The sequence below is a fragment of the Nonomuraea zeae genome, assembly GCF_005889725.1.
In the GTDB taxonomy this organism is placed as follows: domain Bacteria; phylum Actinomycetota; class Actinomycetes; order Streptosporangiales; family Streptosporangiaceae; genus Nonomuraea; species Nonomuraea zeae.
The window spans coordinates 1-57,671 of the sequence record NZ_VCKX01000034.1; the positions used below are offsets into that span (position 1 = coordinate 1).

At 72.4% G+C, this 57,671-nt stretch carries 41 protein-coding genes (1 of these 41 running past the window's edge); 23 read left to right on the plus strand and 18 right to left on the minus strand.

Features of this window, described 5'->3' with window-relative positions:
• The coding region (locus ETD85_RS66825; protein WP_138690091.1) for a tyrosine-protein phosphatase at positions 1–113 on the minus strand (113 nt) is incomplete at its 3' end.
• A 52-nt stretch (positions 114–165) separates the two neighbouring features.
• Here ETD85_RS66825 and ETD85_RS13860 point away from each other — a divergent pair.
• Positions 166–939 (plus strand): enoyl-CoA hydratase-related protein, encoded by a 774-nt coding sequence (locus ETD85_RS13860; protein ID WP_138690092.1) that lies wholly within the window; start codon positions 166–168, stop codon positions 937–939.
• Between the two features lie 7 nt (positions 940–946).
• Here ETD85_RS13860 and galK read toward each other — a convergent pair whose 3' ends face one another.
• Complete coding sequence (galK, locus tag ETD85_RS13865) at positions 947–2,062, minus strand: galactokinase (RefSeq protein WP_138690093.1); 1,116 nt, start codon at positions 2,060–2,062, stop codon at positions 947–949.
• A gap of 43 nt (positions 2,063–2,105) precedes the next feature.
• Here galK and ETD85_RS13870 point away from each other — a divergent pair, with 43 nt between their 5' ends.
• A complete protein-coding gene (locus ETD85_RS13870) occupies positions 2,106–2,900 on the plus strand; it encodes a 1-aminocyclopropane-1-carboxylate deaminase/D-cysteine desulfhydrase (RefSeq protein ID WP_138690094.1) in 795 nt (264 codons plus the stop codon).
• A gap of 86 nt (positions 2,901–2,986) precedes the next feature.
• Here the strand turns inward: ETD85_RS13870 and ETD85_RS13875 are convergent, their stop codons facing one another.
• From ETD85_RS13875 to ETD85_RS13885, 3 genes are all read right to left on the minus strand, one after another.
• Positions 2,987–3,658 carry a DUF6766 family protein gene (locus ETD85_RS13875; RefSeq protein WP_138690095.1) on the minus strand — a complete coding sequence of 224 codons (672 nt, stop codon included), beginning with the start codon at positions 3,656–3,658 and terminating at the stop codon, positions 2,987–2,989.
• 79 nt (positions 3,659–3,737) lie between these two features.
• Positions 3,738–4,121 (minus strand): hypothetical protein, encoded by a 384-nt coding sequence (locus ETD85_RS13880; protein WP_138690096.1) that lies wholly within the window; start codon positions 4,119–4,121, stop codon positions 3,738–3,740.
• Between the two features lie 60 nt (positions 4,122–4,181).
• The gene (locus ETD85_RS13885; protein ID WP_240779138.1) at positions 4,182–4,727 is read right to left on the minus strand and encodes a hypothetical protein; all 546 of its coding nucleotides are present in this window, start codon (positions 4,725–4,727) and stop codon (positions 4,182–4,184) included.
• A 122-nt stretch (positions 4,728–4,849) separates the two neighbouring features.
• Here ETD85_RS13885 and ETD85_RS66830 point away from each other — a divergent pair, with 122 nt between their 5' ends.
• The 6 genes from ETD85_RS66830 (at position 4,850) to ETD85_RS13910 (ending at position 15,043) form a co-directional block, all read left to right on the plus strand.
• Positions 4,850–9,970 carry a tetratricopeptide repeat protein gene (locus ETD85_RS66830; RefSeq protein ID WP_138690098.1) on the plus strand — a complete coding sequence of 1,707 codons (5,121 nt, stop codon included), beginning with the start codon at positions 4,850–4,852 and terminating at the stop codon, positions 9,968–9,970.
• Between the two features lie 62 nt (positions 9,971–10,032).
• A complete protein-coding gene (locus ETD85_RS13895; protein ID WP_138690099.1) occupies positions 10,033–10,755 on the plus strand; it encodes a TetR/AcrR family transcriptional regulator in 723 nt (240 codons plus the stop codon).
• Positions 10,752–13,244: a PEP/pyruvate-binding domain-containing protein gene (locus tag ETD85_RS13900; RefSeq protein WP_138690100.1), complete on the plus strand. Its 2,493-nt coding sequence runs from the start codon at positions 10,752–10,754 to the stop codon at positions 13,242–13,244. Before ETD85_RS13895 ends, ETD85_RS13900 begins: the two co-directional genes overlap by 4 nt.
• Before the next feature lie 50 nt (positions 13,245–13,294).
• On the plus strand, positions 13,295–13,447 hold the full coding sequence (locus ETD85_RS63075; protein WP_170246658.1) for a hypothetical protein: 153 nt from the start codon (positions 13,295–13,297) through the stop codon (positions 13,445–13,447).
• 217 nt (positions 13,448–13,664) lie between these two features.
• Positions 13,665–14,138 carry a hypothetical protein gene (locus tag ETD85_RS13905; RefSeq protein ID WP_138690101.1) on the plus strand — a complete coding sequence of 158 codons (474 nt, stop codon included), beginning with the start codon at positions 13,665–13,667 and terminating at the stop codon, positions 14,136–14,138.
• Positions 14,135–15,043: an oxidoreductase gene (locus ETD85_RS13910; RefSeq protein WP_138690102.1), complete on the plus strand. Its 909-nt coding sequence runs from the start codon at positions 14,135–14,137 to the stop codon at positions 15,041–15,043. Before ETD85_RS13905 ends, ETD85_RS13910 begins: the two co-directional genes overlap by 4 nt.
• A gap of 14 nt (positions 15,044–15,057) precedes the next feature.
• Here the strand turns inward: ETD85_RS13910 and ETD85_RS13915 are convergent, their stop codons facing one another.
• A complete protein-coding gene (locus ETD85_RS13915; protein ID WP_138690103.1) occupies positions 15,058–17,034 on the minus strand; it encodes an APC family permease in 1,977 nt (658 codons plus the stop codon).
• Positions 17,035–17,233: 199 nt separating this feature from the next.
• Here ETD85_RS13915 and ETD85_RS13920 point away from each other — a divergent pair, with 199 nt between their 5' ends.
• The gene (locus tag ETD85_RS13920) at positions 17,234–19,309 is read left to right on the plus strand and encodes an elongation factor G (protein WP_206058296.1); all 2,076 of its coding nucleotides are present in this window, start codon (positions 17,234–17,236) and stop codon (positions 19,307–19,309) included.
• Here the strand turns inward: ETD85_RS13920 and ETD85_RS13925 are convergent.
• Together ETD85_RS13925 and ETD85_RS13930 are read right to left on the minus strand one after the other, a co-directional pair.
• Positions 19,306–20,190 (minus strand): dioxygenase family protein, encoded by an 885-nt coding sequence (locus ETD85_RS13925; RefSeq protein ID WP_138690105.1) that lies wholly within the window; start codon positions 20,188–20,190, stop codon positions 19,306–19,308. The genes ETD85_RS13920 and ETD85_RS13925 overlap by 4 nt on opposite strands.
• Positions 20,191–20,291: 101 nt before the next feature.
• Positions 20,292–21,119, minus strand: coding sequence for an intradiol ring-cleavage dioxygenase (locus tag ETD85_RS13930; protein WP_138690106.1), 828 nt, complete (start codon positions 21,117–21,119; stop codon positions 20,292–20,294).
• 327 nt (positions 21,120–21,446) lie between these two features.
• Between ETD85_RS13930 and ETD85_RS13935 the strand changes: the two genes are divergently transcribed.
• From ETD85_RS13935 to ETD85_RS13950, 4 genes are all read left to right on the plus strand, one after another.
• The gene (locus ETD85_RS13935; protein WP_138690107.1) at positions 21,447–22,835 is read left to right on the plus strand and encodes a glycoside hydrolase family 43 protein; all 1,389 of its coding nucleotides are present in this window, start codon (positions 21,447–21,449) and stop codon (positions 22,833–22,835) included.
• Positions 22,832–26,074: a discoidin domain-containing protein gene (locus ETD85_RS13940; protein ID WP_240779139.1), complete on the plus strand. Its 3,243-nt coding sequence runs from the start codon at positions 22,832–22,834 to the stop codon at positions 26,072–26,074. The genes ETD85_RS13935 and ETD85_RS13940 overlap by 4 nt, the downstream gene beginning before the upstream one ends.
• Before the next feature lie 214 nt (positions 26,075–26,288).
• Positions 26,289–28,340, plus strand: a complete 2,052-nt coding sequence (locus ETD85_RS13945) for an ATP-binding protein (RefSeq protein ID WP_206058297.1) — start codon at positions 26,289–26,291, stop codon at positions 28,338–28,340.
• Positions 28,341–28,483: 143 nt separating this feature from the next.
• On the plus strand, positions 28,484–29,698 hold the full coding sequence (locus ETD85_RS13950; protein WP_138690110.1) for a cytochrome P450 family protein: 1,215 nt from the start codon (positions 28,484–28,486) through the stop codon (positions 29,696–29,698).
• A 66-nt stretch (positions 29,699–29,764) separates the two neighbouring features.
• On the opposite strand, the gene ETD85_RS66835 is transcribed toward ETD85_RS13950, so the two are convergent.
• Positions 29,765–31,996: a pectinesterase family protein gene (locus ETD85_RS66835; RefSeq protein WP_276617225.1), complete on the minus strand. Its 2,232-nt coding sequence runs from the start codon at positions 31,994–31,996 to the stop codon at positions 29,765–29,767.
• A gap of 249 nt (positions 31,997–32,245) precedes the next feature.
• On the opposite strand from ETD85_RS66835, the gene ETD85_RS13960 reads away from it, so the two are divergent.
• Together ETD85_RS13960 and ETD85_RS13965 are read left to right on the plus strand one after the other, a co-directional pair.
• The gene (locus tag ETD85_RS13960) at positions 32,246–35,185 is read left to right on the plus strand and encodes an endo-1,4-beta-xylanase (RefSeq protein WP_138690111.1); all 2,940 of its coding nucleotides are present in this window, start codon (positions 32,246–32,248) and stop codon (positions 35,183–35,185) included.
• Between the two features lie 39 nt (positions 35,186–35,224).
• Positions 35,225–36,250: a LacI family DNA-binding transcriptional regulator gene (locus ETD85_RS13965; RefSeq protein WP_206058298.1), complete on the plus strand. Its 1,026-nt coding sequence runs from the start codon at positions 35,225–35,227 to the stop codon at positions 36,248–36,250.
• Positions 36,251–36,466: 216 nt separating this feature from the next.
• On the opposite strand, the gene ETD85_RS67490 is transcribed toward ETD85_RS13965, so the two are convergent.
• Positions 36,467–36,676, minus strand: a complete 210-nt coding sequence (locus ETD85_RS67490; RefSeq protein ID WP_138690112.1) for a transposase — start codon at positions 36,674–36,676, stop codon at positions 36,467–36,469.
• Positions 36,677–36,837: 161 nt separating this feature from the next.
• Here ETD85_RS67490 and ETD85_RS13975 point away from each other — a divergent pair, with 161 nt between their 5' ends.
• Positions 36,838–38,382, plus strand: a complete 1,545-nt coding sequence (locus tag ETD85_RS13975) for an ABC transporter transmembrane domain-containing protein (RefSeq protein WP_206058299.1) — start codon at positions 36,838–36,840, stop codon at positions 38,380–38,382.
• Positions 38,379–40,133, plus strand: a complete 1,755-nt coding sequence (locus ETD85_RS13980; RefSeq protein WP_138690113.1) for an ABC transporter ATP-binding protein — start codon at positions 38,379–38,381, stop codon at positions 40,131–40,133. Before ETD85_RS13975 ends, ETD85_RS13980 begins: the two co-directional genes overlap by 4 nt.
• A gap of 62 nt (positions 40,134–40,195) precedes the next feature.
• On the opposite strand, the gene ETD85_RS13985 is transcribed toward ETD85_RS13980, so the two are convergent.
• Both ETD85_RS13985 and ETD85_RS13990 read right to left on the minus strand, forming a co-directional pair.
• Positions 40,196–40,495: an NUDIX hydrolase gene (locus ETD85_RS13985; RefSeq protein WP_206058300.1), complete on the minus strand. Its 300-nt coding sequence runs from the start codon at positions 40,493–40,495 to the stop codon at positions 40,196–40,198.
• Positions 40,496–40,571: 76 nt separating this feature from the next.
• A complete protein-coding gene (locus ETD85_RS13990) occupies positions 40,572–41,396 on the minus strand; it encodes an SDR family oxidoreductase (RefSeq protein WP_138690114.1) in 825 nt (274 codons plus the stop codon).
• A 204-nt stretch (positions 41,397–41,600) separates the two neighbouring features.
• Between ETD85_RS13990 and ETD85_RS13995 the strand changes: the two genes are divergently transcribed.
• The gene (locus tag ETD85_RS13995; RefSeq protein WP_138690115.1) at positions 41,601–43,115 is read left to right on the plus strand and encodes a glycoside hydrolase family 43 protein; all 1,515 of its coding nucleotides are present in this window, start codon (positions 41,601–41,603) and stop codon (positions 43,113–43,115) included.
• A 2-nt stretch (positions 43,116–43,117) separates the two neighbouring features.
• On the opposite strand, the gene ETD85_RS14000 is transcribed toward ETD85_RS13995, so the two are convergent.
• The 3 genes from ETD85_RS14000 to ETD85_RS14010 form a co-directional block, all read right to left on the minus strand.
• A complete protein-coding gene (locus ETD85_RS14000) occupies positions 43,118–43,489 on the minus strand; it encodes a hypothetical protein (RefSeq protein ID WP_138690116.1) in 372 nt (123 codons plus the stop codon).
• An 84-nt stretch (positions 43,490–43,573) separates the two neighbouring features.
• Complete coding sequence (locus tag ETD85_RS14005) at positions 43,574–47,944, minus strand: WD40 repeat domain-containing protein (protein ID WP_138690117.1); 4,371 nt, start codon at positions 47,942–47,944, stop codon at positions 43,574–43,576.
• 217 nt (positions 47,945–48,161) lie between these two features.
• Positions 48,162–49,412, minus strand: coding sequence for a C39 family peptidase (locus tag ETD85_RS14010; RefSeq protein ID WP_138690118.1), 1,251 nt, complete (start codon positions 49,410–49,412; stop codon positions 48,162–48,164).
• Positions 49,413–49,581: 169 nt separating this feature from the next.
• On the opposite strand from ETD85_RS14010, the gene ETD85_RS14015 reads away from it, so the two are divergent.
• Positions 49,582–50,259 carry an adenylate kinase family protein gene (locus ETD85_RS14015; protein ID WP_138690119.1) on the plus strand — a complete coding sequence of 226 codons (678 nt, stop codon included), beginning with the start codon at positions 49,582–49,584 and terminating at the stop codon, positions 50,257–50,259.
• Here the strand turns inward: ETD85_RS14015 and ETD85_RS14020 are convergent.
• A complete protein-coding gene (locus tag ETD85_RS14020) occupies positions 50,204–51,124 on the minus strand; it encodes an AraC family transcriptional regulator (RefSeq protein ID WP_138690120.1) in 921 nt (306 codons plus the stop codon). The two genes, ETD85_RS14015 and ETD85_RS14020, sit on opposite strands and share 56 nt — an antisense overlap.
• Before the next feature lie 101 nt (positions 51,125–51,225).
• Here ETD85_RS14020 and ETD85_RS14025 point away from each other — a divergent pair, with 101 nt between their 5' ends.
• Together ETD85_RS14025 and ETD85_RS14030 are read left to right on the plus strand one after the other, a co-directional pair.
• Positions 51,226–52,017, plus strand: a complete 792-nt coding sequence (locus ETD85_RS14025) for a phytanoyl-CoA dioxygenase family protein (RefSeq protein ID WP_138690121.1) — start codon at positions 51,226–51,228, stop codon at positions 52,015–52,017.
• 137 nt (positions 52,018–52,154) lie between these two features.
• Positions 52,155–53,393, plus strand: a complete 1,239-nt coding sequence (locus ETD85_RS14030) for a DUF11 domain-containing protein (protein ID WP_170246659.1) — start codon at positions 52,155–52,157, stop codon at positions 53,391–53,393.
• On the opposite strand, the gene fabV is transcribed toward ETD85_RS14030, so the two are convergent.
• Positions 53,330–54,535, minus strand: a complete 1,206-nt coding sequence (fabV, locus tag ETD85_RS14035) for an enoyl-[acyl-carrier-protein] reductase FabV (RefSeq protein WP_138690123.1) — start codon at positions 54,533–54,535, stop codon at positions 53,330–53,332. The genes ETD85_RS14030 and fabV overlap by 64 nt on opposite strands.
• A 105-nt stretch (positions 54,536–54,640) precedes the next feature.
• Between fabV and ETD85_RS14040 the strand changes: the two genes are divergently transcribed.
• Entirely contained in the window at positions 54,641–55,978 is a 1,338-nt protein-coding gene (locus ETD85_RS14040; RefSeq protein WP_206058301.1) for an FAD-binding oxidoreductase, read from the plus strand.
• Positions 55,979–55,991: 13 nt separating this feature from the next.
• Here ETD85_RS14040 and ETD85_RS14045 read toward each other — a convergent pair whose 3' ends face one another.
• Positions 55,992–56,450, minus strand: a complete 459-nt coding sequence (locus tag ETD85_RS14045; protein WP_138690124.1) for an Lrp/AsnC family transcriptional regulator — start codon at positions 56,448–56,450, stop codon at positions 55,992–55,994.
• A gap of 155 nt (positions 56,451–56,605) precedes the next feature.
• Here ETD85_RS14045 and ETD85_RS14050 point away from each other — a divergent pair, with 155 nt between their 5' ends.
• On the plus strand, positions 56,606–57,671 hold the beginning of the coding sequence (locus ETD85_RS14050) for an indolepyruvate ferredoxin oxidoreductase family protein (protein ID WP_138690125.1). 2,378 nt of this gene lie beyond the right edge of the window; the window shows 1,066 of its 3,444 coding nt (coding positions 1–1,066); it begins with the start codon at positions 56,606–56,608; the stop codon falls past the right edge of the window.

The window sequence follows — 57,671 nt, forward strand, 5'->3', positions numbered from 1 at the left end:
GGCGTGTCGGAGCGCACCACCGCCCCCCAGCGCGTACGCCGCCCGCCCGCGGCCGGCAGCCCGCCCAGGTCGCGTACGTTGTGACAGCCCTCCCAGGCCAGATCCCGTTCCATGCGGGCCACCCTATCCTTGCCTTCCTGGCCTAGAACATGGTTCGGTTAGCGTATGGCGGAACTCGTGCTCTCATCGGTGGACCAGGGCGTGCTGACGCTGACCTTCAACCGTCCCGACACGCTCAATGCCTGGACGGATGCCATGGGGCGGCGCTACTTCGACCTGCTGGCACAGGCGGAGAAGGACCCGGAGATCCGGGCCGTGGTGGTCACCGGCGCAGGAAAGGGCTTCTGCTCGGGCGCCGACTTCAAGACGCTGACCGCCATCCAGACCGGCTCCTACGACAGCGAGCCCGACCCCAGGCCCAACACCTACCCCACCACCATCGGCAAGCCGATCATCGCCGCGGTCAACGGCGCCTGCGCCGGGCTGGGCATGGTGCACGCCCTCGTCTGCGACCTCGTCTTCACGGCCGAGGACGCCAAGTGGACGACCGCGTTCCCGCGCCGCGGGCTGATCGCCGAGTACGGGCTCTCCTGGGTGCTGCCCCGCGTCATGGGGCAGCAGCGGGCCATGGACATCCTGCTGTCCGGCCGGGTGTTCACCGGCCGGGAGGCCTGCGAGCTGGGGCTGGCCAACCGCGCGGTGCCGAGGGAGTCGCTGCTCGCCCAGGCGCAGGCGTACGCGGGGGAGCTGGCGACCTACAGCTCGCCCGCGTCGATGGCGGTGATCAAGCGGCAGGTGTGGCACGACTGGGACACCACCCTGGAGCAGTCCGCCAGGGTGGCCACCCAGGAGATGGTCGCCTCCTTCGGCCGCCCCGACTTCGCCGAGGGCGTGGCCAGTTTCCTGGAGCGGCGGCCGCCGAACTTCCCGCCGCTCTAGGGGGGCGTCACGCCACGCGGTGCGCGCCCTTGGCCGGGGTGGCGTTCAGGAAGCGGGGCGCCTGGAAGCCGCGCTCGGCGTACGCGCCGGCGACCGACTCCCGGACGCTGTCCAGGCGCTCCTCCGGCACCAGGGCGATCGCCGAGCCGCCGAAGCCGCCGCCCGTCATCCGCGCGCCCCGCGCGCCGCCCCTGATGGCGGCTTCGACCGCCAGGTCCAGCTCGGGGGACGACACCTCGTACTGGTCCCTGAGCGACAGGTGCGAGGCGTTGAGCAGGGCGCCGATCTCGGTGACGGCGCCCGCGCGCAGGAGCCCGATGAGCGCCTCCACGCGGTGGTTCTCCGTGACGACGTGCATCGTGCGCTTGCGCTCGTCGCCCTGCAGCCGGTCGAGGGCCCCGGCCAGGTCGGTCACGTCGCGCAGCGCGGGGACGCCGAGCTTGCGGGCCGCCGACTCGCACTCCGCGCGGCGCTTGGCGTACTCGCCGCCCGCGTGCTCGTGGTGCACCTGCGTGTCGATGATGAGCAGGCTCAGGCCGTGGGCGGCCAGGTCGAACGGGATGTTCCTGGAGCCGAGCGAGCGGCAGTCGAGGAAGAGGGCGTGGCCCTCCTGCGACAGGGCCGAGGCGGCCTGGTCCATGATGCCGCAGGGCATGCCGACGAAGTCGTTCTCGGCCTTCTGGCTGAGCAGGGCGATCTCCATCGGGGACAGGCCCAGGTCGTGGAGCTCGTTGAGCGCCGAGGCGACGGCCACCTCGAGCGCGGCGCTGGAGCTGAGGCCGGCGCCCTGCGGCACGTCGCCGTCGATGGCGATGTCGGCGCCCGCCACCCGGTCGCCCAGCATGGCGAGGACGCCCACGACGTAGCGGGTCCAGCCCTTCGACTGGTCGCGGTCGGTCATGGTCACCGGCTCGCCGTCCGGGGACTGGAGCGAGAGCAGGCGGATGGTCCCGTCGGGGCGTGGAGTGATCGCGGCCGTCACGCCCCACGGCACGGCGAAGGGCAGCACGAAACCGTCGTTGTAGTCGGTGTGCTCGCCGATCAGGTTGACGCGGCCCGGCGCTCGCCAGACGGTCTGGGGGGACGCGCCGTACGCGGCACGAAAAGCTTCAACAACGCGCATAATCGAACACTCCTCAACAAAGGCCCGACCGTAGACTAGCGCCATGGAGGAGCTCCTGGATCCAGGGCTCGGCCGGGTCCGGGTGTTCCTGAAGCATGATGACAACAAGCCGCGCAAGCTCAAGTACAACCTGGGCCATCCCCGGCTGCTGACCTTCGGCGGCGCCTACTCCAATCACATCAGGGCCGTGGCCGAGGCGGGGCGGCGGCACGGGATCGAGACGATCGGCGTCATCCGCGGCGAGGAGCACCTGCCGCTCAACCCCTCGCTCGCCCACGCCGTCGCCTGCGGCATGACGATCACCTATCTGGACCGGGCCTCCTACCGGCTCAAGCACACCGAGGAGGTGCTGGCCGGGCTGCGGGCGCGTTGGGGGCAGGACATCGCGATCCTGCCCGAGGGCGGGAGCAACGCGGCGGCCGTGCGGGGGTGCGCGGAGCTGCCGGGGGAGATCGGCACGGACTACGACGTCATCTGCTGCCCGGCCGGGACCGGCGGGACGCTGGCCGGGATCTCGGCGGGGCTGCCCGAGGGGAAGCGGGCGCTCGGGTTCGCGGTGCTGAAGGGGGCCGGGTTCCTGAACGGGGAGGTGGCCCGGCTGCAGCAGGAGGCGTACGGGCGGACCTGGGCGAACTGGTCGGTCAACCTGGACTACCACTTCGGCGGGTACGCCAAGTCCACGCCCACCTTGGACAGATTTATCGCGAAATTTCGGGTCGAGGGGGTCTACGTGGCGAAGATGCTCTACGGGATCCTCGACCTCGCCCGCCAGGACGCCTTCGCCCCCGGCACCCGCATCGTCGCGGTCATCACCGGCCGGCCCCTGCCCCGGCTTTAGACCCAGCTGCAGACTCGGCCGCCGACCCAGCCGCAGACCCAGCCGCCGACCCGGCCACAGACCCAGCCACGGACCCAGCCTCCGGCTCAGCCTTCGACGCCGGTGGCCGCGTGGGAGGCGCCGACCGGCTTGGACTCGGGCGAGCCGCGCTGGCGCAGGTAGATCGACAGCACCACCATCGACAGGACGGCCAGCAGCTCCGACTGCCAGTTCTGCAGGCTGCGGTTCCAGAACTCGGGGGAGGTCACGTACGAGCCCCACGAGACCGGGTCGCGCAGGTCAGAGAGTCGCTCCGAGTTGTACGCGGCCTGTCCCGCCACCGACTGCGCCAGCCACGACAGCAGGAAGACCGCGCCCATCACCAGCCCCAGCGAGTTGCTGAACAGCCTGAGCCGAGCCCCGCCGGCCCTGGCCCAGGCGGGCGAGTCGGCCCGCGCGTGCCGCCCGACCAGTTGCTGCTCGTCGGACTCCGCGCCCGCGTCCTCCGCTCGCTTGGACTCGGGCGAGCCCTTCTGGACGAGCCAGACGGTGAGCATGATGAACAGGAAGAACTGCAGGTACTCCGACTGCCAGTTCTCCGCCACGTCCACCGCGTACGAGGACGACGTGACGTACTCGACGATCGAGACGGGCTCGCCGCCGCCGGCCAGTTGCAGGTCGTTGTACTGGAGCAGCCCGGCCACGGCCTGCCCGCCCAGCGCCAGCAGGAACATGACCAGGAACGCCAGGGCCAGCCCGTTCTCCTTCAGCCGTCTCATAGGTGCGACCACCCCATGGCGAAGAACCAGGCCAGGCCCACCACGATGATGGCCAGCGTCAGGATGAACATCACGCGCATCAGTCGTCGACCTCGCACTTGTAGGGGAGGTCGCGCACGGGCACGCACCCCGCGGCCCTGATCCGCCAGCCGTCGCTGAAGCGGTGCAGGAAGAGCGTGTCACCGGCCAGGCGTACCTGGGCGTCGTCGCCCCACACGCTCGCCGACGTCACCGCCCCGCCCGGGCCCAGGTCCAGCTCGCGCAGGGCGTCGGGGCAGGTCTGTCCGGAGTTCGGCAGGCTCTCGGCGGTGCTGCGGGTCAGCATGGCGCACGCGGCCGCCTCCTGGTGCGCGGACACCGCGGCGTGGAAGCGCTCGGCCGCACGCGCGGGCGAGGCGGTGTCCACGGAGCAGCCGGCCGCTCCGAGGGCCAGCGCCGCCACGACGACGAGCGGGATCCTCATGAGTCACGTGCTACCCACGGGCGGATCGGCCATGCTGCGGCAGGAGAACAGGGGCGGGGGTCAGCCGAGCTGGTCGAGGACCGGGGAGACCAGGGCGTTCAGCTCGCGGGCCAGCACGGCGACGGCGCGGTGGGCGCTCTGCTCCACCTGGTCGTGCGGCCCCTCCGGCTCGGGCGGCAGGTCGTCGAGCGGCACGGGCGCCTCGACCAGCAGCGTCGCGCGCAGGAACGGGATCCTGGCCAGGTCCTGCTGGGTCGGCTCGACGTACTGGCCGAAGGTCTCCTGCCAGCCCAGCCAGCCGCGGTCGCGCCACCAGGCCCGTGACCGGGTGAGCTCCTCCGGCAGCGGCGAGACCACCCTGACCCGCGCGTAGAGCGTGCCGTCCCAGGTGTTGCGGTGGCAGGTGGCCTCCAGCACGCGCCGGTCCCACCGCACGAAGCCGGGCGTCAGCGACGGCGGCGTGGCCAGCCGCCAGGCCGCGCACGCGAACCTGACGGGAGCGATGTCGCCCCACTCGAACTCGTCCAGGTTCTTGCGCACGTGTACGGCATAGCGCCCGTCACGGTCCCTGTCGAACTCCTGATCGATCCAGAACGCCTTGCCCATGAGGTACACGCTACGGCGCTCCCCGACTTCCCCGCGCAAGGACAGGAGATCTCGGAATGCCCTGTGACGTGGGTGACACATGTGTAGCTTTTTCACATTATTCGATGACCTTGGAGTGAGTGATGGCGTCAGAACAGCTCGACGCGGCCATGGAGCACTGGAAAGCGGGAGATCACGACACGGCCGCCGCGCTGTTCAGGCAGATCGCGGCCACGGGAGACCCGGAGGCGTCCCACCTGCTGGCCGGGCTGCTGTTCGAGCAGGGAGACCTGGACGGAGCCGAGGCGGCGCACAGATCGGTGATCCAGTCGGGCGACCCCGTGTTCGGGCAGCGCTCGGCCATCGCCATGGGGATGATGCTGGTGACCGCCAAGGAGTGGCCGGCCGCGCACCGGGTGCTGTCGATCGCGTCGAGCGGGGCCGATTTCGAGGTCGCCGCGCTCGCCGAGACGGCGCTGGTGCTGGTGCACACGCAGCTGGGGGACGAGCAGGGTGCTCAGGCGGCGCTGGAGCGGGCCCGCAGGTGCCACAGTCCGGCCGTCGCCGAGCTGGCCGCGCGGCTGGAGCTGCCGGAGTTCGACCAGGACCCGGCCTCGGCGCGCGACCTGTACGAGGAGGCCGAGGACGAGGACGAGTACCGGGCGCTGCTGACCTGCGGCGACCCCGACGTGGTGGCGCTGGCGGCGTTCCAGCTCTACCAGCTGTACGCCGACGAGGAGGACTACGAGCAGGCCCGCGAGGTGTGCGAGCACGCCATCGCCGTCGGCCACCCCGACCACCTGGCCATGGCGCACAAGCTGCTCGGCGCGGTGCTGGTGGACCTGGGCGAGTACGCCGAGTCGGCGGCCGCCTACCGCGTGGCCGCCGAGGACCCGAGGCCCGACATCCGGCTGCCCTCCCTCATCGAGCTGGCCAAGGTGACGGCGCAGCTCGGTGACGTGGAGGAGACGAAGGCGATCTTCCGCAGGGTGGTCGCCAGCGGGCAGCGTGACTACGTCGTACAGGCTCAGGCGTGCCTGGCTCAGATGCACACCGAGGCGGGCGACGCGGCCGAGGCGCTGGCCGCGCTGCGCGCGGTGCTGGAGGCGGGCGAGAGCGAGTGGGCCTCGGTCTGCGTCACCCTGCTCGGCATGCTGCTCGAACAGCGGCCGGACGCCTCCGCCGAGATCCTGGCGCTGGCGGAGTACGCGGCCGGGCACGCGGACGCCGACGCCGCGTTCAAGGCCGGGCTGCTGCTTGAGCACGCGGCCAGGCAGCAGCCGCTCGCCGACCCCGTGGAGGAGCAGGCGCTCCAGGACACCGACGACGGCCTGGCCCGGCTGAAGGCCGGCGACCTGGACGAGGCCCGGCGCCTGCTGCGCAGGGCCGCCGACTCGGGCGCGCCCACGCAGTCGTTGCGGGCCATGGTGACGCTGGCCGAGCTGGAGATGGGCGAGGGCGACCGGGAGCAGGCCGACGAGCTGCTCGCGTACGTGGCCGAGAGCGACGACCTGCTCCAGGGCTTCAACGCGGCCTTCCTGCTGCACCTGCTGCGGGAGTCCGGCGACGAGCCGCATCCGGTGCTCGGGGCGATGCTCGACCATCAGCGGCTGGGCAGGGAGGAGGGGCTGCTGCGCTACCGGGCGGCCATGGACCACGCGGACCCGGCCGTCTCCGCGATCGGCACCGCCGTGTTCGCGCAGGTCCTGGCCTCGATCGGGTACGACCTGTCGGACGCGGCCGAGATGTTCGCCGCGGCGGCGGACTCCGGCGATCCGCTCGCGCTGTCGTACACGGCGTTGATCTGCAAGGACATCCTGGCCGAAGAGCACGAGGCGGTCGCGCTGCTGCGCCGGGCCTGGGCGGACGGCCATCCGGCGCTGGCGGCCTGGGTGGCGCACGGGCTGGGCGCGCTGATCGCGGAGCGGGATCCGGCTGGGGCGCGGGCCGCGTACGCGGTGGCGGCGCAGAGCGGCAACCGGGGGCTGCGGGCCGAGGCGACGGGCTCGCTCCTCGTGGTGCTGGAGCGGCAGGGCGACCTGCTCGCGGTCTGCCGGGTGCACGAGAGGCGGCTGGGGGAGGACCTGCCGGCGGCGGACATCGCGCGCAGCGCCTGGCTGCTCGGGTTCTACCGGGCCAGGCTGGGCGACCTGTCAGGCGCGCGGGCGGCCTTCGGCCTGGCCGAGGGGGAGCCCGAGGACATGGGACGCTTCGCGCGGTGCCTGCTCGACCTGGACTTCGCGGGTGCGGCGGCGGCGTTCGAGGCGATGGAGGAGGAGGGCGACCTCTTCCTGTCGTCCAAGCTCGCCACGGAGTGCGCGCACGTCTGGCAGCGGGCCGGCGAGCCGGCCGCCGCGGACCGGGCGCTGTCCCTCGTGGTCGAGGCCGGGGATCCGCGCCTGCGCCAGGAGGCGGGCTGCTACCTGGGCGCGCTGCGCAACGACGCGGGCGACAAGCTCGGCGCGCTGCGCGCCTGGGAGCGCGCGGCCGAGGGCGGCAACGAACGGCTGGCCGTCATGACGCAGCGCGACATCGGCTGGGCGCGGCAGGAGCTCGGGCTGTACGCGGAGGCGGCCGTCGCCTATCGGCTGGCGCTCGGTCAGGAGGGCCTCGACGAGCGGCGCGCGGCCGGCCTGACCATGCGGCTGGCGGAGGTGCTGGTGGCCGATGGCTCGGCGGAGGAGGGCGGTGAGCTGCTGCGGGAGGCGTTCGGCGCGGCCGATGGCCGTCTCCGGCTGGCCCGCCTGCTGCGCGACCACGGCGACCTGACGGCCGCACTCGCCACCCTGAGGACGCCCGGCGCCCAGGACGGAACCGGGACGCAAGACGCGGACGAGGCTCGGTTGCTCGGCGAGCTGCTCGCCAGGACCGGTGACGTGGCGGGGGCGCGGGCGGCGTTCGAGCGGGCCGTGCTCGCCGCGCCCGAGTCGGCGTCGGCCGTGCTGGTGGCGGCGGCGCGGCTGCTGGGAGATGCGGGCGACGCCGAGTACGCCCGCTCCGCCTGCGAGCGGATCGTGGCGCTGGACGACGACGAGTGGTGCGTCGCCGTGGCCCGCGTCCGCCTCGGCACGGCCTCCGCCAAGGAGCGGGGCTGGGTGCTGGCCGACGACGGCGACAGGGCGGGCGCGGTCGCGGCGCTGACCGAGTTCGCCGGGTCGGAGCTGATGGCCGAGCTGCTGCTCGCGCTCAACGACGACGACGCCCCCGCCGTACGCCGCCTGCTGGCCGGCGCGGACCCCGAGGCCCGGCGCGAGCCCCTGGCCGAAACCCTCGACCGGGCGCGCAGCCTGGACGACGGAGAGGTGGCCGCTGCGCTGCACCAGGTGGTCATCGACCTGGGCGAGCCCGAGATCGCCGCGGAGGCCGCCGTGGCACTCGGCGCGATCCTGGCCGAGGCCGGCCACCACAGCCGCGCGGAGCTGAGCTTCCTGCCGGCCACCGAGCACGCGCACACGGCCCGCATGGCCTGGCGCAACATCGCCATCGTCCGCCACCGCCGGGGCGACCTCGACGGGGCGATCGAGGCGGCGCGCGCGGCGATGCCGTTCACCGCCGTCTACCTGGCCGAGCTGCTGGCCGAGCGCGGCGACACCGCGGGCGTACGCGAGTCGCTGTCGGCCGGAGCGGCGGCCGGCGACCTCGACAGCCTGCGCCACCTGCTGGCCCACCTGCTCATGGAGCAGGATCACGACGCCGTGGCGACGGAGGCCGAGCGGGCCGTCGGCACCGGCGACCCCGAGACCGTGTCCATGGGGTACTGGGCGTGGGGCGACGCCCGCAAGGCCGCCGGCGACCTGGAGAACGCGGCCCTCATGTACGGCAAGGGCGTGGACACCGGCTTCCCCGGCACCTCGGCCGGCATCCGGGTGGACCTCGCCAGGACCATGCGCGACCTTGGCGACGCGGCGGGCGCCGCCCGCGAGGTGCGGCTGGCCATGGAGTCCGGCGCGCGGGACGGCGCCCGGGACGCGGTGGAGCGGGGCGGCCTGCTGCTCGGCGTCTGGCTGCACGAGGACGGCGACCAGCTCGGCGCGGCGGAGGCGTTCGCGGCGGCGCTGGTGGCGGCCAGGGGCTCGGGCAGCGACCTGGCCAGGACCGCGATGGACAACCTGACCGCCGTGGCCTACCAGGCGGCCGACCGCGGCGAGCACGCGCAGGCCGTCCAGGTGCTCAGGCTCGCCGGCGAGAGCACGGGCGCGGAGGGCGCCGGGGCGGAGGGTCCCCGCGTGGAGGGCTCCGGCGTGGCGAGCTCAGGCGCGGAGGAAATCGCTGCGGAGATCGCCGGGGTGGCGCGCGAGCTGGCCGGGGAGTGCGACGACCCGGCGGCCGTGCGGGCGTACTTCGAGCTGGCCGGCCGGCTCACCGGCGAGGGCCCGTTCACCGAGCTGAACATCGCCGACCGGCTGGCCGCGCTGGGCGAGCAGGCGGCGGCGCGGGCCATCTTCGAGCGGCTCAGCGAGCACGACGACGCCGAGGTGCGGTTCGTCGCCGGCGGCCGGCTGCTGGAGCTGCTCGGCGACGAAGGCGACGACGACGCCTTCTTCGACGTCGCCCAGCGGCGGGCGGCCGACGCCGACAGCCCGATCAAGGGCGTGTTCGGGAGCCTGCTCGGCATGCTCCAGGAGAGCAGGGGCGACACGGAGGCCTCGCTGGAGACGCTGCGCGAGGCGGCGGCCGGCGGCGAGCCCATCGCGCTGTCCACGCTGGCGCAGACGCTGGTCGGCGTGGGGCAGGTGGAGGAGGGGCGGCAGGCGTACCTGCGGGTGCTGGACGCCGGTGACGACGACCTCGCCGCGCGGGCGATGGTCGCGCTCGGGCAGATCTGCCAGGACGAGGACGAGCGGCAGGCGCGCGAGTGGTACCTCAAGGCCGTCGACGCGGCGGAGGGGCACATCGGCGCGCTGGCGGCGATGTACCTGGGCGCGCTGGCCAAGCGGGACCGGGACTTCCCCGAGGCGCTCACCTGGTACCAGCGGGTCATCGACGCGGGGGACTCCGAGTCCGGGCTGGCCGCCGCCCATCTCGGCGAGCTGTGCTACTGGCTCGGGGACCGCGACGGCGCGCTGCGGTACTACGAGCTGACGCTGGGACTGACCGAGCAGGCCGAGCTGGTGGCCGAGGCCGCCTGCCGCCTGGGCGAGATCCGCTACGAGCGCGGCGACCTCGACCTGGCCAGGCTGCTGCTGGTCAGAGCCGTGGAGACCGGCGATCCCGGGTTCGGCTCCGAGGCCGAGGCGCTGCTGGGCAAGCTCGCCCGCAGGTGAACTTGCGATGAATTAAATGACCGATTAGTCTCGTCTGGTCAAATAACTGGGGTGAGACAAAGATGGTCAGAGTCGGACGGCCGCCGCTGGATCCCGCGCGCCAGCTCGAACGGGCGCACCGGATCCTCGACGCCGCCGGTGAGCTGATCCTGGACCGGGGCTACGACAAGACCTCGATCGACGACGTGGCCAGGCGGGCCGGTGTCGCCAAAGGCACCATCTACCTGCACTGGAAGACCCGTGACGATCTCTTCGCCGCGCTGCTGCGCCGCGAGCGCGCGCTCATGCTGACCGAGCTTCGCGCGCGCGGGCCCGCCACGCTCAGCGCGCTGTTCGGCGAGTTCGCCCGCGTCCTGCTGGGCCGGCCGCTGCTGCGGGCGGTCCTGAGCGCCGACTCCGAGGTGCTCGGCAAGCTCACGCGGCAGAAGCGGAGCAGCACGAGCGCGTTCGAGCTGGGCAGCGTCTACGACGACTACATCGCGGAGCTGATCAGGCGCGGCGCGGTGCGGAAAGAGCCAGGGGATCAGATCACCGTCGTCAACGCCATCGTCTACGGGTTCCTCTACCTGCCCGACGGTTCCAGCGGCCTGGCGAGGCTGCCGGACGACAGGATCGCGGAGCTGGTCGCCGACACCATCGACCGCGCCACGAGCACGGATCGCCGGCTGACCGCCGACGACCGGCGCGCCGTGGAGCGGGCCACCCTCGATTTTCTCGACGCCCTGGTGGAGGTCGCCCAGCTCAGACTGGCGGCCTCCCTGGGCTCAAAGGAGCGTGTGACGTGAGGGCCGTACTCCCTCTCGACGATGCCGCTGCCGACCTGGCGAGCGTGGGTGGCAAAGGTGCCTCCCTGGCCAGGCTGACCAGGGCCGGGCTGCCCGTCCCAGGCGGGTTCCACATCACCACGGACGCCTACCGCGCGTTCGTGTCGGCCTTCCACGACGAGATCCTCCGGGCCGCGGGCTCGGGTGGCGGACAGGACATCGCCGCGCTGTTCGCGGGCCACGACATGCCCGCCGGGATCGCGGCGGAGATCAGGCAGGCGTACGCGGCGCTCGGCGACGACGTGGCCGTGGCCGTGCGCTCGTCGGCCACCGCCGAGGACCTGCCGGACATGTCGTTCGCCGGCCAGCAGGACACCTATCTCAACATCAGGGGCGACGCGCTGCTCGACGCGGTCAAGCGCTGCTGGGCCTCGCTGTGGAACCCGCGCGCCATCGCCTACCGCGACCAGAACGGCGTGCCGCACGACGACGTGGCGCTGGCCGTCGTGGTCCAGGAGCTGGTCGAGGCCGACGCGGCGGGCATCATGTTCACCGCCGACCCGGTCAGCGGCGCCCGCGACAAGACCGTCATCAACGCCTCGTGGGGGCTCGGCGAGGCGGTCGTCGGCGGCCAGGTCACCCCTGACACGATCGTCGTGTGCGGCGGCGCGGTCACCGAGTCGCGGACGAGCGACAAGACGGTCATGACCGTGCGCACCCCCACCGGCACCCACGAGGAGCCCGTCCCCGATGACCTGCGGCGGGCGGCCGTGCTCGACGCGGCCCAGGCGGTGGAGCTGGCCGGGCTCGGCGCCCGCATCCAGACGCTGTACGGCACCCCGATGGACGTCGAGTGGGCCAGACGCGAGGCCGCGTTCGCCATCGTGCAGGCCCGCCCGATCACCGGGCTCAAGCCACAGGTCGAGGAGTGGAACGACAGCCTCAGAGGCGACTACCTGTGGACCGGCGGCAACCTGGGCGAGGCCATCCCCGACGTGATGACGCCGCTGACCTGGTCGTTCGTGCGCCTGTTCATCCATGAGGCCATGTCCGCCTCGTCGCTGCCCGGCTTCGACCTCGTGGGCAACATCGGCGGCCGTTTCTACATGAACCTGAGCATCGTCTTCTCCATCGCGCAGGCCCTCGGCATGAAGAGCAAGCTCGGCGCGGTCGAGCAGGTCTTCGGCAAGCTGCCGCCCGGCCTGGACGTGCCGCGGCTGGCGCTCTCGCGCTGGCAGATCATCAAGCGGGTCCTGCCCATGGCCGTGGGCATCCAGCGCCGCGTCCGCGCGGGCCTGAAGGAGATGCCCGCGTTCCTCGCCACCTCCCGGCAGCGTTGCGAGGACCTGCGCGCCCGGATCGCCGCCATCGGCTCGGGGCCGGAGCTGGCCGAGCTGTGGGCGCGCGAGATCGAGCCGCACCTGGTCACCTCCTGCCGCATGCTGGAGGCCGCGGGCCGCCAGGGCGGCTCCACCCTGGTCTACACCCGCGACCGGCTGCACAAGCTGATGGGCGAGGTCGACGCCGAGTCCATGCTGACCGGCGTCAACGCCGAAGGCGAGCTGGCCAGCCTGGGCCTGGTCATGGGCCTGTCCAGGCTGGCCCGCGGGGAGATCACCAGGGACGAGTTCGCCAGGGCGTACGGGCATCGGGGCCCGCACGAGTTCGAGGTGTCGATCCCCCGGCCGGGTGAGGACTCCGGCTGGATCGACGCCCAGCTCGCGGGCCTGCGTGACATGCGTGCCGACACCGAGGCGCTGTTCGCGCGGCAGGAGAAGGCCAGGGAGGAGGCGTGGGGCCGCTTCGCCCAGCGTTACCCGGGCAAGGAGGCCAAGATGCGCGCCCGGGTCCGGCGCTGGAACGCGGTCGTGCGCGATCGGGAGTCGGCGCGCTCGGAGAACATGCGGGCGTTCTGGGTGCTGCGGGCGTTCGCGGTGCGCGCGGGCGAGCTGACCGGGCGCGGCGACGACGTGTTCCACCTCTACCTGGAGGAGCTGCTGGCCCTGCTGCACGGCGACGAGGGCGCGCTGGAGCGGGTGCCGGTGCGGCGGGCGACCTATGAGCAGTACGCGGCGCTGCCGCCGTACCCGACCCTGATCGTCGGGCATTTCGATCCCGTGCGGTGGGCCGCCGACCCCGAGCGGCGGAGCGACCTCTACGACGCCCGTGGCGGCGCGGTTCCGGTGAGCGACGTGGTGACGGGCTTCGCCGGCGCGCCCGGGGTGGTGGAGGGCGTCGCCCGGGTGATCTCCGGCCCGGAGGACGGCGACCGGCTCAAGCCGGGCGAGATCCTGGTCACGACGCTCACGAACGTGGGCTGGACGCCGATGTTCCCGCGCGCCGCGGCGGTGGTGACGGACATGGGAGCGCCGCTGTCGCACGCCTCGATCGTGGCCCGCGAGCTGGGCATCCCCGCCGTGGTCGGCACCGGCAACGCCACCATGCGCCTGCACGACGGCGACCGGATCAGGGTGGACGGCGAGCGGGGCACGGTCGAGTTGCTGACGTGAAAAGTCTGCGCCAAGTCGGCCACCTGCCCGGCCGGCCTGTGATCAGTCTGATGGCCATGATCGAACAGTGGACTTCCGAGTACGAACGCGAGATCGAGGCGCGATGCGCCCGCTTCAGGATCGCCAAGCTGGCGCTCGACCGAAGGGACGATGACGGGCAGGAGGAGGGCTGGCTGCCGGAGGACGCGGACGGCGCGGCATAGACCGCGACAACCGGCCGACCAACCCGGCCGGTGACGCGCGCGAGCGGGGCGGCCCGGCGGCCGCCCCGCTCAGCTTCACGTACAGGGGCAGGTCCGTCCCCTTGCGCAGCAGCCGTGCCGCCCGACGATCTCCGACGCCGTGGGCGAGCAGGTCGGGGTACTTGACGCCTGCCATCAAGTGCTTGATGCTGAACGTCAAGCAGCCGGAGGAGCACCGTTGGACGCCAGGACGCACACCCACACCGCCCTCGCCGAGGATCTGAAGCGGATCGTCGGCAGCCGCCTGATCGACCCGCTCGACATCCTGTTCGGCGCGGGTGAGGAGCTGCGCGAGCGGCTCGACCGGCAGGCGGCCGAGTGGGCGGGCACGCTGCTCGGGGAGGACGACCAGGCGGCGGCGTACACCGCGATCCGCCTGGTGAGCGCGCTCTACCCCGGCGACGGGCCGTTCGACCCGCCGCCCGCCTGGTGGGGCACCCCGTTCGGGCGGGCCGTCTTCCGCCGCGCGGGGCACCCGGCGGCGTCCGCCGTGCCGTTCTCGGTGGCGGCGGCCGTGCTCGGGATCACCCGCCAGGGCGTCCACGACCTGACCGTACGCGGCAAGCTCCAGCGCGATCCCGGGGGCGGCGTCACCGTCGAGTCCGTACGCGCCCGGCTCGGCACCCGTACCCAGCGAGAGGAATCGAGATGACCTTAGGTGGACTGCTGCGCCTCGGCGGCGAGCTGGCGGTGGGCAGGCTCGGCTACGGCGCGATGCAACTGCCCGGACCGCAGGTCGGGGGCCCGCCCGCCGACCGGGATGCCGCGCTGGCCGTGCTGCGCCGCGCCGTCGAGCTGGGCGTCACCCACATCGACACCAGCGACGCCTACGGCCCCCACGTCGCCAACGACCTCATCAAGCAGGCCCTGCACCCCTATCCGGACGACCTCGTCATCGCCACCAAGGTCGGGATCGCCAGGGACGAGTGGCGCTCCTTCAACGCCGCAGCCCGGCCGGCGGAGCTGCGCGAGCAGGTCGAGGAGAACCTGGCCCGCCTCGGCAGGGCCCGGCTCGACCTGGTCTACCTGCGGGTCGGCGGCGACGGGCTGCTCCATCCGGACGAGACGCCGTTCGCCGAGTCGTTCGCCGCGCTCGCCGAGCTCCGCGAGCGCGGGCTCATCCGCCACCTCGGGCTCAGCGGGGTCACCGTGGAGCAGCTCAAGGAGGCCCGCGAGATCGCTCCCGTGGCCGCGGTGCAGAACCGCTACCACCTGCTCGACCGGGGCGCCGAGGACGTGCTGCGGGCCTGCGCGGAGCAGGGCGTCGCCTTCGTCCCCTACTTCCCGCTGTCCGCCGGGCTGCTCAAGCCGGGCCTGGACACCTCGCGGCTGCCGCCGGGCATGGCGCCGACCGCCGCGCAGGAGCGCACGCTCGACGCGGTGGCCGCCCGGCACGGCGCGACCCGGCCACAGGTGGCGCTGGCCTGGCTGCTGGCCCGCTCGCCGGTCGTCCTCGCCATCCCCGGCACCGGCTCGCCGGCCCACCTGGAGGAGAACGTGGCCGCCGCCGGCCTCCGCCTGACACCGGACGACCAGGCCGCCCTCGACGCACTCTGAGCGCGCGGCGCCGATCAGCCGCCGACGTGGATGCCCGGCCGCCGTGCCGGGTCGGACTCGCTCGTACGGATGATCTCGCGTACGACCGGAGCCGTGTCACCGCGCCCGAGGATGAGATAGCGGAACAGGTGCACCAGCGGCGACCCCTCCGCCCACTCGAAGTAGCAGTGCGGCCGGACCGCGGTGGCGTCGCGCAGGGCGAGCAGGATGGCGGCGATCGCGTTCGGCGCGGCCGGGCTCTCCGCGCGCAGGACGCGGTGGCCGTTCACCTCGACCCCGCGCACCCGCAGGACGTCGCTGAAACTGGACGGGTCGATCACGTCGATCTCCAGGAACAGCACGTCGGCCCGCCCCGGCACCGGATTCATGCCGCGCTGCTCGGCCTCCTTGGCGGCGTACTCGGCCCGGTCGCCCTTCTGGCGGCGGTTGGCGATGAGGTTCAGTGCGCCGTCGTGGTCGAGCGAGTCGGTTACGAACTGCCGCGCCGCCTGGTCGAACTCGATCCGGTCGGCGCGCAGCTCGGTCGTGCGCGACACGCGTGAGATCAGCGAGATGGCCACGATGCCGAGGATGAACAGCCCGGAGATGGCGATGCCGTCGGGCTTCTCCCTGATGTTCTCCACCAGCGCGTACAGCAGGATCAGGGTGAGCACGGTGAACCCGGCGATGGCCGGGCCCTGGCGGCGGCGGATGGCGGAGATCGTCACCGCGACCGCGCCCGAGACCATCATGGCCAGGATGCCGGTGGCGTACGCGCCCGCCTGCGCGTCCACGTCGGCGTCGAACGCGATGGTGAGCGCCACGCAGATGCCCGTGTAGACCAGCACCACGGGACGCACGGCGCGGCCCCACTCGGGCGCCATGCCGTACCCCGGCAGGTAACGCGGCACGATGTTGATCAGCCCGGCCATCGCGGAGGCCCCGGCGAACCACAGGATGAGGATGGTGCTGACGTCGTAGACGGTGCCGAACGCCTCGCCCAGCCGCTCGTGCGCCAGATAGGCCAGCGCCCGGCCGTTGGCCTGGCCGCCCGGCTGGAACTGCTCGGCCGGGATGAGCACGGTGGTCACGAAGCTGGTCGCGATCAGGTAGACGCTCATGATGAGCGCGGCCACGGTCAGCAGCTTGCGCGTGTTGCGGATGCGCGACTCCTGGCGCTGCTCGGCGCTCTCACCCTCGGCCGCCACCAGCGGCATCATGCTGACGCCGGTCTCGAACCCCGACAGCCCCAGCACCAGCAGCGGGAAGGCCAGCACGGCCGGCCCGATGAGGCCGCCGAAGCCGCCGTGCCCGCTGGTCAGCTCCTCGGTCCAGCGGGAGATCGCCGCCGGGTCGGTCAGGGCCGAGCTCAGGCCGACGGCGACGACGATCGCGTTCAGCAGCAGGAAGATCGCGACCAGCGGGATCGCCACGCCGACCGCCTCGGTGAAGCCGAGCAGGAACACGCCGCCGAGCACGAGCAGCAGCACCACGGTCAGCAGCACCTCGTGGCCGTGCAGGAAGCTCGGGAAGTAGGGGTTCTCCATGACGTGCACGGAGGCGTCCGCCGCGGACAGCGTGATCGTGATGATCCACGAGGTCGCCACGAACCCCAGCAGCACGAGCACGAACAGCTTGCCCCGCCAGAACGGCAGCAGCCGCTCCAGCATCGCCACCGACCCCTGCCCGTGCGGGCTCTCCCGCGCCACCCTGCGGTACATCGGCAGCATGCCCAGCAGCGTCAGCGCCACGATGAGCAGCGTGGCCAGCGGCGACAGCGCTCCCGCCGCGAGTGCGGCGATGCCGGGCAGGTAGGCCAGCGTCGAGAAGTAGTCGACGCCGGTCAGGCACATGACCTTCCACCACGCCTGCGGCTTGGCGTGCCCCTCGGCCGTCTCGGGGCCGACCGGCTGGACGCGATGCCGCAGCAGCCAGCGCGCCAGCCCGTTCGACGGCGGCGCCGGACGGGACGGGCTGTCCACGACCTCCGGGATCGCAAGCCCACCACTCACCGGATCTTCCCCTTTCGCCAAGAACGGACACCACCTTAGGGCGTACGGGGCGGCCAAAATAGGTTGCCCCGGCTGACGCGCCTCTGCTGTGCTGGCGGGAACGTCCGGGCGAGCCGAGGGAGCAGGAAATGCGGGCAACGTTCATGTCCCACGAAGAAAGGAAAAGTCACCTAACCAGAGGACATGACGTTCGGTGCGTATGCTCAACCTGGGAATCCTGGCCCATGTAGACGCCGGCAAGACCAGCCTGACCGAGCGGCTGCTCTACGCCGCCGGTGTCATCGACGCGGTCGGCAGCGTCGACGACGGCAACACCCAGACCGACTCCCTGGACCTGGAGCGGCAGCGCGGCATCACGATCAAGTCCGCGGTCGTCTCCTTCGCCGTCGGGGACACCACGGTCAACCTCATCGACACCCCGGGTCACCCCGACTTCATCGCCGAGGTGGAGCGGGTGCTGAGCGTGCTCGACGGCGCGGTGCTGGTGGTGTCCGCGGTCGAGGGTGTGCAGGCGCAGACGCGGGTGCTCATGCGCACGCTGCGCCGCCTCGGCATCCCGACGCTCGTCTTCGTGAACAAGATCGACCGCCGCGGTGCCCGCTATGACGGCATATTGCGGGATCTCGCGGCGAAGCTCGCCCCGGCCGTCGTGGCCATGGGCGCCACCACCGCCCTTGGCACCCGCGACGCCTCATTCGCCCCGTACGAGGCGGCGTTCATCGACGGCTGGGCGGACGTGCTCGCCGAGCGGGGCGAGGCGCTGCTGGCCGCGTACGTGGCCGACGAGGGCTCGATCTCGTACGCCCGGTTGCGCGCCGAGCTGGCGGCCCAGACCGGGCAGGGGCTGGTGCACCCGGTGTACTTCGGCTCGGCGATCACGGGCGCGGGCGTGGACGCGCTGATCGACGGCATCCGGGAGCTGCTCCCCGCCGCCGAGGGCGACAGGGAGGGGCCGGTCTCCGGCACGGTCTTCAAGGTCGAGCGCGGCCCGGCGGGGGAGAAGATCGCGTACGCGCGGCTGTTCTCCGGCGCGATCCACGCCCGCGACCGCCTCCGCTTCCACACCGGCCCGGCCGACGACAGCCCCGGTGACGACAGCCCGGCCGACGACAGCCCGGCCGACGACAGCCCGGGTGACGGCGGGCGGGACGACGGCAGGCGGGAGGGCCGCGGTCGGGAGCCGGTGCGCTCGGGGAAGGTCACCGCGATCAGCGTGTTCGACCAGGGGACCGACGTCCGGCGGCCGTCGGCGGGCGCGGGGGAGATCGCCCGGCTCTGGGGCCTGGCCGACGTCCGGATCGGCGACACGATCGGGCTGCCCAGGAAGGCGGCGCCACGGGCCCACTTCGCGCCGCCCACCCTGGAGACCGTCGTGGTTCCGTGCCGCCCGTCCGACAAGGGCGCGCTCCACCTGGCCCTCGCCCACCTGGCCGAGCAGGACCCGCTGATCGGCCTGCGCCAGGACGACGTGCGCCAGGAGGTGTCCGTCTCGCTCTACGGCGAGGTGCAGAAGGAGGTCGTCCAGGCCACGCTGGCGAACGACTTCGGCATCGACGTCACCTTCCGCGAGACGACCACGATCTGCGTCGAACGCCCGGCCGGCGAGGGTGCGGCGGTCGAGGTGATCGCCAAGGCGCCGAACCCGTTCCTCGCCACCGTCGGCCTCCGCGTCGAGCCCGGCCCGTGCGGCGGCGGCGTGGACTTCCGGTTGGAGGTGGAGCTGGGTTCGCTGCCGTTCGCGTTCATGCGCACGATCGAGGAGACGGTACGCGAGAGCCTGCTCCAGGGCCTGCACGGCTGGGAGGTCACCGACTGCGTGGTCACGCTGACGCACTCCGGCTACTACGCCAGGCAGAGCCATTCCGGCGGCGTGTTCGACAAGAGCATGTCGAGCACCGCGGGCGACTTCCGCAACCTGGTCCCGCTGGTGCTCATGGCCGCGCTGAAGCAGGCGGGCACCACGGTCTTCGAGCCGATGCACCGCTTCCGGCTCGAACTGCCCGCCGACACGCTGGGCCCGGTGCTGCCCGTGCTGGCCAGGCTCGGGGCCGTCCCGCGTACGCAGGCGACGGAGCTGGTCGAGGGCGAGATCCCGGCGGCCAGGGTGCACGAGCTGGAGCAACTGCTCCCCGGCCTGACCCGGGGCGAGGGCGTGCTGGAGTGCGGCTTCGGCCGCTACCAGCCCGTACGCGGCCCGATCCCGGAACGCCCGCGCACCGACCACAACCCCCTCGACCGGAAGGAGTACCTGCTGCACGTCGTACGGCGGGTCTAGGCGCCGTCCTTGTCGGAGTCGGCGGAGAAGACGATGACGCCCAGATAGCCGTCGTCCTCCTCGGCGATCTTCATCAGCATCTCGTCCTTGTAGATGTTGTCGCCGTCGTTGAACGTGTCGCGCCCGGTGTGCTCCGCGTACGGCGCCTTCGCCATGACCGCGCTGTTGAGCTGCTCGTCGAACATGACCTGCGTGGTCAGCACGCGCTCGTTGCTGAAGTGGACCATCGCGTGGATGTGGATCGTGCGCCCTCGGTACCAGCCGGGCCAGATGGTGGTGAACTCCACGATCCCGTCGCCGTTGGTGACCTGCGCGCCACGCAGGTAGCGCTTGTCGTCGGTGGGCTTCAGGTCGCCCATGTCGCCCTGGCCGTCACCGGGACCCCCGCCACCGGGGCCGCCGCTCGGGGGCGGCCCGGTCGGCGCTCCACTCGGCACCCCGCTCGGGGGCGCGCCGCCGCCTCCACCCGTCGACTGCGCCTCGGCCCCCGAGTAGAGCCCGGCCGCGTCGCAGTGCCAGATCTCCACCACCGCGTTGTTCAGCGGCTTGCACGTCTCGCTGTCCTGGACCTTGACGGCCACCCGGAGCCGCACGCCCTGCTTGTCCTCGCGGATGTCGCTGCGGATCTTGTCCGCGTCGAAGTAGTACGGGCCCTGGGTGGTGGTGGCGGTCAGCGCGCAGGTGTTCGCCTCGGCGAAGAGCGCGGTGAGGTCCTTGGCGGTGGTGGCCTGCGGCGTCACGGTGGCTCCCGTGGAGGTGGTGACGGCCGCCGTGCCGGAGCCGCTGCCGCAGGCGGCCAGCAGGCCGCCCAGTCCGAGCGAGCTGATTCCGGTGATCAGCCGTCGCCGGCTGACTCGCTGGCCTTCGTGGTCGTGTCCCACTGAGCACCTCTCTGGTGTCCGACGTCTTCGGACCACAGAGTAGGAGAGATGTCGTTTATGCCTCCTTTGTCGAGCATGAAGGTTTTGTGAGTTAGTGCAGGTCAGCCGCCGTCCTTGTCGGAGTCGGCGGACAACACGATGGCGCCGAGGTAACCGTCGCCGTCCCTGGCGACCCGCACCAGCATGCTGTCGTGGAAGATGCCGTCATCGCGGTTGTAGACCTTCCGCCCCTTGTGCCCCGCGTACGGTGGCTTGGCCAGGACCTCCGCGTTGAGCGCCTCGTCGAACATGAGCTGCGTCCCCAGCACCCGCTGGTCCCCGGAGTGGACCATGGCGTGGATGTGGACCGTGCGCCCCGGGTACCAGCCCGGCCAGATGGTCGTGAACTGCACGACGCCGTCGCCGTCGGTCACCTGCGCGCCGCGCAGGTAGCGCGTGTCGTCGGTGGGTTTCAGGTCGGCCATGTCCGACTTGTCGATGTCGACGAAAAGGACCGGGGTGGCGGCGGAAGCGTTGCTGGCGCTCCTGGTCGGCGGCCCGGTGGCGTCGCTCTTCGACTCCGCCTCCGCGCCGGAGTAGAGCCCCTGCGCGTCGCAGTGCCAGATCTCCACCACCGCGTCGCGCAGCGGCCGGCACCCCTCGCTGTCCTGGACCTTGATGGCCAGCCGCAGCCGCGCACCCTGCTTGTCCTCGCGGATGTCGCTGCGGATCTTGTCCGCGTCGAAGTAGAAGGGTCCCTGGGTGGTGGCGGAGGTGAGCGAGCACCTGCCCGCCTTCGCCAGCAGCGTCTTGAGGTCCGTGGGCGGCGGCGGGGTCGTCCCCGCGGCCCTGGCGCTCGGCGACGCCAGGAGCCCGCCGAGCGTGAGCGAGCTGACGCCGCTGATCAGCCGCCGTCTGCTGACTCGTTGACCTTCGTGATCGTGTCCCACTGAAGCTCCCCCGTCTCATCAGGTGGTACGGTCACGAACTTCTCACGAGGGGCCCGGCTTTCCACGCAGACACGAGCCGCGTAGCCACAAAACCATTACTCACCGTATCGAAAGCCTTTTCGGTGATATCAAACCGTAACTATCGGTATGCTAGCTGATCAGCGCCGACCGGCTGGCGATCAAGCACGTCAACCCCTATGCAGCGGGTTGCAGTGGTTGATTGACAGCCACGGTCACGTGTTCTACGTTCCCGAAAACCTTTTAGGTTCACCGCATCGATCCCGATCCCGTGATGTTAGCGCTAACAGGAATTCAAGGGGCGAACACATGAGACGACGATGGGCGGCGGCCCTCGCCGCGGCACTCCTGCTCCTCCTCCCCACCGCGCGGCCCGCGTTCGCGGGCGCGCCGATCACCACCGCGATCTACACGGCCGACCCGGCCGCGCTGGTCGTGGGCGACACGCTGTACCTGTACACCGGCCATGACGAGGCCCCATCCGGCGGCACCAACTTCGTCATGCGCGACTGGCACGTCTTCACCTCCTCCGACGCCGCGACCTTCACCGACCAGGGGGCCAAGCTGTCGATCTCCAACTTCTCCTGGGCCGGGGCCGACGCCTGGGCCGGAGAGGTCGAGCGCGGCGCCGACGGCCGCTACTACTGGTACGTCCCCGTCAACGGCAACGGCGCCGGCTGGATGGACATCGGCGTGGCCGTCGGCAACAGCCCGACGGGCCCGTTCACCGACGCCAAGGGCGGCCCGCTGGTCAGCGACAGCACGGCCAACTCCTCGCCGCTGAACATCGACCCGACCGTCTTCACCGACGACGACGGCCAGGTCTACATGTACTGGGGCTCCTACTACGGACTGCGCGCCGCCCGGCTCAACGCCAACATGACCTCGATCAACGGCTCGGTCGTCACCCCGAGCGGCGTGTCGAACTTCTGGGAGGCCCCCTGGATGTTCAAGCGCAACGGCGTCTACTACCTCGCCTACGCCGCCAACGACTCGGCCTGCTCCGCGCCCGGCTACGCCTGCATCCGCTACGCCACCGCGAGCAACCCGATGGGCCCGTGGACGCACCGCGGCGTCGTGCTCGACCAGGTCTCCTCGACCACCAACCACCCGGCGATCATCGAGTACAAGGGCCAGTGGTACATGGTCTACCACAACGCCGCAAGCCCGGGCGGCGGCAACTTCCGCCGGTCGGTGACGATCGACAAGCTCTACTTCAACGCCGACGGAACCATGCAGAAGGTCGTCCAGACCGGCGGCCCGGTCACCCCGGGCAACCTGGCGACCAGCGCCACCGCGTCCACCTCCTACGTCTCGTCGTGGGAGACGCTCGCCGCGGTCAACGACGGCTACACCCCGGCGAGCTCGGCCGACCACAGCCACGGCGCCTACGGCAACTGGAACCACCAGGGCACCGAGTGGATCGAGTACCGCTGGCCCACCGCGCAGACGATCTCCAGGTCGGAGGCGTACTGGTTCGACGACGACCTGGGCATCGACCTGCCGGCGTCGTGCCAGGTGCAGTACTGGAACGGCAGCGCCTACGTCAACGTGCCCGGCGCCTCCGGCTGCGGCGTGGCCGCCAACACCTTCAACGCCACGACGTTCACCCCGGTCAGCACCACCCGCCTGCGGCTGAACATCACCTCCAGGACCGGCTATTCGACCGGCGTGCTCGAATGGAGAGCCTTCTCGTGAGACGTGCCCTGTTACTCGTCCTGGTGCTCGTCGCGAGCCTGATCACGGCTCCGGCGTACGCGGACCAGACCATCGGCCTGCCGGCCTTCAACGGCCCGGCCGTCCCCGCCCCGCCGGGCTCGTACACGACCGGCAACATGATGCAGGCCATCTACGACGCCGAGAGCTCGGGCACCGACTTCTGGATGGACCGGCTGCTCGCCCGCCCGGGCAACGACCCCGCGGGGACCTGGCTCATGTCGCGCGGCCGGGCGCTGTTCATGAAGACCCACACGCCGGGCACGCTCGGCTTCGCCGGGCAGGCGGCGTACTGGGAGAGCATCAGCAACAACAACGCCTACACCGTCGCCATCACCCCGGGCACGTTCACCGAGCAGGTGGCCTCCCGCTGGCAGGCGCCCAGCCACTGGAAGAGCCGGCACACCAGCGGCTCGATCACGGTCAACCAGACGAAGTTCATCACCGAGAACAACGTCGCCGTGACCAACCTGGCGATCACCAACGGCGGCACCGCCTCGACGACGCTGCAGCTCAGGGCCACCTCCCCGTACGCCACCACGGGCAGCGGCAGCGAGCTGACCGGCCAGGTCAACGCCTACAACAACCTCACCACGCTCTACCCCAGGCTCACCGGCGACGGGTTCACCGTCTCCAGCGGCGGCCTCAACAGGTCCGTCACGATCGCGGCCGGGGCGACCGTCACCATCAAGGTCGTCATGGGCTTCGTCACCAACGAGATCCCCGCCTCCCGCACCGAGTACGACGCCTACGCCGGCTACTCGGCCGCCACCGCCTTCGCCACCCACGTGCGCGCCTACAACCTGTGGTGGGCGCAGAACGTCCCCTACATCGACGTGCCCGAGCCGGCCATCAAGAAGAACATCTACTACCGCTGGTGGCTGATGCGCTTCAACCACCTCGACGCGGACATCCCCGGGCAGACGTTCCAGTTCCCCACCTCGACGGAAGGCGTCCTGGGCTACAACAACGCGATCGCGCTCACCCAGCCCATGCACATCGACGACCTCAAGTACCTGCGTAACCCGATCTACTCCTACGGCGACTGGCTGAGCGTCGGCCAGATCTCCAAGAACGGCCGCTTCCTCGACAACCCCGGAGACCCCGAGAACTGGTCCAACAGCTACACCCAGTACATCGGCGAGGCGGCCTGGAAGAGCTACCAGATCCACGGCGGCCAACCGGCCATCGCCGCCAACCTGGCCCGCTACGCCGAGCAGGACGTCAAGGGCCAGCTCGCCTATTACGACACCGACAACAACAAGCTCATCGAGTACGACTGGGGCGCCCTGACCGGCAACGACGCCGACGCCGTGTCCTTCCACTGGAAGAGCGGCCGGATGGACCGGGCGGAGGCCGCCTACCAGTACAGCGGCGCGCTGGCCGCGGCCCAGGCGTACGAGGCCGCGGGGAACACCGCCAAGGCCACCGAGCTGCGCACGCTCGCCACCCAGATCCAGAACGCCATCGTCAGCGTGCTGTGGAACCCGAGCAGGCAGCTCTTCGAGCACCGGCTCAAGTCCACGAACGAGTGGGTGCCGTGGAAGGAGATCAACAACTACTACCCGTTCTCCGTCGGCGCGATCCCGAACACGGCGACGTACAAGCAGGCCCTGCGCCTCTACGACGACCCGGCCCAGTACCCGATCTTCCCCTTCTACACCGCCAACCAGGTGGACAAGGCCGCCGCCGCCGCGGCCGGCAACCCCGGCTCGAACAACTTCTCCACCATCAACTCCACCGTCCAGTTCCGGCTCTACTCCAAGGTGCTGCGCGACTACCAGAACGAGTGGATGACCGCGACCGACTACAAGAAGCTGCTCTACTGGAACGCCTGGGCCCAGTACGTGGGCGGCAACACCCAGTGGCCCGACGCCAACGAGTTCTGGGCCGACTGGAACGGCTCCTCGATCACCTACCGCTCCTGGATCCACCACAACATCCTGGGCAGCAGCAACTGGACCGTGATCGAGGACGTCGCCGGGCTGCGGCCGCGCAACGACGCCAAGGTGGAGCTCTCGCCGATCAACATCGGCTGGACCCACTTCACCGTCAACAACCTGCGCTACCGCAACGCCGACCTGACCATCGTCTGGGACGACCCGGCCGACGGCGTCGTGCGCTACCCGGGCGTGCCCGAGGGCTACTCGATCTACATCAACGGCAGCCGCGCCGCCACGGTGTCGTCGCTGGTGCCGTTCACGTGGGACCCGGCCACCGGTGACGTCACCACCGGCGGAACGGTCAGCTACCACGTCGCCGTCCCCGGCCTCCAGTCGCCCACCCAGGTGACGCACACCAGCACGCGCATGGTGGACCTGCTCGCCAAGGCCGGCGTCGACCTGACCGCGAGCCTCACCAACCTCGCCGCCGGCGCCACCGTCACCGCCTCCACCACGGCCTCCGGCAGCAGCACGGCGGGCGCCGTGGACGGCTTCCCGATCAACGAGCCGTTCTGGGGCGGCACCACAGCGGGCCAGGACTGGTACGAGCTGAACCTCGGCTCGGCCCGCACGCTCAACGAGGTGCGCCTCTACTTCAAGGACAGCCGTCCGGCCAGTGCCACCTACCGGGCGCCGGCGTCCTACGACGTCCAGTACCACAACGGCACCTCCTGGGTGAGCGTGCCGAGCCAGGCCAAGTCGCCGGCGACCCCGCGCGCGAACTACAACGTGGTGCAGTTCCCCGCCGTCTCGGCGCAGCGGGTACGGGTGCTGGCCACGGCCGCCTCGGGAGCCAGGACCGGGCTCACCGAGGTGAAGATCTACAACCGGGGAGGCGTGCAACCGCCCGCCAACCTGGCGACCTCGGCCACGGCGTCGGCGTCCTACACCTCCTCCTGGGAGAGCGTGACCGCCGTCAACGACGGGATCGACCCGCCGTCGTCGAACGACACCGTGAACCCGCGCTGGGGCTGCTGGCCGGAGACCGGGCAGCAGTGGGTGGACCTGACCTGGTCCGCGGCCCGCACCCTGAACCGGGCCGAGGTGTACTTCTTCGACGACGAGCAGGGCATCGACATGCCGTCGGCGTGGAAGCTCCAGTACTGGAACGGCAGCGCGTACGTGGACGTGCCGGGCGCCTCGGCGTACTCGCTGGGCAAGAACCAGTACAACAACGTCACCTTCACGGCCACGAGCACCACTCGCCTGCGGGTGCTGCTCACCGCCACCGGCACCAGCTCCGTCGGCCTCCTGGAGGTCAGGGCCTACGGAACCTGATCCGGCGGGGAGGGGGCGGCGTCCCGCCCCCTCCCTTGACGCGCTCTCGACGCCTGCGTGAAGGAGTAGTTACTTTCTCACTTTTAGTGACGGGCCACGGTGGAATCAGGCAAGCTGCTGCTACAACTTCATCCGATGGGTGGCGATCACGATGGCAGGTAAGTGGCAGGCAGGTAACCTCCCCGCGGAACTGACGAGCCTGATCGGACGCCGAGTGGAGCTGGAGCAGGTCAGGCGGTCCTGCCGCCGTTCGCGGCTGGTGACCCTCACCGGCGTGGGCGGCGTCGGCAAGTCACGCCTGGCGCTGAGGGCCGCGGCGGAGCTCCGGCCCGAGTTCGGTGGCGGCGCGTGGTTCGTGGAGCTGTCCCCGCTGGACGACGGCTCCCTGCTGCCGCACGCCATCGCCGAGGCGCTCCGGCTCACCGACCAGACCACCCGCCCGATGATCGAGGTGCTGGCCGAGCACCTGTCCGGCCGCGAGGTCCTGCTCGTCCTCGACACCTGCGAGCACCTGGTCGCCGACTGCGCCGAGACCGTGGAGATCCTGCTGAACTCCGTGCCCGACCTGCGCGTCCTGACCACCAGCCGGCGCCCGCTGGACGTGCCGGGCGAGCTGGTGGTCGTGGTGGACCCGCTGCCGATCCCGCCGGAGGGCGCCACCTGGACGGGCGGCCACGACGCGGTCTCGCTGCTGGCCGTCCGCGCCGCCGAGACCGTGCCCGGGTTCGAGCTGGCCGACCACGACCAGGAGGCCGTGGTCCGGCTGTGCCGGCGGCTGGAGGGCATCCCGCTGGCGATCGAGCTGGCCGCGGCGCGGCTGCGCGAGCTGCCGATCGAGCGCCTGGCCGACCGGCTCGACGACCGCTTCGCCACCCTCGGCGACGAGTCCGGCCTGGCGGCCGACGCCGACCCGCCGTGGCACCAGGCGCTGCGTACGGCGGTCGGGTGGAGTCACGAGCTGTGCGAGCCCGCCGAGCGGCTGCTCTGGGCGCGCGTCTCCGTCTTCGCCGGGGACTTCGACGCCGAGGCGGTCCGCAAGGTGTGCTCCGACGAACGGCTCCCGGAGTCCGACATCGGGCTGCTGCTCGACGCGCTGGCCGACGAGTCGATCCTGACCTGGCTGCCGACCGGCGCGGGCGAGCGCTACCGCATGCTGGACACGCTGCGCGAATACGGCGCGGGCTGGCTGCGCGGCCTGGGCGAGGAGGAGCGGTTCAGGCAGCGGCACTTCGAGCACTACCTGGCGCTGGCCGCCAGGGGCGCGGCCGGCTGGGTGGGCCCCGGCCAGACCGCCTGGTACGACCGGATGGTCGGCGAGCACGACAACCTGCGCGCCGCGATGGAGTTCGCCCTGAACAGGCGCGACGGCGCCGCCGCGGTCGAGCTGGCCGGCTCGCTCGGCTTCTTCTGGTACGGCTGCGGCTACGCCAAGGAGGGCCGTCACTTCCTGGGGCAGGCGCTGGCACTCGGCGCCAAGCCGGGCAGGCCGATGGTGCAGGCCCTGTGGTCCGACGGCCTGCTGGCGGCGACGCAAGGAGACGCGGACGACACCGAGGCCAGGGCCGACGACTGCGCGGCCGCCGCGGACCCCGGCGACGCCTACGCGGAGATGTGCGTCCAGGCGTTGCGCGCCTCGGCCGGGCTGATCCGCGGCGACCTGCTGCGCGCCATGGCCCAGTCGGAGTCCCTCTACCTCGCCCGGTGGAGCGACGAGCCTCTCACCCTGGCCAAGCTGCTGGCCCTGATGGTCCGGGCGGTCTCGCACATCGCGGAGGCCCAGGTGGATGACGCCATCGCCGTGCTCGACGACCTGCGCGCGCTCTGCGACCAGCGGGGCGAGCAGTCGATGCGCTCGCACGGCGATCTGCTGCGCGGGCAGGCCGAGCTGGCCGCCGGGCGGGTGGCCGCGGCCGTCGTCTACGGGCAGGAGGCGCTGCGTACCAAGCAGCGGCTGCACGACAGCTTCGGGATCGGGCTGACGGTGGACCTGCTCGCGCAGGCGGCCGGCGCGGCCGGCCGGGCCGTGCGGGCGGCCCGGCTGCTCGGGCTGGCCGAGCGCATCTGGAGCACCAACGGCCGGGCCCAGGCCGACGTGCCCACGTGGGTCGCGGCCAGGAAGGCGTGCGAGCGGCAGTCGCGCGAGACGCTCGGCGACAACGCCTACCACGTGGCCTTCCAGACCGGCTTCGACAGCGACATCGACGCGGGCATCGCGTTCGCGCTGGAGCCGGAGGGCGAGGACCTGCCGAACGGCGGGCTCCTCTGATCGGGGAAGCCCGGACCTGGAGCTCCTATGTGGCGGAAGGGGCAGAAGTCGCGCTCCCTCCGGTGACAGCGCCGGACAGGTGACTTGGACGCGGGGTCGTCATCACGGAGAGTGAGAGCCAACTCGCACATTGGAGAAATGCCGTGAAAACCCCTCCGCTCCCATTTCCGGCCCCGGGTGAGCGTTCCTCGCGGACCGTCCGCCGCCTGCGCGACGAACACGGACCGGTCGTCCCCGTCCAGTTGCCGGGCGGGGTGCGGGCCTGGGCCGTGACCTCCTACGACGCGATCAACGAGGTGCTCGGCGACGACGGGATCCTCTACAGCAAGGACTCCAGGAACTTCCCCGCCCTGCACGACGGCACGATCCCCGCCGACTGGCCCATGCGGCAGGTCATCGAGGGCGATCACCTGCTCACCAAGGACGGCGCCGACCATCGCAGGCTCAGGAGCCTGGTGAACCGGGCCTTCACCCCCGCCCGCGTCAACGGGCTCGCACCCCGCATCCAGGCGCTGGCCGACGAGCTGCTCGACCGGGTGGCGGCCGAGGGCGACGGCGTGGACCTCGTACGCCACTTCACCGAGCCGCTGCCCGTCACCGTGATCTGCGAGCTGTTCGGCGTGCCGGCGGACGAGCGCGACGGCATCCGCGACTGGACGAAGGTGCTGGTCTCCCACGACGCCACCCCGCAGCAGGCGGCGGAGGCGGGGGCGGCCATGATGGCGTACCTGGCCGGGCACATCGGGCGGCGCAGGCGCGAGCCGGGCGACGACCTGACCACGGCGCTGATCCAGGCGCAGGACGAGGACGGCGACCGGCTGTCCGACAACGAGATGCTCTGGATCCTCTGGGTGGTGATCATCGCCGGGCACGAGACCACCGTGCACCTGATCGCCAACGCCGTCGTCGCCCTGTGCGCCGACCCCGAGCAGCTCGCCCTGGCCCAGGACAAGGACGTCTGGGAGCAGGTCGTGGAGGAGGCGCTGCGCAGCCGCAACTCGGTGATCAACTCCGTGCTGCGCTACACGCTGCGGGACGTCGAGATCGCCGGGGTGCGCGTGCCCGCGGGGGAGGCCCTGGTCATCGGGTTCGGGGCGACCGGGACCGACCCGGCCAGGTTCGGGGCCGGCGCGGAGCGGTTCGACGTGACGCGTGCTCCGGAGACGCACCTGGGCTTCGGCAAAGGGCCGCACTTCTGCCTCGGCGCGCCCCTGGCCAGGCTAGAGGCCCGGATCGCGCTGTCGTCGCTGTTCACCAGGTTCCCCGGGCTGCGGCCGGCGGTGGGCGAGGACGAGCTCGCGTACACGTCGTCGATCATCACGGAGGGGCCGGCCGCGCTGCCGGTGCGGCTCGGCTGAGCGCCGGTCCAGGCGTGCCGCCGCGGTGGACGGGCAGGTCGGCGGCGGCACGCCTGGACGGCGGGATCAACGCAGGCGACCCGCGCCCGCGCCGGTGGGCACGAGGACGCGCAGGACCTGCGGCGGGTGGATCCGGGTGAACAGGGTGGGCGTCCAGCCCGCGTCGGAGCCGAGCGCCGTGCCGTTGGCGGCGTTGTACGCGGCCACCAGATCGGCCGGCCGCCGGTCCACGAGGTTGTCCTTGGCGGTGATCGTGGTGCCGTTCAGCACCGACAGCACGTTCGCCGCCGGGATGCCGTCGAAGGCGTTGCTCTCCGCGTAGACCTGGGAGCCGAAGCCCACGCCGATGCTGTAGGCGTAGGGGCCGCCGCCCATGTAGTAGTTGTTGTAGATGTGCACCTGGCCGAAGCGCACCCGGGGCGTGCGCTGGCCGAGGCCCTGGAAATAGTTGTGGTGCAGGGTCACCTTGAGCTTGCCCGCCTCGCCGTACCTGCTCTCGTTGTCGGTGTTGCCGATCAGCGTCACCTTGTCGTGGTTGCTGAGGTGGTTCCAGGACAGCGTGACGTAGTTCGAGGCGCGGACCACGTCAAGCAGGCCGTCGTGCACCTGGTAGGGGCGGCCGAAGTAGAGCGGCTGGCCGGAGTCCGGGTTGTCGCCGTCGTTGAAGGTGTTGTGGTCGAGCCAGACGTGCGTCGAGGCGGAGACCTCGACGTTGTCGAAGGAGGCGTTCCAGTTGCCGTCCGCGCCGTCGGTCGGGTCCCACTGCGGGAAGCAGTCGGAGGTGTCGGTGATGGTGAGGTTGCGGACGATGACGTTGTCGGCCCCCGCGATCCGCACCCCGAAGCTCTTCAGCGCGGCGTCCCTGCCCGCGCCCACCAGGGTGACGTTGGAGCCGACCGCGATGGAGACGTGCGCGGCCATCTTGGCGTAGGACGCCTTGCGGGCCTCCTCCAGCGGTCCCGACGGGACGGCGGTCCTGCCCCAGACGGCCGGGTCGTAGGCGGCCAGGTAGGCCGCCAGGCTGTAGCCGTTGACGGCGTAGTCGGCGCAGGTGAGCGGGGCGCCCGAGTCGCTGGTGTCGGCGTCGATCGCGCCCTCGATATAGATGATCTTCGGGGTGTTGTCCGCCGGGTCGCCGAGCGCCGACAGCAGCTGCGCCCTGGTCGAGACGGCGTGCACGTTCTCCGGGCGCGCGGCTGAGCCGCCCGTGGTCCCGGTGCCGGCCGCCGCCCAGCCGTCGTCGCGGGGCAGGACCTCGCGGCCGGGCTCGTGCGGGGCAGGGCGTTGTCGGCGTACGGGGTTCCAGCCGTCGGCGCCGGCCAGGTACCGCTCGGGGGTGAACGCCTTCGCCTGGTCGGCGGTGAGCTGCGGGCGGTCGTCGTTGACGGTGGCGCCCGGACCGTGGTTGCGGTATTCGGACAGGCGGGCCTCGCGCCAGTTCAGGCCCGACATGTCGGTCCAGGGGGCGTCCTTGAACTGCTGGCCCAGCCACGACTCGCGCACCAGCACCTGGCCGCGGGCCGTGGTGGAGCCGCCGGCCGGCCACGGGCGGCCGAGGTGGAACGTCTTGGCGGGGGCGTTGCTGGTGAGCTGGCTGCGGTAGATCAGGAAGCCGTACGGGTTGCTCAGCTCGGTGCTGGCGGCGGTGACGTAGCCGTTGTTGTCGGTGCTGCCGCGGGTCAGCGCCTTGATGACGCAGTCGTCGAAGACGGCCGTCGCGCGGCCGAAGATGAAGTCGACGTCGCCCTCGACGTAGCAGTCGTGGAAGTACTGCCTGGCGGTCGTGGTGGCGGAGGCGGTGTTGGCGTACAGGGTGTCCTGGTTGCCGATGAACCTGACGTTGTCGTACACCTGCCGGTCGCCCGTGGTCCGTACGGCCACGGCCTGGCTGTTGCCGTGGGCGGCCTCGTCGTAGGAGTTCTCGAAGGTGAGGTTGCGGGCGGTGAAGTCGGGGGCGCTGATCACGTACGAGGCGCTGCCCGAGGTGCCGTACGGGCCCGAGCCGTCCGGCTTGGGGGTCGCGGCGGCGGCGTCGAAGGTGAGCACCACCTCGCGCGGGTCCCGGGTGTCGCCCACCAGGGAGATGTACGGCTTGTCGGCCGGGATCACCACCTGCTGCCTGTAGGTGCCCTTGCGGACCAGGATGGTGACCGGCCTGGTGTTGGCGGCGGGGACGGCGTCGACGGCGGCCTGGACCGTGGTGTGGTCGCCGGAGCCGTCGGCCGCGACCACGAGGGTGGCGCGGGTGGCCGCCGCCGCGGGGGTCGCCGCCGTCGCGAGCACTGTCAGGGCGATCAATGGGGGGAGTAACAGAAGTCGCATGCGCAACCTCGCAGAGTGCGGCAATCGGTTGCATGAAACGTTCGCGTAATTCGGCTCACTCCGTCAATGGAATGCAGTGAAACTGCACTTTTGCTGCAACAAGCGGTTGCAGGTAGTCCGGGGTGCGGGCGGGTTCTTGACCGCGCTGACGCGGCGCATCTACAGTCCGGCTGACATTTATCGGCATATCTCTGAAACTTTCAGTCCTCCCTGCCTAGGAGCACCGTGCGCACCCTTCGAGCCCTGGTGGTCGCCGCCCTGTTATGCCTCGTGCCGGTGCCGCCCGCCGGTGCGGCGGCGGACCTCACGTACGACTTCGAGGACGGCACCACTCAGGGATGGGGGTCGCGCGGCGGCGGCGTCTCCGTCGCGGTGAGCGCGGACGCGGCGCACACGGGCGCCGCCGGTCTGCTCACCACGGGACGGACCGCCACCTGGCACGGCGCGTCGATCCCCGCGCCGTTCGTCAGGGGCACCGGCTACACCGTGACCGCCTACGCCCGGCTGGTGAGCGGCCAGCCGAGCAGCACGATCGCGATGACCGTGCAGCGGACGCCGACCGGCGGCGAGACCGCCTACGAGCGCGTCGCGGCGGCCACCGTGACCGACGCCGGGTGGGCGCGGCTGTCGGGTAGTTACCAGTTCACCGCCGAGTCCTCCGACGTGCAGCTCTACGTGGAGAGCTCGGACGCCACCGCCCAGTTCTACCTGGACGACATCGTGGTCACCCCGCTCGGCGACCCCACGCGCGAGCCGGTCGACTCGGACTTCGAGGACGGCACCGCGCAGGACTGGGCGCCACGCGCCGCGGCCGTGCTGGAGCCGAGCGCCGCCGCCGCCCGCACGGGCACCCGCGGCCTCGCGGTGACCGGCCGGTCGGCCTCCTGGGACGGCCCCGCGCTGAACGTGTTCGGGCGGATGGGCAAGGGCGACAAATACACCCTGTCGGTCTGGGTGCGGCTCGCCGCCGGCACCACGTCGGGCCGGCTCGGCCTGTCGATCGAGCGCAGGAGCGGCGGCACCCCGAGCTACGAGCGCGTCGTCGCGCCCAAGGACCTGGCGGCGGGGGAGTGGGTGCAGCTGTCCGGCACGTACACGCTCGCCTACGACGTCGAGTTCCTCAGCGTGTACGTCGAGTCCGACAGCGGCACCTTCCCCTTCGACCTGGACGACTTCGCGATGCGGTACGTCCAGCCGAAGCCCATCGAGACCGGCCTGCCCGCGCTCAAGGACGAGGTGCCGTTCACCATGGGCTCGGCCTTCACCAGGGCCGAGACGCTCGGCGTGCACAGCGAGCTGCTGGCCAAGCACTTCAACGGCGTCACCCCCGGCAACGAGCTCAAATGGGACGCCACCGAGCCGCGCGAGGGCGAGTTCACCCTGGCCGACGGCGACCACCTGGTGGACTTCGGGACCCGGCACGGCATGACGATCCGCGGCCACACGCTCGCCTGGCACAGCCAGACCCCGGACTGGGTCTTCAAGGACGGCGACGCCGACGCGAGCAAGGAGCTGCTGCTGCAGCGCCTGGAGACGCACGTGCGCACGCTCGTGACCAGATACAAGGGCAAGATCTCGGCCTGGGACGTGGTCAACGAGGTGGTGGACGAGAACCAGCCGGACGGCCTGCGCCGCTCCAAGTGGTACCAGATCGCCGGCCTCGACTTCATCCGCACGGCCTTCCGCGTCGCCCACGAGGCCGACCCGGCGGCCAAGCTGTTCATCAACGACTACAACACCGAGTTCCCGCGCAAGCGCGAGGCCCTGTACGCCCTGGTCGCACGGCTGAAGGCGGAAGGCGTGCCGATCGACGGCGTCGGCCACCAGCTCCATCTGAACATCGAGCAGCCGCCCGCCTCCTCCGTCGAGGCGACGATCGAGCGCTTCGCCGCCCTCGGCGTGGACCAGCAGGTCACCGAGCTGGACGTGAGCATCTACACCGACTTCGTCTCCTCCTACGACTCGATCCCGCCCGAGCTGCTCATCCAGCAGGGACACCGCTACAAGGAGCTGTTCGACGTCTTCCGGCGGCACGCCTCCGAGCTCAGCTCGGTCACGGTGTGGGGCGAGTCCGACGACGTGAGCTGGCTGCGCTCCTGGCCGATCGCGCGGCTCAACGCGCCGCTGCTGTTCGACGACGACCTCCAGGCCAAGCCCGCCTACTGGGGCGTCGTGGACCCCGCCGAGCTGCCGCCGCTGGTGCGCAGCCTGGAGGCGCCGGCGGGCAGGCCGCAGGTGGACGGGAAGCGCGACCTCGAATGGGACCTGCTGCCCGACTCGCCCGTCGCGCGGGTGGGCGAGGTGTCGGCGGGCTTCCAGGCGCGCTCGTCCGCGACCGGCCTGTACGTGCTCGCCGAGGTCACCGATCCGGTCGTGGACAAGGACGACCGGGTGACCTTCACCGTGGACGGGACCTCGTACACGGTCAAGCGCACGGGGCCGGGGACGAAGCGGACCCCGGCGGGCTACCGCGTCGAGGCCCTCGTCCGGGTCCCGGCCCCTCAGGGGAAGGTCCTGAACGTCGCCGCCACCGTGCACGACCGGGACACCGACATCTCCTGGACGGGCAAGGTCACCGCCGCGCCCGCGGTCAAGCTCACCACCGCCGCCCGCCGCACCCCCGTGCTCGACGGGGTCGTGGACAAGGTGTGGGCGGCCACGCCGGAGATCCGCACCGCGACCTGGATCCAGGGCACGTCCGGGGCCACCGCCCGGGTGCGCGGGCTGTGGAGCGGATCGACCCTGTACGTCCTCGCCCAGGTCAGCGATCCCACCCTGAGCGAGGAGCCGGCGAACGCGTGGGAGCAGGACTCCGTCGAGATCTTCGTGGACCCGGGCAACGGCAAGACCAAGGGCTACGAGGACGACGACGGACAGTACCGGGTCAGCTTCACCGGCCGGCTCACGGTCGGCGGGACGTTCGACGCGGCCGGGGTCAAGGACCACCTCAAGGCGGTGGCGAAGGTGGTGCCCGGCGGGTACGTGGTCGAGGCCGCGATCACCCTGCCCACCGTGACGCTGGGGGCGGGCGCGCTACTGGGGTTCGACGTGCAGGTGAACGATGCCACGGGGGCGGCTCGTACCGGTGCGGTGACGTGGAACGACCGGACGAACCGCGCCTACCTGGACACCAGCCACTGGGGGGTGCTCCGCCTGACGGACTAGCGCCTGCTCGCGGGGGCGGGGCCCGACTACGATGTGATCGTGAACGCGAGCCCCCGACCTGTCCGTAAAGGGGCCGTACCGAGCATCCGCGACGTCGCCGCCGCGGCAGGCGTCTCGCACCAGACCGTCTCGCGCGTGCTGAACGAGTCACCCAGGGTGCGGCCCGACACCCGCGCCGCCGTGCTGGCCGCGATCGACCGGCTCGGCTTCCGCCCCAACCGGGCGGCGCGGGCGCTCGGGTTCGGCCGCGCCAACGGCATCACGGTCGTGACCTCCAACACGACCCTGTACGGGTACGCGCGCACGCTCCAGGGCATCGAGGAGGCGGCCAGGACCGAAGGCGTGGCGCTGGGCATCAGGGTCGTGGAGTCCGCCGAGGTCCGGCAGACCGTCGACTACGTGAGCGACCCGAGCGCGGGCGGGCTGGTGGTCATCGCGTTCGACCCGCTGGGCACGGCGGTGCTGGAGGCGCTCCCGCCGCACATCCCGGCCATCGTCGCCGCCGAGCCGGTCGCCCCCGACCTCGGCCGGGTCGCGATCGCGCTCGACGAGCGACGGGCCGCCGCCGACGCCACCGAGCACCTGCTCGGCCTGGGCCACCGCACCGTCCATCACGTGGCCATCCCGTCCGAGGGCCGGGCCGGCGGCCGGCACGCCGGCTGGCGCGACGCGCTGACCCGGGCGGGCGCGGAGCTCCCGTCGCCCCTGGGCTGCGGCTGGGACATCCAGTCGGCCTACACGGCGGGCCGGGCGCTGGCGGAGGACCCGGAGGTCACGGCGATCCTGTGCGGCAACGACGACATCGCGCAGGGCGTGCGCAGGGCGCTGTACGACGCGGGCAAGGACGTGCCGGGGGATGTGAGCATCGTGGGCTTCGACGACATCCCGGGCTCGGCCTTCTGGACGCCGGCGCTGACCACCGTACGGATGGATTTCGGGGGGCTGGGGCGGGCGTGCTTCCACGCGGCGGTCGCCGAGCTGGGCGGGCACCCCCAGCCTGAGATCTCGCTGGCACCGCCCCGGCTGATCGTCCGCGAGTCGACCGCTCCACCGCGACCGCGCTAGCACCCACCCGTTGCCCTGCTGGGTGGTGGGCCGTCTGATGCCCGCCCCGAATGGTCCTCGCGGTGGGGCGCTTCGCGCTGGGGGTTCGGGCGTTTCTACTTGAGACGCGCCTGCGGCGCGACGACGCCTGCGGCGTCCATGGGGCACCCGCCCGTTGCCCGGCTGAAAAGCGGGTCATGGGTCTGCCCCGATGCCCTGCGGCTGTCGTTGGCGAACCTACACCTGGACCGACACCCGGCGGCGGACCTCAGTGGGTGCGGCATCGGTGAGCTGGACGACGTGGAAGTGATCCACGACCAGAAGGGCGTGCGGCGACCCAGCGCGCACAGCCGCCTTGAAGATCACGCACGTGTCGATGGCAACCCGGCTGACCCGCCGCTCCCACTCCTGCCCGTCACAGGAATGATCGACACGACCCGTGAGCACCCCTCAAGACGGGCTGCGTGCCTACTACCGCAAGCAGGGCCTCGCGCCCCATAGCCACATCGCCGCCCCAAACACGTCCGGGCAGCGCACCAAGGAGAGACCGAACGGCCGCCACCAGGCCAGGCAAAGAGCCGCAAAAGCCATGCCCTAGCGTGATCCCCATGGAAGCGGCTCGGTATCTGTGCTGGCTGGCCTGGGCGCAGAAGGGTCGGGTCGCGTTGGGCGCGACGCTGGGGACCCTCTGGATGGTGGGTCTGACGCTCCCGCCGTACCTGCTGTCCAGGGTGATCGACGACGGCCTGGCCCCCGGCTGGGTGCTGGCGCTGCTCGGCGCGGGCCTGGTCAACGCCTGGCTGGCGATGTTGCGGCACCGCACGATGACCAAGATCCGGATGGACGCCAACTTCCGCACCGTGCGCGCCCTGGTCGAGCAGATCAACAAGCTGGGCGCCGACCTGCCCAAGCGTGCTTCGGCGGGCGACGTGGTGACGATCGGCATCGGCGACGTCATCACCATCGCCGCCTCCCTGACGGTGACCGGCCCCGGCGTGGGCGCGGTGGTCAGCTACGGCGTGGTGGCGGCGCTGCTGTTGCAGGTCTCCGTGGTGCTGGCCGTGGTGGTGCTGCTGGGCGTGCCGCTGCTGGCGGTCCTGCTCGGTCCGCTGCTCGGGCGGCTGATGAAGGTGCAGAACGGCTACCGCGAGAACCAGGGCAGGCTGACCACCCGCCTGGTCGACCTGATCGAGGGGCTGCGGGTGCTCAACGCCTTCGGCGGCAAGGGCACTTACGCCGAGCGGTACCGCGCCGACTCGGCGAGCCTGCGCGAGCAGGGGTACCGGGTGGCGTCGCTGACGAGCTGGATCGGCGCGCTGGGCGCCGGATTGCCCGCTCTGTTCCTGGCCGCCGTCACCTGGCTGGGCGCCCGGCTGGCCGCCGAGGGGACGATCACGGTGGGCGAGCTGGTCGGGGTGTACGGGTACATCGCCATGCTGGTGGTGCCGGTCTCCTCCTTCATCGAGGGCAGCTTCCAGATCAGCCACGGCCTGGTCGCCGCCCGCCAGGTCACCCGCTTCCTCGCGCTGCGCGCCGGGGAGCGGCCCCCGCCCGCCGGGCCGGAGGTCGCGCCGGGGAGCCTGGTGGGGCTGGTCAGCGCCCGGCCCGAGGAGAGCGTGGCGCTGCTCGAAGAGCTGGGCGGGTTCGACACCACCTCCCTGATCGCCGGCCACGCCACCTCCCTGATCGCCGACCACGACGCCGCCCTGTTCGCGGGCACGCTGCGCGAGGTGCTCCAGGGCCGGGGCGAGGCGGACGACGAGGCCATCCACCGGGCCGTGCACGTCGCCGCGGCGCAGGACGTGGTCGCGGGGCTGCGCCACGGGCTCGACTCGATGATCGAGCCCGGCGGCCGCAACCTGTCGGGCGGCCAGCGCCAGCGCGTGCGCCTGGCCCGGGCGCTGCTGGCCCAGCCCGAGGTGCTGCTGGCCGTGGAGCCCACCTCCGCGCTGGACGCGCACACCGAGTCCCTCCTCGCGGGACGGCTCCGTACGGCCCGCGCCGGCCGTACCACGGTCGTGGCCACCACCTCGCCGCTGTTGCTCGCCGAGGCCGACCAGGTGCTGTTCATCGAGGACGGACGGGTGGCCGCCGCCGGCACCCACCGCGAGCTGATGGAGTCCACCCCGGCCTACCGATCGGTGCTGGCATGAACCGCGACCTGCCCGTCGCCGACCGCCGGCAGGTACGGCGGGCCGCCCTGCGCCTGGTCAGGCGCGACGTGCCGGGCTTCACCGCGACGCTGCTGCTCAACAGCCTCGCGGCTGCCGCGGCGCTGGTCAGCCCGTGGTTGCTGGGCCGCATCATCGACTCCATCAGCGCCGGAGGCACGGTCGACCTGCTCGCCGCGATCGCCGTGGGCGCGGCGGTGGCCCAGCTGGTCCTGTCCAGGTACGCCGAGAAGGTCGGCACTCGCTTCAGCGAGCGCGTCCAGGAGCACATCCGCGCCGAACTCCTGGACCGCGTGCTGGCCCTGCCCGCCGCCACGGTCGAGCACATCCGCACCGGCGACCTGACCGCCCGCGGCACGACCGACGTGGCCGTGGTCGGCCGGACCCTGCGCGACGCCGCCCCCGCGATCCTCGTCTCGAGCCTGCAGGCGCTCTTCCTGATCGTCGCCGTCTTCCTGGTCGACCCGGTCCTGGGCGGCTGCGGCCTGCTCGCGCTGGCCGGCATCGTGGCCGCCGCCCGCTGGTACCTTCGCCGCGCCCGCCCCGCCTACCTGGAGGAAGGCGCCGCCCGCTCCGAGCTGGCCGAGCACCTGGCCGCCAACGCCGCGGGCGCCCGCACCATCGAGGCCCTGGGCCTGCAGGCCAGGCGTACGCGGGCGGCGGACCGGGTGATCGAGCGCAGCCGGGCCGCCCAGTTGCGGACCCTCTTCCTGCGCAGCGTGCTCTGGCCCTCGGTGGAGGTCTCCTCGCTCCTGCCGCCCGTGCTGGTCCTGCTGCTCGGCGGGGTGCTCCTGGACCGCGGCCAGGTCACGCTGGGCGCGGTCGTCACCTGCGTGCTCTACCTGCGCCAGCTCGGCCAGCCGATCGAGACGATCCTGATCTGGCTGGAGCAGCTGCAGAGCAGCGGCGCGGCCTTCGCCAGGATCGAGGGCCTCGCGGCGCCGGTGCGGGCGGAGGCCGCCGCCGCGGCGCCGCAGGGCGACCGCATCGAGGCGCGCGGCGTGCACTTCGCCTACGAAGGCGGCGACGACGTGGTGACCGGCGTCGATCTGACCGTACGGCCCGGCGAGCGCCTGGCCGTCGTCGGACCCTCGGGAGCCGGCAAGTCCACCCTGGGCCGGCTGCTGGCCGGTATCGACCGCCCGCGCCTGGGCACGGTCACCGTCGGCTCGGCGCCCGTCGCCGGCCTTTCCCCTGCCCAGCTCCGCGAGCACGTCGTCCTGGTCACCCAGGAGCAGCACCTGTTCCTCGGCACCGTACGCGACAACCTGCTGCTCGCGGATCCGGCGGCCGGCGACGACCGCCTGGGCAAGGCGCTGGCGGCGGTCGGCGCGGACTGGGTCGCCTCGCTCGACGACGAGCTGGGGCCCCAGTCGTCCGGCGTCACCCTCGGCCCGGACCGGGTCCAGCAGCTCGCCCTGGCCAGGGTCATCCTGGCCGACCCGCACACCGTCATCCTCGACGAGGCCACCGCCATGCTCGACCCCCGCACGGCCAGGAGTGCCGAACGCTCGCTCGCCGCCGTCCTGGAGGGGCGGACCGTCATCGCGATCGCCCACCGCCTGCACACGGCCCGCGACGCCGACAGGGTGGTGGTCATGGACAACGGCCGGGTGGTGGAGGTCGGAGCCCACGACGAGCTGGTCGCGGCGGGCGGGGTGTACGAGGCGCTGTGGCGGTCGTGGCACGGCTCGCGGAGTGGCGACGCCGACCACGATGCTCCGGGGCGCTGACCGGTGCAGCCGGAAGACGGTCAGATCCGCCAGCGGTTCGGCCCCATAGGGTGGAGCTGGTCTCACAGGCCGATATTGGCCTTGGCGCCCATGTAGGCGCCCGCTCCGGGCCATCCCGCCCGCGCCAGCTCGACGAACCTGGGCGAGAAGCCGAGCCGCGGCAGGTCAGCGAGCGGCACGAACCGCACACCGCGGATCGGCGTGGTGTCGGCGCCTCCGGCGACCGCGCCCACCCGGCCGCCGGCGCGGGTGGCCTCGAATGTCATGTGGATCACGTGGGCAGCGCCCTCCGGCAGGTGGTCGCACACATACAGCAGCCGGCCGACCTCCACCTCGATGCCGGTGACTCTCACCGCGATCACCGTCGGCACCGTACCCGAGGAAGGACGCTGTGCGCGGGGAGACCGGGGTGGCGGAGCCAGGAAGCCGTAATCGCCGTCAGCCGAGACTTCCGGAGCGGACCGCGGCGGTGACGCCGCCGTCGACCAGCAGGTCGGTGCCCGAGATGAAGCTCGCGGCCGGGCTGAGCAGGAAGTCGGCGGCGGTGGCGATGTCGGCGGGGGTGCCGACGCGCCCCGCGTTGGAGGCGCCGATCATCGCCTGCATGGTCGCGCCGTGGTCGCTGCTCAGCTCGGCCTGGCCCATGGGGGTGGCGATGACGCCGGGGCTGATCGAGTTGACGCGGGCGCCCCTGGCTCCCCAGGTCCGGCTCGCGGCCTGCACGCGCAGCAGGTTGGCCTGCTTGGCGAAGCCGTAGGCGTGGCCGGGGCCGGCGAAGCTCGCCTCGGCCGCGATCGGCAGGGAGAGCAGGTCGTCGGCGGGGGTCGTGGCCAGCTCCCGGGCGTCCTGGGCGGTGAAGGGGGGCTGGAAGTGGCCGGCCATGCTGGCGATCACCAGCCCGGCACCGCCGGGCGCGACGACCTTGCCGAACTCCTCCAGCACCAGGGCGACCCCCAGCAGGTCGACCGCCAGGATGGCGGGCACCGGGGCCTGGACGGGGGAGAGCCCGGCGGTGTGCACCACGGTGCGGACTTCGCCCAGCGCGGCAGCCTGCTCGGCGAGCGCGGCCACCGACTCGCGGGAGGAGACGTCGACCGGTACGGGGGTCACCTCATAGCCCTCCTCCCGCAGCCCGGCGGTCACGGACTCCAGGAGCTCCTTGTTGAAGTCGGCGGCCAGGACGTGGGCTCCGAGGCCCTGGCGGCGGGCGATGGCCTGTCCCATCCCGCCGACGCCGATGATCACTACCACGTTCCGAGTCATGAAATTGTTCCTTATGGAGGGGCGTGCCGGTTGTGTTCGCGCGTTCCACCTTCTTACCGCCCCGCCGGATCACCCGGCGCCGGGGGTGCCGGGCGGATCTTGTAGTCCGGGGCTTCATGGTCGTAGCGTTCGCAGGCGATCGGTTTCTGCGACAAGAGGCAGAAATGGTGCCGGTCGCGGCGAACCGTGTCCCATGGAGATCCGATGATCCGCAATCCCGTCCTGCCCGGCTTTCATCCAGATCCGTCCATCCTGCGCGTGGGCGACGACTACTACGTGGCCACCTCGACGTTCGAGTGGTATCCGGGTGTACGCGTCCACCACTCGCGCGACCTGGTCGACTGGCGGCCCCTGGGCGGTCTCCTGACCGAGCGCAGGCTGCTCGACCTGTCCGGCGTGCCGGACTCGGGCGGCGTCTGGGCACCCGACCTGACCTATGCCGACGGCCTGTTCCACCTCGTGTACAGCGTGATGGACAACTACGCCCACGGCTACAAGGACGTCGCGAACTACCTGACCACCGCCCCCGCCATCGAAGGCCCCTGGTCGGACCCGATCAGGCTGCCGGGGCGGGGGTTCGACGCCGCGCTCTTCCACGACGACGACGGGTCCTCGTACCTGCTCAACATGATTTTCGACTCGCGCCCCGGGCGCGGGTTCGCCGGGATCGAGCTCCAGCCGCTCGGCGGCGGCAAGCCGCGGCTCATCCTGGAGAACCGGGCGTTGACCGAGGGGCCGCACCTCTACCGGATCGACGGCTGGTACTACCTGATGGTCGCGGAGGGCGGCACCGGCTACGACCATTGCGTCAGCGTGCTCAGGTCCCGCGACATCGAGGGGCCGTACGAGGCCGACCCCGAGGGGCCGATGCTCACCGCCCGCCACGATCCCGATCTGGAGCTGCAGAAGGCCGGGCACGGCTGCCTGGTCCAGACCCAGGGCGGTGAGTGGTATCTGGCTCACCTGGTCGCGCGGCCGTACACGCCGCGCGGGCGGTGCGTGCTGGGCAGGGAGAGCGCGATCCAGCGGGTCGAGTGGACCGGCGGGTGGCCGAGGGTGCCGGGAGGAGCCCCGGCGGTCGAGGTCCCCGCACCCGCCCAGACGGTCCCCGCACCCGCCCGGCCGCGGAGCCCGCGGAGTCCGCGGCAGGCGGAGTGGCTGGTGGAGGGGAGCGACTGGAGCACCCTGCGCCGCCCGGCGACGCCTGACTGGGTGAGGTTCGACGGTGGCAGGGTGACGATCGAGGGCGGCCAGTCCCCGTACGGCCTGCGCACCCCCAGCCTGGTCGCCCGCCGGGTCACCAGCACGCGCTGCGCCTTCGAGGCGAGCGTGAGCTTCGAGCCGGACAGCGTGCACCAGTCCGCCGGGATCACCGCCTACTACAACTCGCGCAACTGGTACCACCTCGCGCTCACCACCGACGGCCTGGTGCTGACCGGCAGCGACAGGGGCACCAGGACCGTGCACTACACGGGAGAGGCGGCGAGCCGGCTCGCGGTCGAGTTCGACGGCCCGGTCCTGCGCTTCTCCCGCGACGGTCAGGCCATCCCGGTGGAGCTGGACGCCACCATCCTGTCCGACGAGCACGCCGACGAGATCCTCGACGGCCAGATCCGGGCCTTCGGCTGCACCGGCGCGTTCGTCGGCCTGTGGGTGCAGGACCTGGCGGGCGAGGGCTGCCGGGCCACCTTCGACAACCCGGTGTACCGGACGGGGTGAGCTCAGGCCGGAGCCCCGGCCGCCGTCCACAGGTCCGCCCGCGAGGTCAGCACCGAGGCCGAGGTCAGCGTCCCCCGGCCCCGGTACGCCCGCATGATCCGCACATGAGCCGCCAGCCGTACGAAGCCCCGCAAGGCGGACTCGTCACGCCAGACCGAAACGGAGCCGATCCGGCGCTCCGCCAGGTCGCACCACAGCCACAGCCCGACCGCGCCGTCCAGGCCCGGCCACAGCCGGGCCAGCCGCCACCCGGCCAGCGCCGCCCTCGGCAGGTCCGCCAGCCGGTGCAGCTGGAAGTCCGTCCGGCTGACCAGCACGGGCGCGTCGCCGCGCGGGTGCGGCCCGGCGATCCAGCGCGATCTCATCATTTTCATGGCTGGACTCTAACAGAAATAAGACCGATCGGTCGCTCATAATTAATCAGGGCATGCGGGAGCCGCTTCGGAGGCGGTCGGCCGCTACGGGCAGGGCGCCTTGTACGGGCGGCCGGGGAGATACTGGGCCCATTCGGCCTGGGTGATCGCCGTGCCCGACGCTTCGCAGACGTTCGCGCTCGCCTGCTCCACGTTCACCCCCCAGAGCTGCGCGGCGAGCCCGGACGTGCTCGCCAGGACGCTCCCGTCCGCGCTGAACTCCAGGTCGCCCACCGGCTCGGAGCCGGCGAGCACGGCCCAGAGCGTGGGCCTGGCGCGGTCGGCGACGTTCCAGATCCTGATCGTCCGGTCCGCCGACCCGGTGGCCAGCGTGCGGCGGTCGGCGGAGAAGGCGACCCCGGTCACGTCCGACGCGTGCCCGGGCAACACGGCCAGCCGCTGCGGGCGCTCGGGCTTGGCGACGTCCCACAGCCGGGCCGTCCCGTCAGAGGAGGCCGTGGCCAGCGTCTTGCCGTCCGTGCTGAAGCGCAGGTCGAGCACCCCTCCGGCGTGTGCGGCGAAGTCGGACAGCCGGCGCGGCTCGGTGGGCTTCGTCACGTCCCAGAGCCGGACGGAGGCGGTGCCCGAGCCGGTCGCGAGCACGCGGCCGTCGGGGCTGAACACGGCCGGGCCGACCCGCTCGTCCGTCGCTCCCGCCGTCGCGACCTGCCGGGGGGTGGCGGGCGCGGCCACGTTCCAGAGCAGGGTCCTGCCGTCCTTGCCGGTCGTGACGACCATCCGGCCGTCGGGGCTGTAGGCGACGGAACGCACGCCGCCCGTGTGCCCCGTGAGCGTGCCCAGGAGCTTCGGGCTGGCGAGCTCGGCGAGATCCCACAGCCGGGCCGTGCCGTCGAGCGAGGCCGTGGCCAGGCGGCGGCCGTCGGGGCTGAAGCTCGCCGCCACGACGAGCCCGGTGTGCCCGCTCAGCGTGGACAGGGGCGTGCTCACCGCGGGGTCGGTGAGGTCCCACAGCTTGACGGTCTTGTCGTCGGAGGCGGTGGCGAGCGTGCGGCCGCTCTTGGCGATGGCGAGCCCGTTCACCAGCGCCGTGTGCCCGGCGAGCCGGGCGCGGGGGGCGACGCGGGCAGGGTTGGCGACGTTCCACAGCCGGGCCGTGCCGTCGGCGGCGGAGGTGGCGAGGTTCTGGCCGGTCGGGCTGAACGCCACCCCGGTGACGCCGTCGGGGAAGCCGGTCAGGGTGGCGGTGAGCTGGGCGGCGCGCGGGTCCTGGACGTCCCAGAGGCCCACGGTGCCGTCGGCGGATGCGCTGGCCAGGAAGTTGCCGTCGGGGCTGAACGCGACGCCGTCGACCTGGGCCCTGTGCCCGCGGGCGGTGCCGGCGAGCTTGGCGGCGGTGATGTCCCACACCTGGACCGCGCCCGTGGCGGCGGCCGTGGCGAGGTAGCGGCCGTTGGGGGCGAACGCCACGCTCCTGACGGCGCCCTCCTGCGAGGTCAGCACCGCCAGGCTGCTGGGCTGCGCCGGGGCGAGCACGTCGAGGAGCGCGAGGGTGCCGCCGGTGGAGGCGATCGCGAGGAAACGCCCGTCGGGGCTGAAGGCCGCCTTGGTCAGGCCGGTGGCCATCTTGACGACCGAGACCTGCTTGGGCTTGGCGGGGTCGGCGACGTTCCACAGCCGCACCGACTTGTCGGCGGAGGCGGTGGCCACGAGATCGCCCTTCGGGTTGAAGGCGACGGACGTGACCCGGTCGGTGTGCCCCTTGAGCGTGGCCACGCTCTTGGGGGCGGCGGTGTCGGAGACGTTCCACAGCCGCGCGGTCTCGTCCGCGGATGCGGTGGCCAGCACCTTGCCCGTGGGGTTGAACGTCGCCGCGGTCAGCCCCTTCGTGTGCCCCTTCGCCACGCCGAGGGCCTTCGGGCGAAGGGGGTCGGCGACGTTCCACAGCCGGGCGGTGGAGTCGGCGGAGGCGCTGGCGACGACGCGGCCGTCGGCGCGGTAGGCCACCCATTCGACGGGAGCGGTGTGCCCGAGCATGCGCGCCCCGATCGGGCGGGTGAGGCTGCCGAGCAGGGCCCCGCGCGACTCCGGGGTGGCCGACAGGCGGTAGGCGCTCAGCGCCAGCTGGGCGCCGAGCGAGGTGTCGGAGGCGCTGTTGGCGGCGGCGGCGACCTGGCGGGAGAGCGCCTGGTCGCGCTGCGCGGCCGCCTCGGTGGCCCGCCTGCTCGCGTCCCTGCTCTGGAGCAGCGCCACCACCCCGCCGGCCGCCGCCATGAGGAAGAGGACGGTGAGCGCGGCGAGCGCGGAGCGGGCGATGAGCGAGCGTCGGCGCTGCTTGCGCCTGGACGCGGTGAGGAAGTCGCGCTCCGTGTCCGTGCCGCCGGTGTCCGTGCCGCCCGTGTCCGTGCCGGCAGCCTGGGCCGCGGCCAGCCGGGCGTCGGCGTACAGGTAGGAGGACGGCTGACCCTGCTGCTGCCACGCCTCGGCGTCCTCGCGCAGGCGGCGGCGGACGAGCAGCCCGGCCCGGTCGGCGCCGATCCAGCTCGCGAGCCGCGGCCAGGCCGTGATGAGCGCCTCGTGGCTGATCTCGGCGACGTCGTGGTCGTCCACCGTGACGAGCCGGGCGCGGACGAACTCGCCCAGCACCTGCCGGGCGATGGACGGCGACGAAGGCAACAGCTCGGCGACCGGGACCCGCCTGCGCGAGCCCTCGCCCCGCTCGTCCACGCGGATGAGCCCCACCAGCAGCTCCCGCACGATCGGCTCGTACTCCTTGCCGAGCCGCCGCAGGCTCTCCTCCGCGCTCGTCGCCAGCGCCCGCGCGACGCCCCCCGCGGCCTGGTAGTCGGCGATCGTCAGCACGCCCTCCGCCTGCCGCTGCCACGTGGCCAGCAGGGCCTGGGAGAACAGCGGCAGCACGCCGCCCGCCCGCTCCAGCGATTCTTCCCCGGTGCGGACGTCTTCGAGTATCAGCTCGGTGAGCCCCGGCTCCAGGGACAGGCCGGCGCGCGAGGCCGGCCCCTCGATCGCCGAGCGCAGCCCCGGCTCCCGCATGGGCACGACGATCTCGGGATGCCGCATGGACTCCAGCAGCCCGGGATAGGCCGCGCAGCGCCCGAAGCAGTCGGCGCGGACGGCGATCACCACGGCCGCCGACCTGGACAGCTCGGCCAGCGCCGCCACGAACTGCCGCCTGGCCGGCTCGCTCTCGCAGGCGGTGAACAGCTCCTCGAACTGGTCGACCAGCACCAGCAACCGCCCGGGAGCGCTGGGCAGCGCCCGCCTGACCCCGCCGGGATCGGACTCGATGATCGCGCGCAGGCGCACCGGGTCGAGGCGGCCGAGGCGGGCCAGCTCTCGGGCGAGCGTGGTGAGGGGGTCGGCGCCGGGGACGAGCACGATGTGCTCGCCGGCCGCCTCGCCGCGCAGCGCGGGCAGCACCCCGGCGCGCAGCACCGACGACTTCCCGCACCCCGGCGAGCCGGTCACGATCAGCGGATCGCCGGGCGCGAACGCCTGCCGCACGCGCTTGGCCAGCCACTTGGTCAGGTCTTCGCGGCCGAAGAACAGCGCGGACTGCTCGGGCCCGTACGCCGCCAGGCCGAGGTAGGGGCCGGCCGCGTCGCCCGCGGGCCGGACCGGCGGGCCGGGGACGGGACTCGGTGCCGTGTACGCCGGATTGACCGCGAGCGGAGGCGGCTCGCCGAAACCGGCGGCCGCACGGCGGGGGCGGGGGAACCCCGAGCCGGGCAGCGAACGCGCCAGCCGCTCGTAGACGTGGTCGAGCGTGAACGACGGCGGCCCGCCCTGCTCGCCCTCGTTGAGCAGCCTGATCAGGGCCCCGCTGAGCGCCGTGTGCCGGACGCCGGGCAGCGCCCACGCGTTCTCGTCCTTGCTGGAGGAGGCGAGCACGTACGCCCCCCGCCACGTCGGCTCCAAGGAGCCCTCGGCGACCGGCCGCCCGCTCCCCTTGAAGCAGCAGTCCAGCACCACGACGGCGCGCTCGGCCCGCGACGTCGCCAGGATGTCGCGCACCACGGCGTACGGGAGCGCCTGGTAGCCCGGCACCCCCTGGGAGAGGTTCACGGTGGCGCGCGTGGCCAGGTGCAGCTCGTTGTCGGGGCTGAACACGGCGTGGCCCACGAAGTAGAACAGCAGGGCGGACGTGGCCTCCTGCGCCGCCTTGGCCAGCGCCTCGCCCAGGTTGGCCGGGGTCGCGGGGTCGAGCAGCGTCGTCAGGCCCGCCGGGCTGAGCCCCGCCCGCTCGACCAGGCACTGGCCGAGATCGGTGACGGTCGCCGGGACCGCGGGCACCTGCGGCAGGTTCGACGAGGGGCGATGCGCCCCCGTGCCGGCCACCAGGACCCTGGCGCCCTCCGAGGCCAGCAGCAGCGGTGGACCGTTCCACGGGGCCTGTCGTACGAGCCGGGTCTGCGTCGCAGAATCGTTCTCAGTCATCCGGCGCTCCACGGCAGGGGAGATCAATCGGCCACAGCGACATTGTCGGGCGAGGCGCCGTGCGCGGCGACAGCTTCGGCACGAAGGACGAGCCGGCTGATCCGGACGACCCCCCGATCGGCGCGTATCGCGTGCGGGAACAGCGGGCGAGCCCGCGTTTCCCGGTTGTTAGGGTACGCAGGTCTGCGCCCGCCGTCGAGAGGTGCGGGGAAGCGACCTACCAGTTCGCGGGCAGCCCGGGGGTGGTGGCGGGCAGCGCGTGGCCGGGCGGGTGGATGACGTACGTGACGCCGCCGCTGCTGGAGCTGCGCAGCCACACGTTCTCGAACGCGGCCCGCGGATAGACGTGCCGCACGGCGGCGTTGCTGGAGGAGGCCGGATCGTTGGCGATCACATCGCCCGTGGCGGTGAAGCCGACGATCGCCATCAGGTGGCCGTTCGTGCCGTACCCGGCGCCCGGCAGCTCGCTCTTCTTGAACGACTGCGAAGTGATGACCGGGATGCCCGCCTTGATCAGCGCCTCCAGCTCGGTCAGCGAGCGCAGCCGGGTGACGAAGCCGTCCATCCCGTAGCGCCCCGCGTAGGCGGTGTTGAACGGCCAGTTGCCCGCGCCCTCGTAGGCGTGGTCGTAGGTGTAGCGGGCGGCGTAGTCGACCTCGGGGTTCGGGTCGGCCGGGTCGACCCAGGAGGTGTCCTGGGCGCTCGGCCACTTGTCCCAGTAGCCGAGGATCATGGTGGTCGAGGTGGGGCTGCACCAGGCCTCGCCGCCGCCGTCCCACTCGGGGTAGTGGCCCTGGTGGACGTTCTGGGAGCGGCGCGGCACGGCCAGCTCCGTCCCCCACGCGCCGCCGCCCGGGCTGACCGGCACGGTCTTGCGCTCGGGCACGTTGGAGGCCATGACGCCGGACGTGCGCACGCGTGGCGTGATCGCCGAGCCCGGCGTGCGGTAGAGGGTCAGGCGCAGCTGGTAGGCGCTGACGGGCTTGCCCGCCGCCGCGACCAGCGTGTCCACGGCGACCGAGGCGTCCGCGTCGCCCTGGCCGGGCACCGAGGTGCGGCGGATGTCGCCTTCGGCGTACGCCCAGCGGCCGAGCGAATACCACGTGGTCAGGCCCTCCGCGTTCCTGGCGCGGGTCTCGATCTGCAGCCAGCTCCCCTGGGGGAGGTCCGCGGTCCAGGAGGCGATCAGCTCGGTGGCGGGGAACCCGATGGGCCGCTCGGGGCCGGTCCAGCGGGCGTACTCCCAGGTCTTGGTGCCGAGCGCGTCGGTGTAGGAGGTGGTGCCCGCGGCCGTGCCGAACGCCAGCCCGTCGCCGGGCGTCGTGCCCTCGGCCGTGCCCGCGGCGAAGTCGGCCCGCTGGAAGACCACGTCGGGGGTGGCGGCGGCCGGTTGGGTCTCGGCCGCCGCGGCCTGCGTGGAGATGGACGTGATGAGGAGGCCGCACAGGAAGACGATCAGCGCGCGCATGAACCCACCTTCTCGGAAGGCGCCGGATGCGCTGACATTAAGCAGTGCCAGCGGGTAAAGCATCGGGAAATCTACGTATCAGCCTGAATCACTGGATCCATGGCTTCTCATGGCATGAATCCGGATGGAATGGTGACTCGGGGAATGAACTGACCACAGGAAGTGAGCTATGAGGAAATATGTGATTTTGGGGGTGCAGGGGAGTGGCAAGGGCACCCAGAGCGCCATGCTCGCCGACGACCTCGACCTGGTGCACATCAGCGTGGGCGACATCTTCCGCTGGCACGTCAAGCGGCACACCAAGCTCGGCGCGCAGGTCCGCCGACTGGTCGCGGCGGGCGAGCTGGTGGGGGACGACCTGGTGGAGGACGTCGTCAGGGACCGGCTCCAGCTGCACGACTGGAATTACGGGTTCATCATCGACGGCTTCCCGCGCAACCGGCGTCAGGCGGAGTTCTTCCTGGAGAGCTACGACATCGACGGGGTGATCCATCTGGACCTGCCGGACGAGGAGGTCCGTCGGCGCGTCCTGGCGCGGCGGCTGTGCTCGCGGTGCGGCATGGACTACAACCTGATCGCCCACCGGCCGGAGACGGAGGGGCGGTGCGACGTGTGCGGCGGCGAGCTGGTCAGCCGGGAGGACGACAGCCCGGAGGTGCTCGCCAGGCGGCTGGAGGAGTATCACAGCAAGATCGACCCTGTGGTGGAGCTGTTCCGCCGCAAGGAGTACGTGATGACGATCGACGCGCGCGCCGACAAGGCCGCCGTCCAGCGGACGATCCGCACCCGCTTCAACCTCCCGCCGTATCTCCCGTCCCAGGAGGAGCCGGTACGTCTTTCCGGCTAGGGCGCGCGGCCGATCGGCTGCGCCGCCGGTACTCGGTGGGCGTCAGCCCGACCAGCGCACGGAAGCGGCGGGCGAAGTACGTCGGGTCGTCCCAGCCGACGGCGGCCCCGACCCGGGCGGCCGGCAGGGCCGAGTTCGCCAGCAACGTGGCGGCCCGCTCGGCCCGCAGCCGGGCCAGGAAACCCATCGGCGTCAGCCCGACGTAGCGGCCGAACAGCCGGCCGAGATAGGCGGGATCCAGGCTGACCGCCCGGGCGAGGTCCTCCAGCCGCCACGGGTGGGCGGGCTCCGCCTCCAGCCGGGCGACGGTGGCGGCGACGGCGGGGTGGATGGCGGGCTCGGGCGTCCTCCGCCCGGCGTCACGGCCGTCGGCGAGGACGCCGAGCACCGTGACCAGCCGGCCCAGCACCCGGCCCGGCCGGCTCCGATCGGCGCCGAGGTCCCGTTCGAGCAGGCCGATCTCGGCCACCGCCTCCTCGGCGGCGCCCGGATCGACGGTCATGACCGCCACGCCGTGCGTGCCGGAGGCCACCGGGTCGGTCCACAGCATCCGGCGCAGCATCGGGATGTCGTACAGCGCCGCCAGCTCGGCCCGCAGCGCGTGGGCGGACAGGCAGCAGTTGGCGACGGTCAGGCCGGCGCAGTCCCTGAACCCGTGCCAGGCGCCGGGGCGCAGCACGATGACCTGCCCCTGCCGCAGCGGGTGCTCGCCCCGGCTGGTCACGTGCCGGCCGCGCCCGGGGCCGATCACCGCGATCTCCAGGAAGTCGTGCGCGTGCGGCTCGATGTCGAGCTCCACCTGGTGGACGCCGCCCAGGACCGGGCCCCCGGCGAACAGCGCGTGCTCGTGCAGCGTGGCAGGCATGTCGGGATCGTACGACCACTCGCCGGAATCGGCCTAGCCCGGAGTGGCCCGTCACGACGACGCTTGCAGTATCCCAACCGCGAGAACTCTGGAGGCCAGAGATGACATCGACCACGACCGAGCCGTCCGGCAGCGACGTCGGCGCCGACGGCCGGGTGCCGGACGAGCTGGTGGCGGCGTACCGCGAATCCGGTTTCGTCCGAGTGCGTGGCGTCCTCGAACCCGGGCAGGTCGAGCGCTTCCGCGCCGGCGCCGAGGCGTTCCTGGAGGCGCACCGCGCGGAGAGCCTGGAGAAGGAAGGCGTCTTCAGCCAGCTGGTCAACGTCTGGCAACGCGACGGGACGCTGCGGGAGCTCACGTTCGACGCGCGGCTCGGCCGGATCGCCGAGCAGCTGGCCGGCTTCCCGCTGCGGCTCTGGCACGACCAGATGCTGGTGAAGGAGCCGTACAACAACGCCGCCACGGAGTTCCACCAGGACCGCCCCTACTGGCCGCACGAGGGGGACCGGCTCCCGCTGTCGGCGTGGATAGCGCTGGTCGACGTTCCGCCGGAGCGGGGGTGCATGACCTTCCTGCCCGGCACCCAGCACCGCCGCGGCCTGCGCCCGCAGGACCTGCACCACGAGGAGGATCTGTTCGAGACGGACCCGTCCCTGCGCTGGATCCCCCGCGTCACCGTGCCGCTGCGCGCCGGCGACTGCACCTTCCACAGCGGCTACACCGGGCACATGGCGCTGCCCAACCGCACAGGCGAGGCCCGCTTCGCGCACGTCGTCATCTACATGGACGAGGCGACCGGCTACAGCGGCGCGGAGCACGTCGTGACCGATCCGCTCGGGCTCGCCGCGGGCGACCGGCTGGACGGCGACACCTTCCCGCGTCCCTGGGCGTAGCGGGCGCCCGGGGCAAAGAGTCCGCCACGGCGGTGCATGGGTCCCGTTTGATCGCCGGTGCGCACGGCCCGGGTGCGAGGAAGATCGCATCGGGCCGAGCCGGCACGGAGCGTTCACGCGGGGGGAACGAGATGAGCATGCCCAGGATCGCGGCGATGATCGCGCTCGCCGCGCTGAGCGGCTGCGCCGCCCCGGCCGCCGGGTCCTCGGCGGCGCAGCCGCTCCGCCGCGTCCCCGCAGGCGCGCCCGTGCCCCGCAGCGCCGGCCTGCAGATCACCGCGAGCGTCACCCCCGACCCCATGATCGTCGGTGCCGAGTCCGTGTACGCGGTGACCGTCCTGAACACCGGCGACCAGGACGCCGAGAACGTGACGATCACCGACGTCCTCGACCCCGGCACCGCCGTCACCAGGCTCCCCGGCGACTGCTCCAGCGCGGGCCAGACCGTCACCTGCGGCGGGCCGGGCCTGACGATCGGCCCGGGGGACAGCGCGACGTACCGGATCCCCGTCACGACCGACCCCGGCCTGTCCGACGGCACGAACCTGCGCAACCGCGCGAGGGTCTCGGCCTCGGGCGTGCCGGCGGACTCCACGCAGCTCACCAGCCAGACCCGTACGCTGACCGACGTCGAGATCACCGAGACCGCCCCCGCCGTCGTGCGCCCGGACGCCACCATCACCTACACGCTGACCGTCACCAACCGCGGCCCCTCGCAGGCCGCGGACGTCACCGTCCAGGACGAGACCGGCGGCGGCCGGACCACCATCGCCGGCCGCCCGGCCGAGTGCCCCGGCGGCGGGCTCACCCTCACCTGCCCCCTCGGCACGCTCGCCCCCGACGAGAGCAGGGAGTTCGCCTTCACCGTCACGCCCGACGCCGTCGGCGTGATCGAGAACTGTGCCACCGTCGCCACCGCGAGCCGTGAGGAGAACACCGCGAACAACCGCTCCTGCGCGGCGACCGTCGTGGAGCCCGCCCGGTCACCGAGCCCGGCGCCCCCCAGCCCGGCCGCGCACCTGTCCACCTTCACCCCGGAACCCACGCCTGCCGAGCTCCCCACGCCGGCGCCCTCCGCGACCGCGACCGCCACCGCGAGCCCCACCGCGAGCCCGGAGCCGACGCCGGGCGAGGAGGCCGGCCCGGGCCCGGGGCTGGCCCCCGAGGAGCCGGGCCGGGGCCCGGAGCCGGATCCCGATGACGAGCGCGCGGTCCCCGGCCAGGCCGGGGACACCCTCCCCATGACCGGCGTCTCGGTCTGGCTCTTCGGGCTCGGCGTCGCCGTGCTCCTCGCGGTCGGCCTGCTCGTACGCTACTTCTCCCGCCGCGAACGGGCCGGCGGCCAGGGGAGGTCGGGCTCGCACGGCGCGGTGTAGTCCACGCCGGCCACGTCGAAGCCGTACAGGCGGCGGACCTCGCCACTGAACCAGCCGATGTCGGCCAGCTCGCCGATGCTGTCCGGGGTGGCCCGCCGCCACCGCTCGGTCACCTGCTCCTGGACGGACGCGTTCAGCTCCCACTCGTCGAGCCGGAGGCGGCCCTCCTCGTCCAGCCTGAGGTCCTGCGCCCCGGTGAGCTGGTCCCACAGGTCCACCGACTGTTCCACGGGAGACCGCATGGCCTCGCCGAGGACGCCGCGCAGCAGGCTCGTGTAGAGGGCGATTCCCGGGATCGCGGTGGACGCCTGCGTCACCGCCGCGCCGTTGACCGACGTCAGCGCCCGGCCGCCGGCCGGCTGGAGCTCGCCGTTCAGCTTGAGCGCCGTGTCCTCCAGGTGGGCCTTGGCCGCGCCGATGGTGCCCTGCCGGTAGATCCGCGAGGTGAGGTGCGAGCCGAGGTAGGACAGCGCCACCGTGGTGAACCCGGGCCGGAGCAGGCGGCGGCCGGCCAGGGCGGCGACCCACAGGGCCCAGTCCTCGCCGCCCATGACCTTGATCGTGTCGGCCTGCTCGGCGTCGGTGGCCGGGTCGATCCAGATGTCCTTCAGCGCCGGGACGTCGCCACTGAAGTCGAGGGTCTTGGTGCCGTAACCCTCCCCGACCGGCTTCAGCGCCGACTGGTGGGTCTCGCCGGAGACCGGGTCGGTCCGGCGCGGCGCGGCGACGCTGTAGATCAGGTAGTCGACGCCGCCGGGGAACCTCTCGCTGAGGAGGTCGAGCACCTGCTGCTTGGTGTCCTCCGTGAAGGCGTCGCCGTTGACGAAGGAGAAACCGCCGGCCGCCAGCTCGGCGGTGGCGATGGTGCGGTACCAGCCCGCGGTGGCCGTGCGCCGCTCGGTCGGCGGGCGTTCGAAGCACAGGCCGACGCCCTGGATCCCGTGCCCGCGCAGGCCGGCGACGGTGGCGGCCAGGCCGTAGCCGGCGCTGGAACCGATGATCAGGGCGGTCGGGCCCGCCCCGCCGGCCGCCGCCGGGGCGACCTGGTCGCGCATGTCCTGGACGATCCTGGCGCATCCGCCGGGGTGGGAGTCGAACAGGAGGAATCCGCGTCCTCGGGGGGCGATGATCCGTTCCGTCATCGTGTTCCTATCTGGTCGGGCTCGCGGGCGAGCCGGTGGCGGCTGCCCGGCCGATGTCCGATTCCTGCAAGACCGGGCAGGTCCTCACTTCCTACGGTGACGTGCATGACCATACTCACCGACCGGATCCTCAGTCCCGGGCAGGACGGATACGACGACGAGCGGCTCGGCATCAACCGGGCCGCCGAGTCCCGCCCCGCCCACGTGCTCGCCGCCACCACCGAGCAGGACGTGGCCGCCGCCGTGCGGCTGGCGGCCGAGCGTGACCTCCCCGTCGGCGTGCTGGCCTCGGGGCACGGCCCCTCGGTGCCGGCCGACGGCGCCGTGCTGGTCAACACCGGCCGCATGACCGGCGTCCGGGTCGATCCGGCCCGCCGCACCGCCTGGGTCGAGGCCGGCGCCCGCTGGAGCCGGGTGCTGGAGCACACCACGCCCCACGGGCTGGCCCCGCTCAACGGCTCCAGCCCGAACGTGGGCGCCGTCGGCTACCTGGTGGGCGGCGGCGCGGGCCTGCTCGGCCGCCGCTACGGCTTCGCCGCCGACCACGTGCGGCGGCTGCGGGTCGTCACGGCGGACGGCCAGGTCCGCGACGTCACGCCCGAGCGGCACCCCGACCTGTTCTGGGCGGTACGCGGCGGCAAGGACAACTTCGGCCTGGTCACCGCCATGGAGATCGACCTGTTCCCGGTCAGCCGCCTGTACGGCGGCGGCCTGTACTTCCCCGCCGAGGCCACGCCGAGCGTGCTGCGCGCCTACGCCGAGTGGACGCGACAGGCGCCGGAGGAGCTGGCCTCCTCGGTGCTGCTGGCCGCCAACCCCGACCTGCCCGGCATCCCTGAGCAGCTGCGGGGCCGGTTCGTGGCCCACGTCCGGATCGCCTACAGCGGCGCCCCCGAGGACGGCGCCGAGCTGGTGCGGCCGCTGCGCGAGCTCGGCCCGCGGCTGCTGGACACCGTACGGGACATGCCGTACGCCGAGGTCGGCAGCATCCACCACGAGCCCACGGGCGAGCCGTTCGTCGCCTACGACCGCAACGTGCTGCTGCGGCCGCTGGACGAGGACGGCGTGGACGCGCTCGTCTCGCTCGCGGGACCGCGAGCGGAGCCGCCGTTCATCGCCGAGCTGCGGCACTTCGAAGGGGCCTACGGCCGCGCACCGGAGCCGCCCAACTGCGTCGGCGGCCGGGACGCCGCGTTCTCGCTGTTCGTCGGGACGGACGCCGCGCCGGAGAGCCGGCGGCGCAGGGACGAGCTGTTCGGCCGCCTCCGCCCCTGGAGCACGGGCGGCGCGGTGCTGAACTTCATGGGCGTCGAGGACACCGGCGCCGACCGGGTGCGCGCCGCCTACGAGCCGGCCGACTTCGACCGGCTCAGGCGGATCAAGGCGGCCCACGATCCGGGGAACCTGTTCCGGGTCAACTTCAACATCCCGCCCCTGGCCTGACGGGCAGGCGCGTTCACCGGGCGTGGGGTGACATCCCGTCCCGGGTCCACGACCCCAGCACCAGCAGCGTCTTCGTCCCCGTCACGTTCCCCGCCCTGCGCAGCCGGTCGATGACCTGCTGGAGGTGCCCCAGGTCCCGCACCCGTACGTGGATCAGCGCGTCGGGGTCGCCGGCGATCGTGAACACCGCCTGCACCTCGGGCACCTCCGTAGCCGTGCGGACGATCTCCGCGACCGGCGTCGTCCCCGGGTAGCGCAGCTCGGTGAACGCCTCGATGCCCCACCCGAGCTTGGAATAGTCGATCTGCACGCTGAACCCGGTGATCACGCCGAGCTCCCGCAGCCGGTCCACCCGCCGCTTGACGGCCGCGACCGACAGCCCGACCAGCTCCGCCATCTCCGAGAACGTCCTGCGCCCGTCCTCGCGCAGCAGCCGCAGCACGTGGTGATCGATGTCGTCCACCTCGGCCATGTGAGAACCCCTCTCTCAGGCGCAAAGAACATCGGCTACGAAGCCCTGGCCCTCACATTGTTTGCATCTTTCGCCGCACAGTGCATCTAATACTTGCGCACAACCTACCCGCATTGCTGTGCTGGGGATCCCACGTACGAAGCCAGGAGGTCCGCGTGAGCGTGAGCGAGACTCCCGTCCCCGTGTCGCTCGACGACAAGTACACGGCCGCCGGCGGCCGCGTCCTCATCTCGGGCATCCAGGCACTGGTCCGCCTGACGCTCGAACAGCGCCGCCTCGACCAGGAGCGCGGCCTCGACACGAGGGTGTTCGTGTCCGGGTACCAGGGCTCGCCGCTCGGCGGCGTGGACCTGGAGATGGGCCGCGCGGGGAGGTTCCTGGAGCAGGCGGGCGTGGTGTTCCGGCCGGGCCTGAACGAGGAGCTCGCCGCCACCTCCGTCGCCGGGACCCAGCTCCTCGGCCAGGTGCCGGGCCGGCGCCACGACGGCGTGACCGGCTTCTGGTACGGCAAGAACCCCGGCCTCGACCGGGCCGCCGACGCCATCAGGCACGCGAACACCGCCGGCACCGCCGCGCTCGGCGGCGCGGTGGCCTGGATCGGCGACGACCCCGGCTGCAAGTCCTCCACCCTGCCCAGCTCCTGCGAGCCGATGTGCCAGAGCCTGTCGATGCCGCTGCTCGCGCCCGGCTCGGTCGGGGAGATCATCGAGTTCGGGCTGCACGCGGTCGCCATGTCCCGCGCCACCGGCCTCTGGGTCGGCCTGAAGATCGTCGCGGACATCGCCGACGCCTCCGCCACCGTGGACCTGGGCCCGCTGAGCGCGGGGATCCCGGCCCCGGAGCGCGAGCCCGGCGGCGCGGCCCCCGTCCTGCTCGGCCCCGCCGCGCTCGACGCCGAGCACGACCTGCTCACCCGCCGCCTCGACCTGGCCCGCGCGTACGCCCGCGCGAACGGCCTCAACCGGATCATGTCGGGCCGGGACCACACCGCCCTGGGCATCCTGGCCTCGGGCACCACGTACGCGGTGGTGCTGCGCGCGCTCGCCGACCTCGGCCTGGACGAGCCGGCGCTGGCCGAGCACGGGGTACGCCTGATCAGGCTCGCGATGCCGTTCCCGATCGCGTACGACGAGCTGGCCGCCATGACCGCCGACCTGGACCGGGTGCTGGTGGTCGAGGACAAGGTGCCGTTCCTGGAGGGGCAGCTCAAGCAGGCGCTCT

Coding starts and splice junctions, on each gene's coding strand:
- ETD85_RS13885 (WP_240779138.1), bottom strand. CDS start 4,727: ATGGGCAAGGCGTTCTGGATCGATCAGGAGTTCGACAGGGACCGTGAC.
- ETD85_RS14000 (WP_138690116.1), bottom strand. CDS start 43,489: ATGAAAATGATGAGATCGCGCTGGATCGCCGGGCCGCACCCGCGCGGC.
- ETD85_RS14045 (WP_138690124.1), bottom strand. CDS start 56,450: ATGGCCGAGGTGGACGACATCGATCACCACGTGCTGCGGCTGCTGCGC.
- ETD85_RS14025 (WP_138690121.1), top strand. CDS start 51,226: ATGACATCGACCACGACCGAGCCGTCCGGCAGCGACGTCGGCGCCGAC.
- fabV (WP_138690123.1), bottom strand. CDS start 54,535: ATGACGGAACGGATCATCGCCCCCCGAGGACGCGGATTCCTCCTGTTC.
- ETD85_RS13980 (WP_138690113.1), top strand. CDS start 38,379: ATGAACCGCGACCTGCCCGTCGCCGACCGCCGGCAGGTACGGCGGGCC.
- ETD85_RS13995 (WP_138690115.1), top strand. CDS start 41,601: ATGATCCGCAATCCCGTCCTGCCCGGCTTTCATCCAGATCCGTCCATC.
- galK (WP_138690093.1), bottom strand. CDS start 2,062: ATGCGCGTTGTTGAAGCTTTTCGTGCCGCGTACGGCGCGTCCCCCCAG.
- ETD85_RS13990 (WP_138690114.1), bottom strand. CDS start 41,396: ATGACTCGGAACGTGGTAGTGATCATCGGCGTCGGCGGGATGGGACAG.
- ETD85_RS13880 (WP_138690096.1), bottom strand. CDS start 4,121: ATGAGGATCCCGCTCGTCGTCGTGGCGGCGCTGGCCCTCGGAGCGGCC.
- ETD85_RS13910 (WP_138690102.1), top strand. CDS start 14,135: ATGACCTTAGGTGGACTGCTGCGCCTCGGCGGCGAGCTGGCGGTGGGC.
- ETD85_RS13860 (WP_138690092.1), top strand. CDS start 166: ATGGCGGAACTCGTGCTCTCATCGGTGGACCAGGGCGTGCTGACGCTG.
- ETD85_RS14040 (WP_206058301.1), top strand. CDS start 54,641: ATGACCATACTCACCGACCGGATCCTCAGTCCCGGGCAGGACGGATAC.
- ETD85_RS66830 (WP_138690098.1), top strand. CDS start 4,850: ATGGCGTCAGAACAGCTCGACGCGGCCATGGAGCACTGGAAAGCGGGA.
- ETD85_RS14030 (WP_170246659.1), top strand. CDS start 52,155: ATGCCCAGGATCGCGGCGATGATCGCGCTCGCCGCGCTGAGCGGCTGC.
- ETD85_RS13875 (WP_138690095.1), bottom strand. CDS start 3,658: ATGAGACGGCTGAAGGAGAACGGGCTGGCCCTGGCGTTCCTGGTCATG.
- ETD85_RS63075 (WP_170246658.1), top strand. CDS start 13,295: ATGGCCATGATCGAACAGTGGACTTCCGAGTACGAACGCGAGATCGAG.
- ETD85_RS13870 (WP_138690094.1), top strand. CDS start 2,106: ATGGAGGAGCTCCTGGATCCAGGGCTCGGCCGGGTCCGGGTGTTCCTG.
- ETD85_RS13895 (WP_138690099.1), top strand. CDS start 10,033: ATGGTCAGAGTCGGACGGCCGCCGCTGGATCCCGCGCGCCAGCTCGAA.
- ETD85_RS14010 (WP_138690118.1), bottom strand. CDS start 49,412: ATGCGCGCGCTGATCGTCTTCCTGTGCGGCCTCCTCATCACGTCCATC.
- ETD85_RS13975 (WP_206058299.1), top strand. CDS start 36,838: ATGGAAGCGGCTCGGTATCTGTGCTGGCTGGCCTGGGCGCAGAAGGGT.
- ETD85_RS14005 (WP_138690117.1), bottom strand. CDS start 47,944: ATGACTGAGAACGATTCTGCGACGCAGACCCGGCTCGTACGACAGGCC.
- ETD85_RS13920 (WP_206058296.1), top strand. CDS start 17,234: ATGCTCAACCTGGGAATCCTGGCCCATGTAGACGCCGGCAAGACCAGC.
- ETD85_RS13935 (WP_138690107.1), top strand. CDS start 21,447: ATGAGACGACGATGGGCGGCGGCCCTCGCCGCGGCACTCCTGCTCCTC.
- ETD85_RS14015 (WP_138690119.1), top strand. CDS start 49,582: ATGAGGAAATATGTGATTTTGGGGGTGCAGGGGAGTGGCAAGGGCACC.
- ETD85_RS14020 (WP_138690120.1), bottom strand. CDS start 51,124: ATGCCTGCCACGCTGCACGAGCACGCGCTGTTCGCCGGGGGCCCGGTC.